Annotated in this window: 48 protein-coding genes (2 of these 48 only partly in view); 26 read left to right on the plus strand and 22 right to left on the minus strand. The window is 73.3% G+C overall.

Annotation, left to right across the window (positions count from 1 at the left end; genetic code table 11):
• Positions 1-15, plus strand: partial view of a hypothetical protein gene (locus ACLQ2R_RS22015; RefSeq protein WP_425962174.1) — the 3' portion only. It extends 255 nt beyond the left edge of the window; the window shows 15 of its 270 coding nt (coding positions 256-270); its start codon lies beyond the left edge, outside the window; the stop codon is at positions 13-15.
• A gap of 169 nt (positions 16-184) precedes the next feature.
• Here the strand turns inward: ACLQ2R_RS22015 and ACLQ2R_RS22020 are convergent, their stop codons facing one another.
• The 3 genes from ACLQ2R_RS22020 to ACLQ2R_RS22030 all read right to left on the minus strand — a co-directional run bounded on the left by ACLQ2R_RS22020 (position 185) and on the right by ACLQ2R_RS22030 (position 4,202).
• Entirely contained in the window at positions 185-673 is a 489-nt protein-coding gene (locus tag ACLQ2R_RS22020) for a ribosomal protein L7/L12 (RefSeq protein ID WP_425962176.1), read from the minus strand.
• A gap of 52 nt (positions 674-725) precedes the next feature.
• On the minus strand, positions 726-2,963 hold the full coding sequence (locus ACLQ2R_RS22025; protein ID WP_425962178.1) for a cytochrome P450/oxidoreductase: 2,238 nt from the start codon (positions 2,961-2,963) through the stop codon (positions 726-728).
• A gap of 156 nt (positions 2,964-3,119) precedes the next feature.
• Positions 3,120-4,202 (minus strand): NAD(P)-dependent alcohol dehydrogenase, encoded by a 1,083-nt coding sequence (locus ACLQ2R_RS22030; protein ID WP_425962180.1) that lies wholly within the window; start codon positions 4,200-4,202, stop codon positions 3,120-3,122.
• Between the two features lie 74 nt (positions 4,203-4,276).
• Here ACLQ2R_RS22030 and ACLQ2R_RS22035 point away from each other — a divergent pair, with 74 nt between their 5' ends.
• The 10 genes from ACLQ2R_RS22035 to ACLQ2R_RS22080 all read left to right on the plus strand — a co-directional run bounded on the left by ACLQ2R_RS22035 (position 4,277) and on the right by ACLQ2R_RS22080 (position 15,121).
• The gene (locus tag ACLQ2R_RS22035) at positions 4,277-5,749 is read left to right on the plus strand and encodes an aldehyde dehydrogenase family protein (RefSeq protein WP_425962181.1); all 1,473 of its coding nucleotides are present in this window, start codon (positions 4,277-4,279) and stop codon (positions 5,747-5,749) included.
• 359 nt (positions 5,750-6,108) lie between these two features.
• Positions 6,109-7,137, plus strand: coding sequence for a zinc-binding dehydrogenase (locus ACLQ2R_RS22040; RefSeq protein WP_425962183.1), 1,029 nt, complete (start codon positions 6,109-6,111; stop codon positions 7,135-7,137).
• Positions 7,134-8,582, plus strand: a complete 1,449-nt coding sequence (locus ACLQ2R_RS22045) for an amidohydrolase family protein (RefSeq protein WP_425962185.1) — start codon at positions 7,134-7,136, stop codon at positions 8,580-8,582. The genes ACLQ2R_RS22040 and ACLQ2R_RS22045 overlap by 4 nt, the downstream gene beginning before the upstream one ends.
• Entirely contained in the window at positions 8,579-9,247 is a 669-nt protein-coding gene (locus ACLQ2R_RS22050) for a flavin reductase family protein (RefSeq protein WP_425962187.1), read from the plus strand. Before ACLQ2R_RS22045 ends, ACLQ2R_RS22050 begins: the two co-directional genes overlap by 4 nt.
• 116 nt (positions 9,248-9,363) lie before the next feature.
• Entirely contained in the window at positions 9,364-10,470 is a 1,107-nt protein-coding gene (locus tag ACLQ2R_RS22055) for a BMP family ABC transporter substrate-binding protein (protein ID WP_425962189.1), read from the plus strand.
• 1 nt (position 10,471) lies between these two features.
• Complete coding sequence (locus ACLQ2R_RS22060; protein ID WP_425962191.1) at positions 10,472-12,079, plus strand: ABC transporter ATP-binding protein; 1,608 nt, start codon at positions 10,472-10,474, stop codon at positions 12,077-12,079.
• Complete coding sequence (locus tag ACLQ2R_RS22065) at positions 12,076-13,257, plus strand: ABC transporter permease (protein WP_425962193.1); 1,182 nt, start codon at positions 12,076-12,078, stop codon at positions 13,255-13,257. The genes ACLQ2R_RS22060 and ACLQ2R_RS22065 overlap by 4 nt, the downstream gene beginning before the upstream one ends.
• Complete coding sequence (locus ACLQ2R_RS22070) at positions 13,254-14,168, plus strand: ABC transporter permease (protein ID WP_425962195.1); 915 nt, start codon at positions 13,254-13,256, stop codon at positions 14,166-14,168. Before ACLQ2R_RS22065 ends, ACLQ2R_RS22070 begins: the two co-directional genes overlap by 4 nt.
• Positions 14,169-14,222: 54 nt before the next feature.
• Complete coding sequence (locus tag ACLQ2R_RS22075; protein ID WP_425962197.1) at positions 14,223-14,675, plus strand: VOC family protein; 453 nt, start codon at positions 14,223-14,225, stop codon at positions 14,673-14,675.
• Entirely contained in the window at positions 14,657-15,121 is a 465-nt protein-coding gene (locus tag ACLQ2R_RS22080) for an ester cyclase (protein ID WP_425962199.1), read from the plus strand. The genes ACLQ2R_RS22075 and ACLQ2R_RS22080 overlap by 19 nt, the downstream gene beginning before the upstream one ends.
• 270 nt (positions 15,122-15,391) lie before the next feature.
• On the opposite strand, the gene ACLQ2R_RS22085 is transcribed toward ACLQ2R_RS22080, so the two are convergent.
• Together ACLQ2R_RS22085 and ACLQ2R_RS22090 are read right to left on the minus strand one after the other, a co-directional pair.
• Positions 15,392-16,468: a TauD/TfdA family dioxygenase gene (locus ACLQ2R_RS22085; RefSeq protein ID WP_425962201.1), complete on the minus strand. Its 1,077-nt coding sequence runs from the start codon at positions 16,466-16,468 to the stop codon at positions 15,392-15,394.
• Positions 16,469-16,810: 342 nt separating this feature from the next.
• Positions 16,811-17,191 (minus strand): ArsR/SmtB family transcription factor, encoded by a 381-nt coding sequence (locus ACLQ2R_RS22090; protein WP_425962203.1) that lies wholly within the window; start codon positions 17,189-17,191, stop codon positions 16,811-16,813.
• Positions 17,192-17,322: 131 nt separating this feature from the next.
• Between ACLQ2R_RS22090 and ACLQ2R_RS22095 the strand changes: the two genes are divergently transcribed.
• A complete protein-coding gene (locus ACLQ2R_RS22095; protein ID WP_425962205.1) occupies positions 17,323-18,300 on the plus strand; it encodes an aldo/keto reductase in 978 nt (325 codons plus the stop codon).
• Between the two features lie 181 nt (positions 18,301-18,481).
• Here ACLQ2R_RS22095 and ACLQ2R_RS22100 read toward each other — a convergent pair whose 3' ends face one another.
• Positions 18,482-19,453, minus strand: a complete 972-nt coding sequence (locus ACLQ2R_RS22100; protein ID WP_425962207.1) for an alpha/beta hydrolase — start codon at positions 19,451-19,453, stop codon at positions 18,482-18,484.
• Positions 19,454-19,623: 170 nt separating this feature from the next.
• On the minus strand, positions 19,624-21,528 hold the full coding sequence (locus ACLQ2R_RS22105; protein ID WP_425962209.1) for a pentapeptide repeat-containing protein: 1,905 nt from the start codon (positions 21,526-21,528) through the stop codon (positions 19,624-19,626).
• Between the two features lie 319 nt (positions 21,529-21,847).
• On the opposite strand from ACLQ2R_RS22105, the gene ACLQ2R_RS22110 reads away from it, so the two are divergent.
• On the plus strand, positions 21,848-22,792 hold the full coding sequence (locus ACLQ2R_RS22110; protein WP_425962211.1) for a sulfite exporter TauE/SafE family protein: 945 nt from the start codon (positions 21,848-21,850) through the stop codon (positions 22,790-22,792).
• A 204-nt stretch (positions 22,793-22,996) separates the two neighbouring features.
• Here ACLQ2R_RS22110 and ACLQ2R_RS22115 read toward each other — a convergent pair whose 3' ends face one another.
• The 3 genes from ACLQ2R_RS22115 to ACLQ2R_RS22125 all read right to left on the minus strand — a co-directional run bounded on the left by ACLQ2R_RS22115 (position 22,997) and on the right by ACLQ2R_RS22125 (position 27,603).
• On the minus strand, positions 22,997-23,599 hold the full coding sequence (locus tag ACLQ2R_RS22115) for a DUF305 domain-containing protein (protein ID WP_425962213.1): 603 nt from the start codon (positions 23,597-23,599) through the stop codon (positions 22,997-22,999).
• A 147-nt stretch (positions 23,600-23,746) separates the two neighbouring features.
• Positions 23,747-25,726, minus strand: a complete 1,980-nt coding sequence (locus ACLQ2R_RS22120) for an ABC transporter ATP-binding protein (RefSeq protein WP_425962215.1) — start codon at positions 25,724-25,726, stop codon at positions 23,747-23,749.
• The gene (locus ACLQ2R_RS22125; RefSeq protein WP_425962217.1) at positions 25,723-27,603 is read right to left on the minus strand and encodes an ABC transporter ATP-binding protein; all 1,881 of its coding nucleotides are present in this window, start codon (positions 27,601-27,603) and stop codon (positions 25,723-25,725) included. Before ACLQ2R_RS22125 ends, ACLQ2R_RS22120 begins: the two co-directional genes overlap by 4 nt.
• A gap of 591 nt (positions 27,604-28,194) precedes the next feature.
• Between ACLQ2R_RS22125 and ACLQ2R_RS22130 the strand changes: the two genes are divergently transcribed.
• Positions 28,195-29,694 (plus strand): MFS transporter, encoded by a 1,500-nt coding sequence (locus tag ACLQ2R_RS22130; RefSeq protein ID WP_425962219.1) that lies wholly within the window; start codon positions 28,195-28,197, stop codon positions 29,692-29,694.
• Here the strand turns inward: ACLQ2R_RS22130 and ACLQ2R_RS22135 are convergent.
• Positions 29,590-30,327 carry a hypothetical protein gene (locus ACLQ2R_RS22135; RefSeq protein ID WP_425962220.1) on the minus strand — a complete coding sequence of 246 codons (738 nt, stop codon included), beginning with the start codon at positions 30,325-30,327 and terminating at the stop codon, positions 29,590-29,592. The two genes, ACLQ2R_RS22130 and ACLQ2R_RS22135, sit on opposite strands and share 105 nt — an antisense overlap.
• 242 nt (positions 30,328-30,569) lie before the next feature.
• Between ACLQ2R_RS22135 and ACLQ2R_RS22140 the strand changes: the two genes are divergently transcribed.
• Complete coding sequence (locus tag ACLQ2R_RS22140) at positions 30,570-31,067, plus strand: hypothetical protein (protein ID WP_425962222.1); 498 nt, start codon at positions 30,570-30,572, stop codon at positions 31,065-31,067.
• A 37-nt stretch (positions 31,068-31,104) separates the two neighbouring features.
• On the opposite strand, the gene ACLQ2R_RS22145 is transcribed toward ACLQ2R_RS22140, so the two are convergent.
• Genes ACLQ2R_RS22145 through ACLQ2R_RS22155 form a run of 3 tightly spaced genes read right to left on the minus strand, consistent with a single transcriptional unit; the run spans position 31,105 to position 34,300 of the window.
• On the minus strand, positions 31,105-31,764 hold the full coding sequence (locus tag ACLQ2R_RS22145; protein ID WP_425962224.1) for a response regulator: 660 nt from the start codon (positions 31,762-31,764) through the stop codon (positions 31,105-31,107).
• A complete protein-coding gene (locus tag ACLQ2R_RS22150) occupies positions 31,761-32,855 on the minus strand; it encodes a sensor histidine kinase (protein WP_425962225.1) in 1,095 nt (364 codons plus the stop codon). Before ACLQ2R_RS22150 ends, ACLQ2R_RS22145 begins: the two co-directional genes overlap by 4 nt.
• Positions 32,852-34,300, minus strand: a complete 1,449-nt coding sequence (locus ACLQ2R_RS22155; protein WP_425962227.1) for a serine hydrolase domain-containing protein — start codon at positions 34,298-34,300, stop codon at positions 32,852-32,854. Before ACLQ2R_RS22155 ends, ACLQ2R_RS22150 begins: the two co-directional genes overlap by 4 nt.
• A 321-nt stretch (positions 34,301-34,621) precedes the next feature.
• On the opposite strand from ACLQ2R_RS22155, the gene ACLQ2R_RS22160 reads away from it, so the two are divergent.
• On the plus strand, positions 34,622-35,008 hold the full coding sequence (locus tag ACLQ2R_RS22160) for a hypothetical protein (RefSeq protein ID WP_425962229.1): 387 nt from the start codon (positions 34,622-34,624) through the stop codon (positions 35,006-35,008).
• Positions 35,005-35,853: a hypothetical protein gene (locus ACLQ2R_RS22165; protein WP_425962230.1), complete on the plus strand. Its 849-nt coding sequence runs from the start codon at positions 35,005-35,007 to the stop codon at positions 35,851-35,853. The genes ACLQ2R_RS22160 and ACLQ2R_RS22165 overlap by 4 nt, the downstream gene beginning before the upstream one ends.
• A gap of 167 nt (positions 35,854-36,020) precedes the next feature.
• On the opposite strand, the gene ACLQ2R_RS22170 is transcribed toward ACLQ2R_RS22165, so the two are convergent.
• The 4 genes from ACLQ2R_RS22170 to ACLQ2R_RS22185 all read right to left on the minus strand — a co-directional run bounded on the left by ACLQ2R_RS22170 (position 36,021) and on the right by ACLQ2R_RS22185 (position 40,541).
• A complete protein-coding gene (locus ACLQ2R_RS22170; protein WP_425962232.1) occupies positions 36,021-36,989 on the minus strand; it encodes an endonuclease/exonuclease/phosphatase family protein in 969 nt (322 codons plus the stop codon).
• Between the two features lie 76 nt (positions 36,990-37,065).
• Complete coding sequence (locus ACLQ2R_RS22175; protein ID WP_425962233.1) at positions 37,066-38,124, minus strand: LLM class flavin-dependent oxidoreductase; 1,059 nt, start codon at positions 38,122-38,124, stop codon at positions 37,066-37,068.
• Between the two features lie 200 nt (positions 38,125-38,324).
• Complete coding sequence (locus ACLQ2R_RS22180; RefSeq protein WP_425962235.1) at positions 38,325-38,969, minus strand: class I SAM-dependent methyltransferase; 645 nt, start codon at positions 38,967-38,969, stop codon at positions 38,325-38,327.
• A gap of 105 nt (positions 38,970-39,074) precedes the next feature.
• Positions 39,075-40,541, minus strand: coding sequence for an amino acid permease (locus ACLQ2R_RS22185; protein WP_425962237.1), 1,467 nt, complete (start codon positions 40,539-40,541; stop codon positions 39,075-39,077).
• 208 nt (positions 40,542-40,749) lie between these two features.
• Between ACLQ2R_RS22185 and ACLQ2R_RS22190 the strand changes: the two genes are divergently transcribed.
• From ACLQ2R_RS22190 to ACLQ2R_RS22205, 4 genes are all read left to right on the plus strand, one after another.
• Positions 40,750-41,337: a hypothetical protein gene (locus ACLQ2R_RS22190; protein ID WP_425962239.1), complete on the plus strand. Its 588-nt coding sequence runs from the start codon at positions 40,750-40,752 to the stop codon at positions 41,335-41,337.
• A gap of 316 nt (positions 41,338-41,653) precedes the next feature.
• Positions 41,654-44,191 carry a glutamate--cysteine ligase gene (locus ACLQ2R_RS22195; RefSeq protein ID WP_425962241.1) on the plus strand — a complete coding sequence of 846 codons (2,538 nt, stop codon included), beginning with the start codon at positions 41,654-41,656 and terminating at the stop codon, positions 44,189-44,191.
• Positions 44,172-45,959, plus strand: a complete 1,788-nt coding sequence (locus ACLQ2R_RS22200; protein ID WP_425962243.1) for an N-acetylglutaminylglutamine amidotransferase — start codon at positions 44,172-44,174, stop codon at positions 45,957-45,959. Before ACLQ2R_RS22195 ends, ACLQ2R_RS22200 begins: the two co-directional genes overlap by 20 nt.
• Entirely contained in the window at positions 45,959-48,205 is a 2,247-nt protein-coding gene (locus ACLQ2R_RS22205; RefSeq protein ID WP_425962245.1) for a S9 family peptidase, read from the plus strand. Before ACLQ2R_RS22200 ends, ACLQ2R_RS22205 begins: the two co-directional genes overlap by 1 nt.
• Before the next feature lie 120 nt (positions 48,206-48,325).
• Here the strand turns inward: ACLQ2R_RS22205 and ACLQ2R_RS22210 are convergent, their stop codons facing one another.
• Entirely contained in the window at positions 48,326-48,700 is a 375-nt protein-coding gene (locus tag ACLQ2R_RS22210) for a VOC family protein (protein WP_425962246.1), read from the minus strand.
• Positions 48,701-48,761: 61 nt separating this feature from the next.
• On the opposite strand from ACLQ2R_RS22210, the gene ACLQ2R_RS22215 reads away from it, so the two are divergent.
• Entirely contained in the window at positions 48,762-49,232 is a 471-nt protein-coding gene (locus ACLQ2R_RS22215; RefSeq protein WP_425962248.1) for a MarR family winged helix-turn-helix transcriptional regulator, read from the plus strand.
• A gap of 40 nt (positions 49,233-49,272) precedes the next feature.
• On the opposite strand, the gene ACLQ2R_RS22220 is transcribed toward ACLQ2R_RS22215, so the two are convergent.
• A complete protein-coding gene (locus tag ACLQ2R_RS22220; RefSeq protein ID WP_425962249.1) occupies positions 49,273-49,671 on the minus strand; it encodes an ATP-binding protein in 399 nt (132 codons plus the stop codon).
• Between the two features lie 717 nt (positions 49,672-50,388).
• Complete coding sequence (locus ACLQ2R_RS22225; protein WP_425962251.1) at positions 50,389-50,577, minus strand: hypothetical protein; 189 nt, start codon at positions 50,575-50,577, stop codon at positions 50,389-50,391.
• A 481-nt stretch (positions 50,578-51,058) separates the two neighbouring features.
• Here ACLQ2R_RS22225 and ACLQ2R_RS22230 point away from each other — a divergent pair, with 481 nt between their 5' ends.
• The 3 genes from ACLQ2R_RS22230 to ACLQ2R_RS22240 all read left to right on the plus strand — a co-directional run bounded on the left by ACLQ2R_RS22230 (position 51,059) and on the right by ACLQ2R_RS22240 (position 53,988).
• A complete protein-coding gene (locus ACLQ2R_RS22230) occupies positions 51,059-51,352 on the plus strand; it encodes a hypothetical protein (protein ID WP_425962253.1) in 294 nt (97 codons plus the stop codon).
• Positions 51,353-51,467: 115 nt separating this feature from the next.
• Positions 51,468-52,691 (plus strand): SfnB family sulfur acquisition oxidoreductase, encoded by a 1,224-nt coding sequence (locus ACLQ2R_RS22235; protein WP_425962254.1) that lies wholly within the window; start codon positions 51,468-51,470, stop codon positions 52,689-52,691.
• 136 nt (positions 52,692-52,827) lie between these two features.
• Positions 52,828-53,988 carry an LLM class flavin-dependent oxidoreductase gene (locus ACLQ2R_RS22240; RefSeq protein ID WP_425962256.1) on the plus strand — a complete coding sequence of 387 codons (1,161 nt, stop codon included), beginning with the start codon at positions 52,828-52,830 and terminating at the stop codon, positions 53,986-53,988.
• Between the two features lie 61 nt (positions 53,989-54,049).
• Here the strand turns inward: ACLQ2R_RS22240 and ACLQ2R_RS22245 are convergent, their stop codons facing one another.
• Positions 54,050-55,651 (minus strand): phospholipase D family protein, encoded by a 1,602-nt coding sequence (locus tag ACLQ2R_RS22245; protein ID WP_425962258.1) that lies wholly within the window; start codon positions 55,649-55,651, stop codon positions 54,050-54,052.
• Positions 55,652-55,939: 288 nt separating this feature from the next.
• Between ACLQ2R_RS22245 and ACLQ2R_RS22250 the strand changes: the two genes are divergently transcribed.
• The coding region annotated (locus tag ACLQ2R_RS22250; RefSeq protein WP_425962260.1) for an AfsR/SARP family transcriptional regulator crosses the window boundary (this coding region is incomplete at its 3' end): on the plus strand, positions 55,940-56,372 show 433 of its 1,040 nt. 607 nt of the annotated region lie beyond the right edge of the window.

Below are 56,372 nucleotides of genomic sequence, written 5' to 3' on the forward strand. Positions count from 1 at the left end.
CCACTGGGCAACTGAACGGCCGCTGTACCGAGCCGCTATGACCGAGCCGCCGGATCGAACGGCCGCTCCGACCGAGCCGCCGGGCGGAGCGGCCGCCGTGCCGAGAGGCCGGGCGGAGCGGCCGCTGTATCGAGAGGCCGGGCGGACGGACGGCCGAGGGCCCGCCGTCCCCGCGTCCACCGCCTCAGAGCGACTCGACGAACAGCACCGCCTCGCGCTCGCCCATGCCGGTCTCGCCGCGTACCAGGTGGACCGCCTGCTCGGCGCGTCCGGCGGCCTTGAGCGCGCGCACCCGGCTCGCCAGGTCTCCGGCCCCGTTCGTGCCGGTGTGGGGCGTGGTCACGGGATTCACGGGCCGGAACCGGGCCATCAGGGGGTGGCCCCACATGTCGTGCCCCGCCTCCACCGCGTCGACGACCGCCTTGGCCTCGGCCAGGCCGAGCGCGGTGTGACGGCGCAACTCCTTGATCGCCTGGATCTTCTGCCCCCGGCGGGTCAGCCCGGTGACGAGCTCGCGCAGGTCCCCCGGCGCCGGTGCCGCCGCCTTCACCGGAGCGACCTGCGCCCCGGAGGACCTGCGGGAGGCCCTCCGGGCCGCCGTTATCAGCAGGGCGGGGATCGCCACGAACAGGAGAAGGATGATCAGCAGCTCGGTCGGTCCAAGATTCGGCATGGCCGCATCGTACGGTGCCTCCCGACGGGCGTACAGGTCGCGGACCGGCCCCTCACAGGTCCAGGACGAGGCGCGGTGAGCAGGAGCGGCCGACGCAGATCATCATCGTCCGCCCGGCCTCCCGCTCCTCGGCGGTGAGCAGCGAGTCGCGGTGCTCGGGCGTTCCCGCCAGCACCCGTGTCTCGCACGCCCCGCAGTAGCCCTTCTCGCAGTCGTAGGACAGGCCGGGGACGGCCTCGCGGACCGCCTCGATGAGCCGCTGGTCGGGCCGGACCCGCACGGTCCGCCCGGTTCGGGCCAGGTGCACGTCGAAGGCGGTGTTGGCCGCCGGGTCGAAGACCGTCTCCAGGTCGTCCCCGGCGCCGAAGCGCTCCACGTGCAGCCGCCCGGTGAGGCCCAGCCGCTCGCAGGCCCGCTCGACCGCCTCGATCATCCCGGCCGGGCCGCAGCAGTAGATCGCGGTGGCGGGACCCGCCGCGGCCAGGACGGCGGCCAGGTCGGGCAGGCCGAGCTCGTCCTGGGGGACCAGCTCGGCGCGATCGCCCGCGTACCCGGCCAGCTCGTCGCGGAAGGCCATGGTCGCGCGGGAGCGCCCCCCGTACAGGACGCGGAAGGCGGCGCCCCGCAGGGCGACGGCCCGTGCCATGGCGAGGATCGGCGTGACGCCGATGCCGCCCGCGACGAACAGGTAGTCGTCGGCGGGCACCAGCGGGAAGTGGTTGCGCGGCCCCCGCACGCCGACGACGACGCCCTCGCGGGCGATCTCGTGCATCTCGGCGGAGCCGCCGCGGCCGTTCTCCTCGCGCAGCACCGCCACCCGGTAGCGGTCCCGCTCGGCCGGGTCGCCGCAGAGGGAGTACTGCCGGACGCGGCCCGAGGGCAGGCGGAACTCCAGGTGCGCGCCGGGCTCCCAGGCGGGAAGGTCGCCGCCGCCGGCCCTGGCCAGGGTCAGCGCCAGCACGCCGTCGGCGACCGGCTCGGTCCCGACGACGACGGCCTCGAAGGAGACGGCCTGCCCGAAGAGCGGCGCCCCGACGGCGCCGGAACCGGACGCGGAACCGGACGCGGTGCCGGAGCCCAGCCGGGGGCCGGCCGGGAAGACGGCCGGGATCGCGTCCCAGCCGGACTGGTTGCCCCGGGTGGGATAGGCGACGAGCCCCTCCTCCAGGACCCGGAAAGCGGGCAGCCGGGTCAGCACCTGGGTGATCATCTCGCGGAACATGGCGCGGGCCAGGTGCGCCCCGGCGCAGCGGTGCGTGCCGATACCGAAGCTGAGGTGGCGCGCGGCGTCCCGGTCCAGGCGCACCTCGGCCGGGTCGGGGAAGACGGCCGGGTCGTGGTTGGCGGCCACCCACGGGATCAGCACGCGCTCGCCGGCCCGTACCGGGCAGCCGCCGATCTCGGTGTCGGCGCGCGCCGTGCGCGCCATGGACTGCGAGGGGGCGAACGCCCGCAGGAACTCCTCGGTCGCCGAGTCGAGCAGGTCGGGCGAGTCGATCAGGCGCCGGAGCTGGTCGGGGTGACGGCTCAGGTGCACCAGCACCGAGCCGGTCAGCGAGGTGGTGGTGTCCACGCCGCCCGCGATGAGCAGCCCGATCACCGAGACCAGCTCGTCCTCGCCGTACGGGAGGCCGTCGGGGCCGGTCCGCGCGGCCAGGACGCTCGTCGCGTCCGAGGTCGGCTCGGCCCGGCGCTGACGGACGATCTCGCGGATCCGCCGCTCCATGTAGGCCAGGCCCTCGGCGCCCCGGCGGGCCCGATCGCTGTCGGCGGGCGCGGCGAAGATGTCGTGGATCGGGCCGGCCAGGCGGGCCCAGTCCTCCTCGGGGAAGCCCAGCCAGTCCAGGGTGACCGCCGCGGGCAGCGGGTTGGTCAGGTCACGGACGAAGTCGGCCGAGCCGTGCTCGACGAACGCGTCGACGACGCGCGTCGCGTGCCGGGCGATCATCGGCCGGAGCGCGTCGACGGCGTCCGGGGTGAGCAGCGGGTTGATCAGGTCGCGGTACCCGGTGGACTCCGGCGGGTCCAGCTCGATCGGGTACTGCTCCAGGCCGGGCCCGCTGGGGATGACGATCGCGACCCGGTCGACGCCCGAGGAGGCCCGGGAGGAGGAGAAGGTGTCGTCGTCGCGGGCGATCCTGGCCACGTCGGCGTAGCGGGTCGTGTAGACGAATCCGCCGTGGGCCTCGGTCCTGCCGACCGGGCACTGCTCGCGGAAGGACCGGTAGTAGTCGACCGGATCGGCGGTGCAGGCCGCGGAGTGGTGGTCGAACTCAGTCTGCTGGGTCATGGCGCACAGGCCCCATATCCATACGAACGATGCGCGGTGTTGCCCAGCCGCGCCACTGGGTGTTCTGGGTCCGGGAAGTCTAACCCGATGCGGATCACGAGACAACGTCTCGCATGTCGCAGCGACATCACGTCGCCGCGGAAGGATGTCGCGAGGTCAGAAGGTCAGGACGGCCTTGGCGGTCGTTCCGGCGCGTAGGTCGGCGATCGCGTCGCCGATCCGCTCGAAGGGGTAGGTGGTCATCATCCTCTCCACCGGGAAGCGGCCCGCGGCGTACAGGTCCAGCAGCCGGGGCAGGAAGACCTGCGGCAGGCTGGAGCCGGCGATGATGCCGGTGACGGTGCGGCCGTTGAGGACGCTGCGCCAGTCGAGGCTGATGTCCTGGCTGGGGCCCACGCCGATCACGCCGCACCGGCCGAGCGGGGCCAGTGCCTCCACGGCGGTGCGCAGCACCTCCTGGCGCCCGGTGGTGTCGACGGTGAACTCGAACCCGTGCGGGGCGATCTCGCGCAGCGCGGCGGCCGGGTCGGCGGCGGAGGAGTCGACCGTGTGCGTCGCGCCGTAGGAGCGGGCCGCCTCCAGCTTGGCCGGGTTGACGTCGACCGCCGCCACGACCGAGCAGCCGCTGAGGGACGCCGCGATGATCGCCGCCACGCCCACCGCGCCGGCCCCGAAGACGGCGATGGAGGAGCCGGGGCCGGGGCGCAGCACGTTGAACACCCCGCCCGCGCCGGTCTGCAGGCCGCAGCCGAAGGGGCCGACATGGGTCAGGTCGAGGCTCGCGCCGACGCGCACGACGGCGCGCTCGGGGGCCACGACGTGGGTGGCGAAGGAGGACTGGCCCAGGAAGTGGGCGTTGACCGGGGCGCCGTCCAGCGAGAGCGCCGAGGAGCCGTCGGCCCGGTGGCCGCCGAAGTTGAGGGCGTCGAAGTCGCGGCAGTAGGCCGGGGAGCCGGTCAGGCAGGCCGGGCAGGCCCCGCAGGAGGTGAAGCTCATCGCCACATGGTCACCGGGGGAGACGGAGGTGACCCGCGAGCCGACCCGCTCGACGATCCCGGCGCCCTCGTGGCCCAGCACGGCGGGGGTGGGGAAGAACCCGGCGAACTCCAGGTCGGTGCCGCAGATGCCGGTGCTGACCACGCGGACCAGCACCTCGTCGGCCCGGGGCTCCTCAAGATCGACGTCCCGGAGGACGAAGGGCCCCCCGGCGGTCTCCAGAACGGCGGCGGTGATGCGCACGGACCCCCCAAGTGTTTTCATAAAACGAGATGGCATCTTGACATGCAGAACGGAAGGGGTCAAGGATTCCCATCATGGCCGAACTCCTCATCCCACCCGCCCAGCAGCTCGTCGACGGCGAGTGGACAGCCGCCCGGGACGCCGGCGAGCTGCCCGTCGTCGATCCGGCCACCGGTGAGACCCTCCAGACGGTGGCCCGCGCCGGTGCCGGAGACGTCGGCGACGCCGTCGCGGCGGCCCGGCGGGCCTTCCCCGGCTGGGCCGCGACCTCGGCCTCCGAGCGCGGCAGGCTGCTGCACCGCTGGGCGGAGCTGATCGGCGAGCACATGGAGGACCTGGCCCGGCTGGAGGCCATGGACGTCGGCAAGCCGCTCTCGGGCGGCCGGACGAACGTCTTCATCGCCCAGGGCATCGTGGAGTACTTCGCCGGCGCCGCCGACAAGCTCACCGGTGTCACGCTGCCCACCCGGACCCCCGACTACCTCGGATACACCCTGCAGGAGCCGTACGGCGTCTGCGCCGTCATCATCCCCTGGAACGTTCCCATGGTGCTCACCGCGGCCAACGTGGCGCCGGCCCTGGCGGCGGGCAACACGGTGGTGCTCAAGCCGTCGGAGGTGGCGCCGCTGGCGCCGTTCGCGCTCGCCGAGCTGGCCCGCAGGGCCGGGTTCCCGCCCGGCGTGCTCAACGTGCTCGCCGGGGTCGGCGCCGACGCCGGCGCCGCGCTCACCTCCCACCCCGGCGTCGGCCACATCAGCTTCGTCGGCTCCACGACCACGGGCCGCGCGATCATGCGGGCCGCGGCCGAGAACCTGGTCCCGGTCAAGCTGGAGCTGGGCGGCAAGTCGCCCAACGTGCTCTTCGCCGACGCCGACCTCGACGTCGCGATCCCGGCGATCGTGGGCTCCATCACCGAGAACGCCGGGCAGAACTGCTACGCCGGCTCCCGGCTGCTGGTGGAGTCCTCCGTCGCCGGGGAGGTCGTGGAGCGGGTGGCCGCCCTGATGCGGGCCGTCCGGGTCGGGCCGTGGGACGCCGATCTCGACATGGGGCCGCTGGTCAACGAGGCCCAGTACCGCAGGGTGCTCGGCTTCCTGGAGGGCGCCCCCGCCGAGGGGGCCCGCCTGGTCACCGGGGGCGGCCCCGCCGCCGAGGGGGAGGGCGGCGGCTGGTTCGTCCAGCCCTCGCTCTTCGACGGCGTGGACCCGCGCTCCCGGCTGTCCCGGCAGGAGGTCTTCGGCCCGGTCCTCGCCGTCCAGGAGTTCTCCGGCACCCGCCAGGCGCTGGAGATGATGAACGACACCGACTTCGGGCTGCTGGCCTGCATCTGGACCGGCGACGTCTCGCGGGCGTTGCGCCTGGCGCAGGAGGTACGCTCCGGCCAGGTGTCGGTCAACCAGTTCGCCGACGCCGGGGTCATCGGCTTCCCCTTCAACATGCAGAGGGACAGCGGGTTCAGCCGGGGCGGGGGATACGCGGCGATGCGGGAGTACACCCAGGAGAAGGCGGTCGCCATCCGCCTGCTCGACGGGACGCCCCCGCGCTGAGGGGCCGCCGGGAACGGCGCGTGGCCGTCCCCGGGAGCTTCGACGGGCCGCAGGGAAACCCGCCGCCGGGGCCTCTGCCGGGCATCCGGCCGGGCCCTGGCCCGGGCTCCGGTCCGGCCCCCGGCTCTGGGCCCCGGTCCGGGGCCGCCTCCGGTCATCACCCGGCGGCCCGCAGCGGGACCGTTCCAACCTGCGGATATCGATCGCGGAAGACGCGGATGTAACAAGCGTGTGACGCGGGGAGCAGTTGGCTCCGGAGGCATTGACAGGTCCCCGGAGCGGAGGCAGAGTACGACGCATTGCGACCCAGAATCACAATGCGAGACGCCATCGTGAATTACGATCGCTTGGAGGGTAGCGTGCGAGCACTGGTCCAGACGGCCTTCGGCGGTCCGGAGGCGGTGAGCGTCCAGCGGGTCGCCGATCCCGAGCCCGGCCCGCTCGACGTGGTCGTCCAGGTCGACGGGTGCGCCCTCAACCGGCTCGACCTGCTCCAGCGCCGGGGCCCCGGCATCCTGCCCGGCTTCAGCCTGCCGCACATCGCCGGCATGGACATCGCCGGGACCGTGGCGGCGGCCGGGAGCGCGGTCACCACGGCCCGTACCGGCGACCGGGTCGTGGTCGACCCCACGCTGGGCTGCGGCACCTGCCCGCACTGCCTGGCCGGCGACAGCGGCCACTGCGCCGGCCTGCGGGTGATCGGCGGGAACGTTCCGGGCGGCTACGCCGAGCTCGTGGCCGTCCCCGCCCACCTGGCGCACCCCGTGCCCGGCCACGTCGGCCTCGACGAGGCCGCCTGCCTGCCCACGCCGTGGAGCACCGCCTGGCACGCCGTGCACACCGTCGCCGGGATCGGCGCCGGTGACGTCGTGGTGATCCAGGGCGCCGCGGGCTCGGTGAGCATCGCCGCGATCCAGCTCGCCACGCGGGCCGGGGCCCGGGTGGTGGCGGTGGCCGGCAACGACGAGAAGCTCGCCGTGGCCGCAGGGCTCGGCGCGGACCTGCTGGTGCGCAACGACCAGCCGCTGGCCGACGCCGTCCGCGAGCACACCGGCGGCCGGGGCGCCGACGTCGTCCTCGACCACGTGGGCGCCGCCACCTGGCGCCGGTCGCTGGACTGCCTGCGGATCGGGGGGCGCCTGGTGACCTTCGGCAACACCGGCGGCGACCAGGTCACGCTCTCCCTCGCCGAGATGTACCACCGCGGGATCCGCCTGCTGGGCGCCGGCGCCTACACCCCGGCCGACTTCTCCGCCATGCTCGCCGCGTACGCCGCGGGCGGCCTGCGCACCGTCCGCGCCGCCGAGTGCGGCCTGGAGGACCTGTACGAGACCTTCGACCTGGAGGGCTCGCGCGACCTGGTCGGCAGGGTCCTGGTGCGGCCGTGAACGCGCCGCGCGCCCACCCCGCCCCCGGGCCGGGACGCGGAGGTTCCGCCGCCGACCTGCTGATCGTCGGCGGGGACGTGGTGACGATGTCGCCGCGCCGCGAGGTGGTCACCGGTGCCACCGTGGCCGTCGCCGCCGGGCGCATCGCCGCGATCGGCCCCGCCTCCGTGCTGCGGGAGGCCTTCCCCGGCACCCCCGAGCTCGACGCGGACGGCTGCGTCGTCATCCCCGGCCTGATCAACGCCCACCAGCACACCACCGCCGACCCGCTGGTCCGCAGCATGATCCCGGACGACATCGACTCCCAGGAGTCGATCTTCGACTGGATCGTCCCGCTGCACGGCAAGGTCACCGGCGACGACGACGAGCTGTCGGCCACCCTGACCGCCGCCGAGTCGCTGCTGCGCGGGGTCACCACCCTGCTGGAGCCGGGCACGGTCGCCCACCCGCTGCGGGTCGCCGCGGGCCTGCGCGCCGCCGGCGTCCGCGCCCGGGTCGGCCGCTGGGGCTGGGACGTGCCCGGCGCCGTCCACGCGCTGCCCGCCGCCGAGACCCTGGCCCTGCAGGAGGAGACCGTACGGGCGCTGCCGCCCGGCGGGACCGTCACCGGCTGGGTCACCCTGGTCGGCCACGACCTGGCGAGCGACGAGCTGTTCGCCGGCGCCGCCGAGCTGGCCGCGCGGCTGGGGGTCGGCCTGACCTGGCACATCTCGCCGGGCGAGGCCGACGTCCACGCCTACGCCCGCCGCTCGGGCACCCGGCCGGTGCTGCACCTGCGCGACCTCGGCGTGCTGGGTCCCGACCTGGTGCTCGGCCACGCCGTCTGGCTGGACGACGCCGAGCTCGACGCCCTCGTCGAGACGCGTACCGCGGTGGCCTCCTGCCCGGGGGCGTACCTGCGCCTGGGCCAGGGGTACGCCCGCGCCGGCCGGCACGCCGAGCTCGTCCACCGCGGCGGCCGGGTCGCCCTGGGCTGCGACTCGCACAACGCCGGCGACGCCCCCGACCTGCTGGGCGCCGCCCGCCTGCTGGCCGCGCTGGAGCGCGACCGCGACACGCGGCCCGTCCTCGGCGCCGACCGGGCGTTCGCCCTGGCCACGATCGACGGGGCCGCCGCGGTCGGCCTGGGCGACCTGGTCGGCTCGATCGAGGTCGGCAAGGCCGCCGACCTCGTGGTGATGGACACCCGCGACCCCGCCTGGATCCCCCGCGGGGACCTCGCCACCCACCTCGTCTGGGGCGCCCCCAGCCACACCGTCCGCGACGTCCTCGTCGACGGCCGGGTGGTCGTGCGCGACCGCCGGATCACCACCGTCGACCTCGGCGCCCTCGCGAAGGAGGCGCGGGAACGTTCCGCCGCGCTCCTCGCGCGGACCGGCATCGAGGTCCCGCACCGCTGGCAGACCCTGCCGGCGGAAGACCACATCCAGGGAGTACGCGGATGATCATCGACCTCGCCGGCCGGACGCCGGCGCAGAAGCAGGGGCTGCTCTCCCAGCTCGTGGTACCGCGTCCGATCGCGATGATCACGACGCTGGACGCCGAGGGCGCCGTGAACGTCGCCCCGTTCAGCTACTACATGCCGATCTGCGGCGAGCCCCCGCTCGTCGCGGTCACCATCGGCACGGTCAGGGAGGCGACGGACGAGCCCAAGGACAGCTGGGTCAACATCAGCGCCTCGGGCGAGTTCGTGATCAACGTGACCACCACGGCCCTGGCCGAGCACATCGAGACGGTGGCCAGGGAGTACCCGGCCGGCGTGGACGAGGCCGGGCTCGTGGGCTGGAACACCGTGCCGTCGGCGGTCGTGGCGCCGCCCTCGCTGGCCGGCAGCCCCGCCCACCTGGAGTGCCGGGTGCGCGAGGTCATCGACCGGGGCGACCCGACCTCCTGCTTCTCGGGGGTGCACATCGTGATCGCCGAGGTGGTCTGCATCACCGCGGACGAATCGATCATGTCCTCCCCCGGCAGGATCGACCCGACCAAGGTGCACGCCGTCGGACGGATGGGGTTCCCCTGGTTCGTCGCGGCGACCGAGGAGACGGTCTTCCACCAGGAACGCGTCGCCTACGCCGACCTGCCGGCCGGCGAGGAGGAGGTGCTCGCCTGACCCGCCTCGCGGGCGGGGGAGGGGCTCGGCAAAGCCCGCATCCCCGCCGGCGACAAAGCTTCGTCCCCCTTGCGCGCCGTCGGGCGGCGCGCGTGCATCAGATCGAGAGGATCGTCATGGCCGCACACTATCGAACGGGCCGGGCCACGGCCGCACTGACCGCGTGCCTGAGCGCGCTGGCACTGGCCGGCTGCGCGAGCAACGACGCCACGGCGCCGGCCCCGGCCGCCGCCCCCAGCGACGCGGGCGCCAAGACCGACGGCGGCACCGTGCTCGCGGGCCAGCCCGACGTCAACGGCGACGGCAAGGTCGTCATCGGGGTGCTGAGCCCCGGCGACATCAACGACAAGGGCTACTACCAGAGCTTCGTCGACACCGCCCAGGAGTTCGCCACCGCGCAGGGCTGGACGATCATCAAGCGCGGCAGCGTCAACACCAGCGAGGCGCTCAACGCCGCGCGGGCGCTGTGCCAGCAGAAGGTCGACATGGTGGCGCTGGGCGCCTCGGAGCTGCGGGACGCGATCCCGGCCTCGGAGGAGCCGGTCTGCGCGAAGACCGCCTGGTACGTGCCCTCGTCCGACAACATCCAGCAGACCCCGAAGATCGTGCTCTCCACCGACGAGGCCGACCAGAGCATGCTCGCCGCCGGGTACGCGGCCGGCCTGGTCATGAAGGACGCCGGTCAGACCAAGGCCGGTTTCGTGACCGGCCCCGAGGCCGACTTCACCACCCAGGCGGCCGCCGCGTTCAGGGCGGGCATCAAGCTGGTGGTCCCCAACGGCACCATGGTGACGACCTTCACCGGCGACCTCAACGACTCGGCCAAGGCCAAGGAGGCCACCCAGGCCCAGATCAGCCAGGGCGTCAAGGTCATCTACCCCTACCTGGGCGGCGCCACCGACGCCTCGGCGGAGCTGGCCAACAGCAAGGACGTGCTCACCCTCACCCCGGGCACCGACCGCTGCGCCTCCACCAAGCCGGTCTTCGACATCTCGGTGCTGTTCAGCCCCGGCGACTACTTCAGGGCCGCCCTGGAGGACTTCTCCAAGGCGAAGCTGCAGATGGGCGTGGAGAAGGTCTGGACGCTGGGCGTCGACCCGTTCCCCACGGTGAAGATCTGCAAGCCCACCCCCGACCAGCAGAAGAAGCTGGAGACCTTCATCGCCGACGTGGGCAGCAAGAAGATCGACACCAAGGCGACAGTGAAGAAGCTCGGTTCCTGAGATGACGGACGACGAACCGGCGAGGGAGCTGACCCCGCCGCCACCCGCGCTGCGACTGCGGGGAATCAGCAAGAGCTACGGTCCGGTCGTCGCCTGCGACGCCGTGGACCTCGCCGTGCACCAGGGCGAGATCCACGGCCTGCTCGGGGAGAACGGGGCCGGCAAGTCGACGCTCATGAAGATCCTGCTGGGCCTGGTCCACCGGGACGCCGGAAGCATCCTGCACCATGACGGCGCCGTCGACATCGCCAGCCCGCAGGAGGCCGTGGCGCTCGGCATCGGCATGGTGCACCAGCACTTCAGCCTGATCGACCCGCTCACGGTCTGGGAGAACGTCATCCTGGGCGACACCGGCAGGATCGACAGGGCCGCCGCCTGCGACCAGGTGCGGGAGGTCTCCGCCCGCTACGGCCTGCCGATCGACCCGCTGGCCCGGGTCTCGCGGCTCTCGGCCGGCGAGCGGCAGCGGGTCGAGCTGATCAAGTGCCTGCGCCGCGACCCCTCGGTGCTCGTCCTCGACGAGCCGACCTCGGTGCTCACCCAGGCCGAGTCGGCGGAGCTGTTCGGCGTGCTGCGCCGGGTGGTCCGCTCGGAGAACCGCGCGGTCATCCTGATCAGCCACAAGCTGGCGGAGATCACCGCGGCCACCGACCGGGTGACCGTGCTGCGCAGGGGCAGGGTCGTCTTCCACAGCGCCACCGCCGACACCGGCCCGCAGGAGCTGGCCAGGCAGATGGTCGGCAGGGAGGTCTCCCTGGGGGCCGAGGCCGCGGCGCTGGGCATGCTGCCGGTCGAGAACCCCGCGGCCGGCGGGCCGGAGACGGCCCGCTCCGGCGACACGGACGGCACGGGCCAGGGCGAGGCGGGGGTGCCCGCGCTGCGGCTGCGCGACCTGACCGTCACCCTGGACGGCGTACGGGTGCTCGGCGACCTCAGCCTGGACGTGGCACCCGGCGAGATCGTCGGCCTGTACGGGGTCGAGGGCAACGGCCAGGCGACGCTGGGCGACCTGCTGTCGGGGCTGCTGACCCCCGACACCGGATCGGTCGAGATCTCCGGCACCCCCGTCGACCTGAACCGGCCGGGCGCGCTGCACGCGGCCGGCCTGGGCATCGTGCCGGAGGACCGGCACAGCTCGGGCGTGGTGCTGGACATGAGCGTCGCCGACAACCTGGTCATGAAGTCCCTGGACGCGGTCAGCGGCCGGGGCTTCGTCAGCCGGAAGAAGGCGCACGCCGTGGCCCGCCGCCTGGTGGCCGAGTTCAACATCGTCACCCCGTCGGTGGACACGCCGGTGCGCAGCCTGTCCGGCGGCAACCAGCAGCGGGTCGTGCTGGCCCGCGAGCTCTCGGCCCACCCGGTCGTCCTGGTCGCGGCGCAGCCCACCCACGGCCTGGACGTCGGCGCCATCGAGGACATGTACGTGCGGCTGCGCGACGTCGCGTCGAAAGGGGTGGCCGTGCTGCTGATATCCACCGAGCTGGAGGAGGTCATGGCCCTGTCCTCGCGGATCGCGGTGATCTCCTCGGGCCGGATCACCGGGGTGCTCCCCACCGGGCAGGCCACGGCCGAGCGGCTCGGCATGCTGGTGGGAGGGGTGGCCGCGTGAGCGAATCCCGCACCCCTTCCCTCCCGGACGCCTCCGGGCGCCGCCTGCTCGCCTTCCTCACCCCCGGCGCGGCCGGCCGGCAGACCGCCCTGGCCACCGTCGCCGCCGTGATCGTGGCGCTCGGCCTGGCCTCGCTGCTGATCGCCACGACCGGCGGGTCCCCCCTCGCCTCGGTGCAGGCGCTCTTCCAGGGCAGCATGGCCGACTGGACGGCCTGGACCTCCACGCTGCTGTACGCGGCGCCGCTGATGCTGGTGGCCGTCGGAGCGTGCGTCAGCGCCCGCTCGGGCGTGTTCAACATCGGCCAGGAGGGCCAGGTCCTCGTCGGGGCCCTGTTCGGCGCCTGGGTGGGACTGCGCCTGGCGCTCCCGGGGCCGCTGCTGCTGGTCGTCGTGCTGGTGACCGCCGCGCTGGCCGGCGGCGCCTGGGCCGCGCTCAGCGCGCTGATGTACCGCCTCCGCGGGGTCAACATCGTGGTCAGCACGCTGCTGATGATCTTCATCGCCCAGCAGCTCGTGGCGTTCTCGGTGAACACCCCGTGGCTGCTGCAGGAGTCGCGGGTCGGCGACGCGATCGTCTCCCCGCAGTCCAACCCGCTGCCCGCGAACGCGTTCCTCACCTCGATGGGGGAGTACCCGGACCTCCAGCTCAACGGCGGGCTGCTGCTCGCCCTGGCCGGCGCCGTGATCGTCGCCGTGGCGATCGCCCGCACCCGGTGGGGCTTCCGGCTCACCATGCTCGGGCTCAACCCGCTCACCGCCAAGCACGCCGGGGTACGGGTCAACGCCCTCGGCGGGGTGGCGCTGGCCATCTCCGGCGCCTTCGCCGGCCTGGCCGGGGCGGTGCTGCTGGCCAGCCCGGTGGGCGTGCACCGGCTCCAGCCGGGCGTCGCGATGAACATCGGCTGGGACGGCCTGCTGGTCGCCCTGGTCGCGCGCAACCGCCCCCTGCTCACCATCCCCGTCGCCCTGCTCTTCGGCGTGCTGCGCTCCGGCGGAGGCTTCCTCGCCGCGACCGGCGTGCCCCCGTTCCTGGTGGACGTGGTCAAGGCCCTGCTCGTGCTGGCCTTCGTCGCCCCTCCCGTCGTCGTCGCCGCGATCCGGCGCAGGCGGTCCGGACTCCGTACCGCGCGCGCCGAGCAGCGGCCCGCGCCCGTCACAGAGGGGGTCGCCCTGTGATCGGCACAGAGGACATCTCCACCATCCTGTCCAGCGGGATCCGGCTCACCGTGCCGCTGGCGTTCGCGGCGTGCGGGGAGTACCTCGCCGAGCGGGCCGGCGCCATGAACATCTCCCTCGAGGCGATGATGCTGAGCGCGGCGTTCGGCTCGATCGCCGTGGCCAGCACCACCGGCAGCGCCACCACCGGGCTGCTGGCCGGCGTGGTGATCGGGCTGGTGATCGGCTTCGTGCACGGCAACCTCTCGCACCGGCTGGCGATCAACACCTTCGTGGTCGGCCTGGTGCTCAACGCCCTGGTGCTCGGGCTGACCAGCTTCCTGATCACGATCAGCTCCTTCGACTCCCACCAGGTCGCCCAGGTCAGCATCCCCTGGCTGCGCGACATCCCGCTGATCGGCGCCCCGCTGTTCGTGGAGCGCTGGCCGGTGTACCTGCTGATCGTGATCATCCCGCTGACCTGGTGGCTGGTCGAGCGCAGCAGGTGGGGCCTGGAGCTGCGGGCGGTCGGCGAGCAGCCGCAGGCGGCCGACGTCACCGGCATCCGGGTGAACCTGCGCCGCCGCCAGGCGCTGCTGTGGTGCGGCGCGCTGGCCGGTCTCGGTGGCGCGTACCTGGCGGTCGGCGAGGTCGGCTCGTTCAACCAGAACATGACCGCCGGGCGCGGGTACATCGTCATCGCGGCCGTGATCTTCGGCGCCTGGCGGCTGGGGCGGACCCTGCTCGGCTGCGTGCTGTTCGGCCTGGCCGACGCCATGCGCCTGGCGCTGCCCGCCCTGGGCCTGACGCTCAACTCCCAGCTTCTCGTGGTCGCCCCCTACCTGCTCGCGCTGCTGGCGATGCTGCTCTTCGCCAACCAGCACCGCGAACCCAGGGCCCTGGGGCAACCCTTCGAACGGGGTTCGACCTGACGCGTCCGGACCCCGAGTGGCATATAGGTATAAACAGAACAAATGGAGGAAACCATGAGTAATCTGACCCAGGCACGCTGGACGCACGTCGCGCTGCCCACCGGTGACCTCGACAAGGCCATCGCCTTCTACACCTCGCTGACCCCGCTGGTGGTGGTCGAGCGGTTCCGCGACGCCGACGGCGAGAGCGCCTGGCTCTCCAACGCCAAGCAGGCCGAGACCCCGATGGTCCTGGTGCTCGTCTCCTTCAACAAGGACAAGGGCGGGCAGCTGGGACTGCTGACGCCGTTCGCGCACCTGGGCATCGAGGTGCCCGAGCGCACCGACGTGGACGGCATCGCCGATCGGGCGCGCGAGCTGGGCTGCCTGCACTGGGAGCCGCGCGACATGCCCGACCCGGTCGGCTACATCTGCGCGCTCAAGGACCCCGACGGCAACGTCGTGGAGATCTCGCACAACCAGCAGGTCTTCAACACGGTACGCAGGCTGTGGGCGACCCCCTCCTGAACGCCGACCCGAGCACCGGCCCGAGCACCGGCCCGGGCACCGGCCCGGACGCCGAGCGCACCCGGGCCGCGGTCCTGCGGTACGTCGAGGCGCTCAACGCGCACGACGCCGACGCGATCGCGGCCCGCGTGAGCGAGGACTTCGTCAACGAGCACACCTCGGCCATGGGTCGCAACGTCACCGGCAGGGCCGGTTACCGCGCCAACCTCACGGTCTTCCTGGCCGACTTCGCGGACCTGCGCTACGACGTCGAGGACCTGGTGGCCGAGGACGACCGGGCGGCCCTGGCGTACCTGATGTCGTTCCGCCCGGCCGTGCCGGGGGCCGGGACGGTGCGGGTGCGCGGGGTGTTCAGGTTCCGGGTCGGTCCGGACGGCCTGATCGCGCACCGCGTCGACTACTGGGACAGCGGCGAGGTGCGGCGGCAGCTCGACCCTCCGGCCTGAGAGGGGCCCGCCGCCTGACCCCCGGATGAAGCGATAAAGCCGACAAAAGCCCGCTAAGGGGCTTTTGTCGGCTTTTGGCGTTCACGGACGCCGGTGACGCGCGAGGCCGTCAGCGTGCGCCCGGGGGCCGCGGGGGACGCGGGGGACGCGGGGGACGCGGGGACACGGGGTTGCCGGGGCCGGTCGGAGGAGAACGGGGAGGTGAGGGTGTGCGGACGCGGGAACGGCCGGCGGGGAGTCCCGCCGGCCGTTCCGGTGCGATCCTCGGGGTCAGTTGCCCCAGTCCATGTTGGGCACGACCGCCTCGGCGATCCTGAAGTTGCCGCCGGGCAGCGGCTGCCTGGCGTCCTCGCCGCGTTCCTTCACCACGTTCTTGCCGAACCCCTCGACCAGCGGGCGGCCCACGTCGCGCTTGAGCCAGAGCCGCAGCAGGTGCCTGCGGCGCTCGGGCTCGGGCCAGTCGACGTAGCCGGTGCGCGAGTGCAGGGCGGCGTAGTTCAGCAGCCACTGCACGTCACCGGGCTGGAAGTCCATGTCCAGCGCGAGACCCGGCTCCTGGGTGATCTCGTCGTAGAGGTGCAGCAGCTCGACCTGCGCGTCGGTGAGCTGCGGCACGCCGTCGTACTTCTGCGCGGAGAAGATCATCGAGCTGCCCGCGTAGGTGCTGAAGGTCCCCTCGACGTAGCTGCAGATCGGGGAGACGTAGGTGTCGGCGGGGGCGTCGGGGTCCTGGCCGCGCCAGTCCCAGTGCCACGGCTCGAAGAGCAGGGGGGCGAGCTCGGGGCGGCGGCGCAGGATCTCGTTGTAGATCGTCGTGCCGCTCACCAGGCTGCTGGAGCCGCCCTCCTTGGACGCGCGCAGGCACATCAGCGCGACCACGTCGGAGCTGTCGGAGTGGAAGGGCAGCCGGTCGCGCACCCGCGACGGCAGCGCGCCCGCGTCGTCGAGCGTCTTGTTGGAGGTCGCGATGACGTGGTCGAGCACGTCGCCGAGCTGGTTCTGCTCCATCGGCGTGCCCAGGTGCAGGCCCATCAGGAAGAAGATCGCGCCGGCCAGCCTGTCGCCGTACTCGTCGGTGCGCAGGCCGCGCACCAGCACGAAGCCGCGGCCGGAGTCCATCTGCCGCGCGCACTCGTCGATCATGGCGTGGGAGATCGGGAGCGGGTAGCCCTCGGCGGAGACGGTGCGCAGGTCGGGGTCGTCCTCGACGAACCGGCGGCCGACGGCCTCCAGCTCCTCGCGCTCGGCGTCGCCGAGGGTGTAGATCCACTCGGTGGATCCGGCCAGCTCGTCGCCGCGCCAGGCGGAGGGTCCGGTGATGGGGGACATGGAGATGTCTGTGGTCATGGTCGATGCGCTCCGAATGCTCGGGGTCGTCTCAGGAAGGGCCCGCCTGGGCGGTGCGGTGATCCGGCCGGAGACGGCGGGAGGGGTCGCGCGGACGTCCGCGCGGCGGCACCCGCCGCCGCGCCGGAGTCAGAAGGGGGTCTGCGGATCCCCGGCGGCGGTACCTGGGCGAAGGCCCTTGCGCGGCGGGTGGACCCGCATCGGATCCCTGCGGCCGGACAGGACGGACCCGGAGCCTGGCACGGCTTCCTGGGTCATGGCGTTCTCCTGCGGCTCGTGGTTCTCCCACCACGCTAGACCGCCCCTGTGATTCCGTCAATAGAGACGCCGTCTCGCGCTACGTTACGACCGGGTGTCGTCCGGGACGTCGGCGGAGGCGCCGGCCCCGGTCTCCCCGGCGCGGCGCGCCCGCCGCCCGCGCGCGATCTCGGTGCCCAGTGCGTCGAGGCGCTGGGTCCAGAAGTGCCGGTAGCGGTCCAGCCAGGCGTCCACCTCCCGCAGCGGGGCGGGATCGACGGCGTACAGGCGCCGGGTCCCCTGGGCGCGCACGGTGGCGAACCCGTTCTCGCGCAGGACGCGCAGGTGCTGTGACACGCCGGGCTGGGAGATCCCGAACTCCTCCTGGACCACGGCGCTGATCTCGCCGGCCGCACGCTCGCCGTCGGCGAGCAACTCCAGGATCCGGCGCCTGACCGGATCGCCGAGAACGTCGAGCGCGTGCATGGCCTCACTGTCTCAAGTGTCGGCTCGCGAGGGGAACCCCGAGCCGGGCGGATCCGACGCGATCGACCCTACTGCGGTGCCGCACCGGGGCGGTGGCGTCGGGCGGCGCCACGCGGACTACCATCGCCGATGTGGACAAGCGTGAGCTGGGCAGGACCGGAAGGCACATCGGCGTCGTGGGACTCGGCGCCTGGCAGCTGGGGGCCGACTGGGGTGAGGTCGGCGAGGACGAGGCGCTGGGGACCCTCGGCACCGCCGTGGACGCGGGGGTCACCTTCGTCGACACCGCCGACGTGTACGGCGACGGGCGCAGCGAGCAGTTCGTCGGGCGGCTGATCAAGGACAGGCCCGGCCTGACCGTGGCCACCAAGATGGGCCGCCGCGTGCCCCAGGAGCCCTCGGCCTACACCCTGGACAACTTCCGGGCCTGGACCGACCGCTCCCGCGCCAACCTCGGCGTCGACACCCTCGACCTGGTGCAGCTGCACTGCCCGCCGACCCCGGTCTTCTCCTCCGACGAGGTCTTCGACGCCCTCGACACCCTGGTCCAGGAGGGACGGATCGCCGCCTACGGGGTGAGCGTGGAGACCTGCGACGAGGCGCTGACCGCGATCGCCCGGCCGGGCGTGGCCACCGTGCAGATCATCCTCAACGCCTTCCGGCTCAAGCCCCTGGAGAAGGTGCTCCCGGCCGCCGCCGAGGCCGGGGTCGGGATCATCGCCCGCGTGCCGCTGGCCAGCGGCCTGCTGTCGGGCAAGTACGACGAGTCCACCGTCTTCGCCGCCGACGACCACCGCACCTACAACCGGCACGGCGAGTCCTTCGACGTGGGCGAGACCTTCTCCGGCGTCGACTTCGCCACCGGCCTGGAGGCGGTACGCCGCCTGGCCCCGCTGGTGCCCCACGGCATGACCATGGCGCAGTTCGCGCTGCGCTGGGTCATCGACCAGCCCGGCGTCTCGGTGGTCATCCCCGGCGCCCGCAACCCGGAGCAGGCCCGCGCCAACGCGGCCGCCGCCGAGGCCGCCCCGCTGCCCGAGGCGACCCTCCGGGGCGTCCGGGAGATCTACGACGAGCTGATCCGCCCGCAGGTCCACGACCGCTGGTGACCGCCGGACCGGGCGGCCCGTGGAACGCGGGCCGCCCGGTCCCGGCCGTCGTCAGGCGAACAGGGCCTGCTCTTCAGGCGAACAGGACCCGATCGTCGGGCGTGGAGCGCCCGGCCGTCGGGCGAAGCGTCTCGGCCGTCGGGCGAGGAGGGCCCGGCCGTCGGCTGAGGATCCCCGGCCGTCAGGTGAAGAGGGCCCGGCGCAGCGCGACCAGCCGCTCCGCGACGGCCCTGCGGCTGATCTCCGCCGCGGGGACCATCCCGTCGAAGCCGTGGAAGGCCCCCGGGTAGAGGTGGAACTCGGTGGAGACGCCCGCCTGCGCGAGCCGCAGCGCGTAGCCGGCGCACTCGTCCCTGAACACCTCCAGCTCGCCGACGTCGACGTAGGCCGACGGCAGGCCCGACAGGTCCGCCGCCCTGGCCGGGGCCGCGTACACCGAGACGTCCTCGCCGCCCGCCCGGTCGCCCAGCAGCGCCTTCCAGCCCAGCAGGTTCGCGGCCCGGTTCCACACGACGGCGTCGGTGAACTCCAGGCTGGACGGGGTGGTGTTGCGGTCGTCCAGCATCGGGCAGATCAGGAGCTGGAACGCCACGGCCGGGCCGCCGCGGTCGCGGGCCAGCAGCGCGGTCCCGGCGGCGAGGCCGCCCCCGGCGCTGATCCCCCCGACCGCGACGCGCGCCGGGTCGACGCCCAGCTCGGCGGCGTTCTTGGCGACCCACACCAGCCCGGCGTAGCAGTCCTCGACCGGCGCGGGGTCCGGATGCTCGGGCGCCAGGCGGTAGTCCACCGAGACGACCGCGCACCCCAGCTCGACGACGTAGTGGCTGAGGCGCGGGTCCTCCATCTCGATCTGGCCGAAGATCATGCCGCCGCCGTGGATCCAGTACAGGGCGGGCGTCGTCCCGGCGGGGGAGGCCGGGCGGTAGATCCGCAGCCGGACGTCGGGGGCGCCGTCGGGGCCGGGCACCGTCCGCTCCTCGATCGTCACCCGCTCGTCCCGCGGGAACGGCTCCATCATGGCGATCGCCTCGCTCATCTGCCGGCGCAGGCCGGGCAAGTCCTCCACGCTCATGCCACCGAGGTCGAGGGCGGGCAGCGCCCCCTCCCGTACGGCGACGGCCAGGCCCGGGTCGATATTTCGGTGAAGTGTCATATCGCTCACTTGGTCGGGGGCGGCCGGCCCGTTCGCGACCGGCTCCTCCCCGAATCATGCGCGAGCCGGCGCCCCTTCACAAACGCGGCACAAACGCGGCACAAACGCGGCACGACCGCGGGACACCCGTCGTGCACCCCCTGGTCCCGGCCCGGTCGCCGCCCCGACCCCTACCTGACCGGCGGCCGGGCCAGGGCGTTGTGGCCCCGGGCCACGATGACGTCCACGGCCTTGAGGTCCTGGAGGTCGTGCGCGGTCGCCAGCGCCTCCTTGGCGGCGTCGTAGCAGTCCAGGGCCCGGTTCCAGTCGGGGGCGTCCCCGCCACCGTCGGCCAGGCGGTCGATCTCCTCACCGAGCCGCGTCACGTTCTCCTCCTGGGCCCGCCGGGCGTCCTCGAACAGGACCGCCCGCTCGGCCGTCTCGGCCCTGGCGAGCCCGGCCCGGCGACGGCCGCGCACGATCACCCTGAACAGCACCCAGAGGACCACCAGTCCCGTCACCGCCAGGAAGACCACCCAGCCGGGCGCCATCCTGCTGGACGACCCCGACAGGTCGGCGCCCTCGGAGTACTCGGTGTCCAGGCCGGTGACCTCGGCGTCCACGAAGACCGCTCCCCGCAGCTCGGTGTGGCGCGCGTCGGCGCCGCCCATCCTCGCCCCCCGGAAGACCGCGCCGCGGAACTCGCCGCTGCTCAGGTCGGCCCGTTCCATCCTGGCACCGGTGAAGTCGGCCCGGTCGGCCCTGGCGCTGCCGAACTCGGTGTCGCGCAGGTCGGCGCCGCCCAGCCTGGCCCCGGCCAGGTCGGCGCTGCCGAACGACGCCCCCGACAGCTCGGCGTTCGTGAGGTTCGCCCCGGCGAGCTTCGCGCTGCCGAACTGGGCCCCCGACATGCGGGCCCCGCTCAGGTCGGCTCCCATGAGCTCGGCGCTGCCGAGCTTGGCGTGCTCCAGCAGGGCACCGCGCAGGTCGGCCCCCTTGGCGTAGCGGATCGTGGCCCCGGTGGCCACGATGTCGCGCAGGATCGCCCGGTCCAGTTTGACCCCGCCCAGGTCGACCCCGTCCAGTTTGGCGCCGGTCAGGTCGGCGCAGCTCAGGTCGCGGGGGAACTCGGCGACCCTGGTGAGGTCCCAGCCCGCGTACCGCTGCCCGCTGCCCGGTTCGCAGGCGGGGTCGGGGGCGGGCAGGGACTTGGGCATGCCCTTGCTGCCCTCCAGCCGGGCGCCCGTGACGTCGCTCAGGTCGGCCCCGCCGAGATCGGCGCCCTTGAAGGTCGCGCCGTTCATCGCCGACCGGCGCAGCTGCGTGCCGCGCAGGTCGGCGTTCCGCAGCACGGCCCGCAGCAGCGTGGAGCCGTACATGCGGGCCTTGGCGGCCTTGAGGCCGGTGAGGTCGGCCCGGCGCATGTCCGTGTTGTAGGCGTCGGCGTCGGTCAGGTCGACGCCCACCAGTTTCGCGTCGTCGAACTGGGCGCCGTAGGTCTTGGCGCGCACCATCGTGGCGCCGCTCAGGTTCGCCCCCTCGAAGTGGGCGCTGTAGGGCAGGGAGTCGTCCATGACCGCCCCGCGCAGGTCGGCGCCGCGCAGGTTCGCGTAGTACAGCTCGGCCTCGGACAGGTCGGCCTTGCCCAGCCTGGCCCCCGCCATCTCGGCCTGCGCGAGCCGGGCGCCCTTGAGCGAGGCGCCCCGCAGGTCGGCCCGGGTCAGCACGCTGCGCACGACCACGCCGTCCAGTCGGGCCCCGCGCAGGTCGGCGCAGGACAGGTCGGCGGGCAGCGCGACCCGGGTGAGGTTCCTGCCGGCGAGCCTGGGCCCGCTGCCCGGCCTGCACGCCGCCCCGGCACCCGCGGTCCGGGCGGCGGGTGCGCCCTGGACGGCGGCGGGGACGGCGGCGGGGACGGCGGTGAGGGCCGCGGGCGAGGCGGCCACGTGGACGGCGGCGGGAGCGACCCGGACGACGGCGACAGCGACGGGGGCGACGGGGACGGCGTTCGAGGTCTGGAGCGGGGACGCCGGACCGGAGGGCAGGGCCGCGAACAGGATCGTCACGCCGGCGAGCAGGGGGGCAGGGCTGGGCATGTCTCTCTCACTGTCTCTCCCCGGGACGCGTGGACCCGGCCGGCGGGGGAGAGGAGGCGCCGGACGGAGGGGTTCATGGACGGGCCGATGAGACGGCACCCGGCAGGGGCCGCCCGATGGACCATACGGGAACGGAGTCCTTTTTAGGAGGAACCGGTTGCGACCCGCTTGCGAACCGCCTGCGGACGGGCCCGGAGGCCCGCGTGAGGGAGATGTCCATGACGTGAGACGCCTGCTTGAAACGTGACTTGACGGGGCCGTACGCTTCAATCACGATAATCCCTATCAGCACAGTAGGAAAAACAGGAAGGGGGGCGTCGTGCGTGCGCTCATCCTCTTAGGCCTTGTCGGCTTCGCCGCGCAACTCGTCGACGGCAGCCTGGGCATGGCCTATGGTGTCACCTCGACGACGCTGCTCCTGGCCATCGGGACCAACCCGGCCGCGGCCTCGGCCACCGTTCACCTCGCCGAGATCGGAACCACCCTCGCCTCGGGTGTCTCCCACTGGCGCTTCAACAACATCGACTGGAAGGTCGTCGCCAAGATCGGTATCCCCGGCGCGGTCGGCGCGTTCGCGGGAGCCACCTTCCTGTCCGGTCTCTCCACCGAGATCGCCGCCCCGGTCATGTCGATCATCCTGCTCGTCCTGGGCCTCTACGTCCTGATCCGCTTCACCGCGTTCGGGCTCCCGCGGGGCAACCTGGGCAAGCCGCTGCGCAAGCGCTTCCTCGCGCCCCTCGGCCTGGTGGCCGGGTTCGTCGACGCCACCGGCGGAGGCGGCTGGGGCCCGGTCGGCACCCCGGCCATCCTGGCCAGCGGCCGTTTGGCGCCGCGCAAGGTGATCGGCTCCATCGACGCCAGCGAGTTCCTCGTCGCCATCGCCGCGAGCGTCGGCTTCTTCGTCGGCATCGGCTCGGAGAACATCAACTTCTCCTGGGTGGCCGTCCTGCTCATCGGCGGGGTCATCGCGGCCCCCATCGCCGCCTGGCTGGTCCGGCACATCCCGCCGCGCATCCTGGGCTCCGCCGTCGGCGGCGTCATCATCCTGACCAACGTGCGCACCCTGCTGCGCAGCGACTGGATCGACGCCTCCGGGAGCGTCCAGGCGATCGCCTACATCACCATCGCCGTCATCTGGGCCGCGGCCATCGCCTACTCGGTGCGCGAGTACCGCCGCGACCGTGACAACGAGACGACCGAGGCGATCGAGGCCGAGGAGCGCCGCCGCGCCGCCGAGCAGGAGACCGCCGGTTCCGTCAGCTGAACCACCGCGGGGCGCTCCGGCGACCCTCGCCCGGCGGACGTCCCCTCGCCCCCTCGCTCCGGCGAGGGGGCGTTCGCGTGTCCGGCTCTGCCTCGCGTGTCCGGCTCTGCCTCGCGTGTCCGGCTCTGCCTCGCGTGTCCGGCTCTGCCGGGGGAGGGCGGGCGTGGCGGTGCTCAGGGCCGGGAAAGGCGGGAGCGGCGGTGCTCAGGCCAGCTTGCCGGCGATCTCCGCGATCCTGGCGCGCTGCTCGGTGACGAGCCTGCCGGCCAGCCGGGCGGTCGGCTCGTGCGTGCCCAGCGCGATCACGACCTGCGACATCTGGACGCCGCCGCCCAGATGCCTGCCCAGCACGGTCAGCCACAGCCTGTCGAAGGAGGCTCCCGAGCGCCTCTCCAGGGAGGAGAGCTGCGCGGCCGACGGCATTCCCGGCATTCCCGGCATGTCGTGCGAGGCGTGCGCCGCGTACCCGGTGTCCTCGGGCACCTCGGCCTTCCAGGACCGCAGCCAGCCGGACATCAGGTCGATGTCGGCCGCCTCGTCCCGGGCGAGGGCGGCGGCCAGGTCGCGCACGTACGGATTCTCGGTCCGGCCCTCCGCCAGGGCGGCGAGCCGGATCGTCAGGCGGTGATGGGTGATCATCTCCTGGGAGAACCGCACGTCCGCGTCGCCGCGCCCGGCGGCCACGCCCATGGCCTGGACGACGGGCGCGGGTGTCACGGCCGCCGACGAGCACCCGGCGGTCAGTATGGCGGAGACCAGCAGGGTGGCGGTCGGGGACCGTCGTCTGCGCGACCGCCGGGTGCTCATCGAGATCACTGCCCCTTTCGTGCGGGTGGGAAGGATCGTTCGTGCCGTTCCACCGTGAGATACGCGGGCTCCGGCGCGCAGGTTCAGCCCCGGTCGAAGATCCGGGTACGAGATCCCCGGCCGCCGCCCCGGACCACGCGTGAGGGGTCAGCCGGCCGTGTCGCCGTGCTGGGAGATGCTCTCCAGCCAGGCGCGGTGCAGGTCGGCGAAGCGGCCCTTCCTGTCGATCAGCTCGCCGGGCGGGCCGTCCTCGACGATCCTGCCGCCGTCCATCACCAGCACCCGGTCGGCGATCTCGACGGTCGACAGGCGGTGCGCGATGATCAGGGCCGTCCGGTCGGACAGGACGGTCCGCATCGCCCGCTGCACCAGCCGCTCGCCGGCGACGTCCAGGCTGGACGTCGCCTCATCGAGGATCAGCACCGCGGGATCGGCCAGGAACGCCCTGGCGAACGCGACCAGTTGCCGCTGCCCGGCCGACAGTCGGCCGCCGTGCTTGCCGACCTGGGTGTCGTACCCCTCGGGAAGCGCCGAGACGAACGCGTCGGCGCCGGTCGCCCGGGCCGCGGCCACCACGTCGGTCATGCTCGCGTCCGGCCGCCCGAACCTGACGTTGTCCGCCACCGAGCCGCTGAACAGGAAGTTCTCCTGGGTCACCATGACGATCGCGGCGTGCCGGGTCTCCTCGCCGAGGTCGCGCAGGTCGGCCCCGTCCAGCAGCACCCTCCCCGCCACCGGGTCGTAGAACCGGGAGACGAGCTTGGCCAGCGTGGTCTTGCCCGCTCCGGTGGTGCCGACCAGCGCCACCGTCTGCCCGGCGGGGACGACCAGGTCCAGCCGGGGCAGCACCGGGGTGCCGTCCAGGTAGGAGAACTCCACGTCGCGGAACTCGATCCTGCCGCGCGGCCTGTCCAGCGCGACCGGGTCGGCCGGTTCGGCCACGTCAGGGCGCTCCTCCAGCACACCGGAGAGCTTCTCCAGCGCCGCCCCCGCCGACTGGAACGTGTTATAGAACTGGCTGATCTCCTGCATGGGCTCGTAGAACTGGCGCAGGTAGAGCAGGAACGCCGCCAGCACGCCCACGGTGACCTCGCCCTGGACGGCCAGCGTGCCGCCGTACAGCAGCACGGCCGCGATCGTCACGTTCCCGATGAGCTTGACACCCGGTGAGAAGATCGCGACCAGCCGCATGCTCCGCAGGTTGGCGTCCCGGTAGTCGCGGTTGAGCTGGGAGAAGATCTCCTGGTTGCGCGGCTCCCTGCGGAAGGCCTGCACCGCGCGCATGCCGGTCATCGACTCCACGAAGTGGACGATCACCAGGGCCACCGTCTCCCGGGTCCGCCGGTAGACGATGCTCGACTGCCGCCGGAACCAGCGGGTGAACAGCGCGAGCACCGGCAACGGCAGCAGCGCGACCAGGCCGAGGTGGACGTCCAGCGCCAGCAGCAGCACGGCCGTGCCGACCAGGGTCAGTACGGCGGTGACGAGGTCGTCGAACCCCGACTGCAGCATCTCGGAGATCGCGTCGATGTCCGAGGTGAGGCGGGAGACGACCCGGCCCGAGGTGTAGCCGTCGTGGAAGGAGAGCGAGAGCCGCTGGAAGTGGCGGAACACCCGCCTCCGCAGCTCCAGCAGGATGCTCTGGCCGATGCCCCCGGCCATCCTGAGGAACACCTGCCGGGTCACCAGCTGGACGGCGGCGGCCACCAGGATCGCCGACACGACGGTCACCAGCGTCCCCGGCCCCGCCCCCGCCAGCATCGGCGGGATGCCCGCGTCGATGCCCACCTTGACCAGGTAGGGGATGGAGAGCGAGGCGACGTTGCAGGTCACGATGATCGCGACGAGCAGGACGATCCGCCTGCGGTACGGGCTCAGCAGGTCGCCGAGCAGCCGCCGGGACCTGTCGCGCAGCAGGAACGACACCTGCTCCGACAGGTCGTCCTGGTTCTCGGCGGCGACCCCGCGCCACTCCCGCGCCGCGTCCCCGGTGCCGTCCCCGTTCCGGTCGCTTCGCGCGTCCGGTTCCTCCTGCCCGCTCCGGCCGTTCCGTCCACCGCCGTCGCCGTCGCCGTCGACGGTTCTGGTGCCGGTCTCGATTCGCACGGGTGGTTCGGTCCTGCTCATCGCAGCGCCTCCTCGGCGTCCGGGCCGGCCGACAGCAGCGCGCGGTACTCGGGCACGCTCGCCATCAGCTCGTGGTGGCGGCCGACGTGCGCGATCGTGCCGTCCAGCAGCAGGGCCACCCGGTCGGCGAGCAGCACGGTGGAGGCCCGGTGGGCGACGACGATGCCGGTGGCCTCACGCAGCACGTGCCGCAGCGCCTCCTCGACCAGGGCCTCGGTCTCGACGTCCAGCGCCGACAGGGTGTCGTCCAGCACCAGGACCCTGGGGCGGCTGAGGACGGCGCGGGCCAGCGCGAGCCGCTGCCGCTGGCCGCCGGACAGCGACATGCCCTGCTCGCCGATCCTGGTCTCCAGCCCCCAGGGCAGCTCGTGCACGAACCCCGCCTGCGCGACCCGGAGCGCCTCGGCGATCTCCTCCTCGCCAGCGTCGTGCCGTCCCAGCGTGAGGTTCTCCCTGACGCTCATCGAGAACAGCGTCGGCTCCTCGAAGGCGGTGGCGACCATCGAGCGCAGCACGGGCATCGGAAGGTCGCGCACGTCGACACCGTCGATCGTGACCCGCCCGGCGCTGACGTCGTACAGCCGGGGGACCAGCGAGACCAGCGTGGTCTTGCCCGAGCCCGTCGCGCCCACGACGGCCACCGTCTCACCCGGCCGCACCTCCAGCCGGACGTCGCGCAGCACCGGCTCGGCGGCGCCGGGGAAGCGGAACTCCGCGCCCTCGAAGCGCAGATGCCCGCGGGGACGTTCGATCGCCCCGGTCCCGCCGACGATCTCCGGCTCGGTGTCGAGCACCTCCATCACCCGGTCCGCCGCGGTCATGGCCTCCTGTCCCATCGTGAGGATGAAGCCGAGCGCCGAGATGGGCCAGACGAGCTGGAGCATCAGGGTGGCGAAGGCCACCAGCGTGCCCAGCGTGAGGGTGCCGGAGCCGACCGCCAGGGCGCCGAGGAGCAGGACGAGCGCGAGCGTGACGTTCGGGATCACCTCCAGGAAGGTGAAGAACCTGGCCGACAGGCCCACCTTCTCCATCGAGGTCCGGTAGACCTTCCTGGCCCCCTCCTCGAAGATCCCGGAGACGTACCGGCCGCGGCCGAAGGCCTTGATGGTCCGGATGCCGGCCGCGGACTCCTCCACGACCGTGGCGAGGTCGCCCTGCTCGTCCTGGACCCGGCGGGAGACGGTGATGTACCGGCGCTCGAAGCGCAGCGAGGTCAGCGTGACGGGCACCGTCGAGACGACCACGAGCAGGCCCAGCGGCCAGTACATGTGCAGCAGCAGCACGGTCACCGTGACGATCTGGACGGTGATCATGACCATGAAGAGCAGGCCGAAGCCGAGGAAGCGGCGGATCGCCGACAGGTCGGTCGTGGCGCGCGACAGCAACTGGCCCGACTGCCAGGCGGCGTGGAACCCCATCGGCAGCCGCTGCAGGTGGGCGTAGATGTCGTCGCGGATGCTGGTCTCCAGCCCCAGGACGGCGTCGGCGAGCATCCACCGCCGCATGAAGACGAGCGCCGCCTCCACCACGCCCAGGGCCAGGGCCAGCAGGGCCAGGGGGAGCACGCCCGAGCTGTCGCCACGGGCGACGGGGCCGTCGATGATCTCCCGGCCGATCAGCGGGATGACGATGCCGATCCCGACCGCGGCGAAGGCCGGTACCCAGATGACGACCATGCGGACGGCGTAGGGGCGCAGATAGGACTTCAGCCTCCACAGGGAGGCCGCCCTGCCGCCGGGCCGGACGGGCGGCGGCGAGTTCGGGGTGCGCGACGCGGTGCCGGTGGCGGTGCCCGCGTCGTCGGCGTCGGTGGTGTCGTTGGCGTCGGTCGTGTCGTTGGCGTCGGTCGTTTCCGTGGCTCCGGTATCAGGGGGCATAGGCAGGTGACACGCTCCTCACGGTGTTCACCGGGGCGGTGACCGTTCGGGGCAGGGCAGGACGGAATCCCGTCGCCTCTCAACCGGTTCTCGCCCGTGCCACCGCTGCCGGTGGCCGCCCCGCCGGATCACCGCCGCCCGTACGGCACGGGCGATCCTCCAGTCTCCGTTCCGGGCCCGGGGGGCGGCAACTGATTTGACGGACCCCATCCTGTAACCACCCGGTCAGGGGACCTGATGACCTCGCCCTTTACCGGGACCGGGGATTCGTCCCCCACGACGGTGGTTCGTTCCTCACGACGGTGGTTCGTTCCTCACGACGGTGGTTCGTCCCTCACGACGGTGGTTCGTCCCTCACGACGGTGGTTCGTCCCTCACGACGGTGGTTCGTCCCTCACGACGGCGGGCCGCCCCTCCGGCGCGGCGGTCACCGCGAAAAAGGGGGGCGACGGCGAGGACGGCGGTTGTAGGGTCGGCGGCATGACCTGGCGACAATGATCCTCGACCCGAGGTAGGTCCGGCTCGCGCTGCCGTGGACCCCCGGAGATGCCCCGCATCCCGAGTCCGTACGGTTCCCGCGAGAAGGACCCCATGACCACTTCTTCCCTGCCCGTGCCCGGCGCCCCTGCCGCGCGCGCGAAGCGCCTGGCCGCGACGCTCTACGGCTACGCCTTCCTCGACGAGTTCGTGCTGCTGTACCCGTTCTACGCGCTGCTGTTCGTGGACACGGGCCTGTCGACCGCCGAGATCTCCTCGCTCCTGGCGATCTGGTCGATCACCTCCGTCGTGCTGGAGGTCCCGTCGGGGGTGTGGGCCGACGTCGTCCCGCGGCGCCGGCTGCTCGCCCTCGCGCCGCTGCCGGCCGCGGCCGGTTTCGCCCTGATGGTCGCCGCCCCCTCCTACGGGGCGTTCGCCGTGGCCTTCGTCCTGTGGGGCGCCTCCGGAGCCCTGCAGTCGGGGGCGCTCGAGGCGCTCGTCTACACCGAGCTCGACCGCCTGGGCGCCGCCGGGCGCTACGGCGCCGTGATGGGACGCGCCCGCGCGATCGGCACGGGTGCCGCGATGGCGTCCATGGCCGTGGCGGCCCCGGCGTTCGCGCTGGGCGGCTATCCCCTGGTCGGGATCGGCAGCGTCCTGGCCTGCCTGCTCGCGGCCGGGGTCGCGCTGACCTTCCCCGAACACCGCGGGCGAGCCGCGTCCCGGGACGACCCCGGCCGAGGCGACGACGCCCTCGACCCCGGCCGAGGCGATGACGCTCCCGGCGCCGGACGAGGCGGCGACGCGCCCGGATCCGGCCGGGACGATGAGGTTCCCGAATCCGCAGAGGACGCCGGGGACGCCGGGGACGCGGAACCGGAGGGCGGCTACGCCGCGATCCTGCGCGAGGGGCTGCGGGCGGCGCGTGCCGACCGCGGGACGCGCCGGGCCCTGCTGCTGGTGCCCGCGGTGACCGCGCTCTGGGGCTCGCTGGAGGAGTACACCCCGCTGCTCGCGCTCGGCACCGGTGTCGCCACGCACGTCGTACCGCTCCTGGTGCTGCTGATCTCCGTGGGCGTCGCGGCCGGCGGCGTGCTCGTGACCCTCGCGCGCGGTTTCCAGGACCGGGGTCTGGCCGCGGTCCTCACGGTCGGGGCGCTGGGGATGGGGGCGGGGGCGATGAGCGGGAGCGCGGCGGGTTTCGTCGCCGTCGCGGTGGCCTTCTGCGCCTTCCAGACGGCGAGCGTGCTCGCCGACGTACGGCTCCAGGAGAGCATCACCGGCCCCGCCCGCGCCACCGTGACCTCGCTGGCCGGGCTGGGCACCGAACTGGCCGCCGTCCTCGTCTACGGGGTCTACGCCGCGGCCTCGACGGTCGCCGGCCATGACACGATCTTCACCGTCTCGGCGGTGCCGTACCTGGTGCTGGCCGTCGTGCTCCTCGTCACCGGCACCCGCTCGCGCGGGGACGGCGGGCCAGGTCCGGCGCTCTCCGGGCCGGGGAGCGCGTCAGAGGTGCCGCATCCACACGTTGGGCTCCACGTACTCCCCGACGTCGGCCTGACGGTCGACGGTGACCGGAGCGAGAGCGCCGGGGACGATGTACGGGCCTGACTCGGGGAACTCCATGGACGCCCACGTCCGCCATTCGTCGACGGTGCCGGTCACCGTCATGGAGCGTTCGGCCGGGCAGAGGATCCGGGCGCCCATCCGGTGGTGGGTGCGCAGCCACGGATCGAGGGGGCTGCCGTCCTCCCTCGTCCAGGTGACGAACCGTTCCATGGGGGTCAGCGGATAGCGGGCCTTGAGGGTCGGCCGGACGGGAGCGATCACCCGGGACAGGCCCCGTGAACGGGCCTGCTCGCGCAACCGCCCGAGGACCTCGGTGGCGAGACCGAGCCCCTGCAGGTCGCCCCGCACCTGGCCCGCCATGATGACGAGCGTGTCGGCGGCCGGCCCTCGTTCGTGCTCTTCCACCGCCCGGACCATCGCGTCGGTGTAGCCGCCGGGCAGATCCCCGACCGTGCCGTCCCAGCTCAGGGCGACGGCCCAGCCGCCGGCCGCGATGTGCCCGCCGTCGTCGAGGAACAGGAGGTCGAGATCGGCGAAGAGCCGCCGGACCCGGCCGATGTACCGGTCGACCGTGGGCTCGTGAAAGACGAATTCCGGCCACCCTTCCGAGAAGATCTCGTCCGCCGCCTCGTGCAGGTCGGGCCGGGTGCCGAAAACCACGGTCTCCATGTTCACGACCGAGGATCATACGAGTGCCCCGCCGGGCCTGCCAGTGGATATCGGGCGGCCGGTCGCCGTCCGCCCGACATCCACTGGCAGGCCCGGCGGGGCATCGGGCACGGCCCCCCTCCCGGGCGGGAAAACCCGTTGGGCGCCGTCCGGACGCGGAGTTAGGCTGCCGATCACGTTCGACGGATCTCACGGAAGAGGTGACACGCCCTGGAGAGCACGGTGTCGTATCCCGGAAGTCACGCCTGATGGCCCTGTTCACGCATCTCACGGCGGAGAAGAACATCCGTTCGGTACGGCGCGCCGGGATCCGGGCGCGGAGCCGCGGCGACGACGGCCCGGCGGGGGTGTACTGCCTGCCGATCGTGCCGTCCTACCAGTTCACCCACCAGTGGGGCCGGGAGCTGAGGCGCGGCGGGCGGCGGACGATGGTCGCCGTCGACTTCCGTATCCCGGACGGCGAGCAGGTCCTCGTGGGGCACTACAGGCGTGAGCCCGTCCGGCTCTCGGCCGCCGAGGCCGTCGCGCTCGTCGCCGCGCACGAGGATCCGCGAGGGGGCGAGGTCTTCGTCCTCCGGCCGATCGCCGCCGGGGAGATCCACCGCGTCCGTGCCGTGAACCGGGTGACCGGCTGGAGGTACATGCCGAACGCCCACGGCGTCTTCCCGTGCCCGTGCTGCCTCGCGCGCGGCGAGTACGGCGGGGCGATACTCCGCCGCAAGGCCGAGGCCCGCGGCTATCACTAGGCGAGGCAGACACGCTCACCCGGACGGCCCTCGGGTGTCAGGTGCCCGCGCGCACCAGACCCGCCTCGTAGGCGATGATCGCCGCCCGGACGCGGTTGTTCACGCCGAGACGCTGCAGGATCGCGCTGACGTGGGCCTTGACGGTGCCCTCGGAGAGGAACAGCGCGTGGCCGATGTCCTGGTTGGACATGCCGTGGCCGACGAGCGCCAGGACCTCGCGCTCGCGCGGGGTCAGCGACTCCACGCGCCCGCGCGCGGCACCCGCCCTGGCGAGCCTGCCGTCGCCCAGTCGCGCGATGACCTTCCGGGCGATCCTCGGCGACAGGTACGCCCCGCCGTCGGCGACGGCCCGCACCCCGATGATCAGCTCACGGGGGTCGGCCGCCTTCAGCAGGAATCCGCTCGCGCCCTCGTCGAGAGCCCGGGTGACGTACTCGTCCTCGTCGAACGTGGTCAGCATGACGACCGCCACCCCCGGCACGGCCACGCGCAGTTCGGCCGCGGCGGACAGGCCGTCCAGGCGGGGCATCCGGATGTCCAGTACCACGACGTCCGGCCGGTGGGCGCGCGTCAGTTCGACCGCCTCGCGCCCGTCGCGGGCCTCCGCGACCACCTCGATGCCCGCGTCGGTGGCCAGGATCGCCCTCACCCCCGCCCGGATCATGGCCTCGTCGTCGGCCAGCACCACCCTGATCATCGGTCCTCCCCGCCTCCTTCGCGGTCGTACGGCGCTTCCTGCCGGTCGTACGGCAGCCGCGCCGTCACGGTGAACCCGCCGTCGCGCGGCCCGGCGCGCAGTGTGCCGCCGAGCAGCCGCACCCGCTCGCGCAGGCCCGCGATCCCGCTCCCGTCGCCTGCCGGCGGGACACCGGCGGCGGCGCGGGGGGCGACGCCGAGGGCGGCGGGGGAGCCGGGCACGGGGGCGGGGGCGGGCTCCGCGGCGGGGGCGGCGGGGGCGGCGGGGGCGGCGGGGTTGGACACGGTGACGGTGACCGCGTCGCGGGCCCGTTCGACGTGGACGAGCACGTCCGTCCCGGGCGCGTGGCGGGCGGCGTTGGTCAGCGCCTCCCGCACCACCCGGTGCACCGCCCTGTCCACCGGCGGGGGCAGGGACGTCCGCTCGCCCGCGTGACGGACGGCGACCGCCATCCCGGCGCCGCGCGCGCGATCCACCAGCGCCTCGAAGGACTCGTCCGGCGGCTCGGTGGAGGCGGTGCCGCCCTCGCGCAGCGCGCCGAGGGTGTGGCGGAGCTCGTCGGTCGCGGTGACCGCGGAGGCCCGCAGCCGGGCCGCGGCCTCCCGGTTCTCCTCGGTCATGTCCGCGGCCAGCTCCAGGGCGCCGGCACGCAACGCGATCAGCGCCAGCTCGTGGCCGAGCGCGTCGTGGACGTCCGCGGCGATGCGGGCGCGTTCGCGAAGCGCGGCGCGTTCGGCGACGAACTCCCGCTCCCGCCCGAGCTGGGCGATCCGCTCCCGGCCCGCCGCCACCAGGTCGGCCTGCTGCCGCCGGAAGCGGCCCGCCAGCCACGGCAGCACCACGAACAGCGCCAGCACCGTCAGGGCACCGGCCCCGACCGCGAGGTCCAGCGCGCAGGCGAGGAGGCCGGGCAGCGCGACGACGGCCAGGACCTCCCAGCCGCGTCGTACCGGCAGGTGGCGCCCGTGCAGGTAGGCGGCCACGACGAGCAGCACGAGCGACAGCTGCCGCCACAGCGGGACGTGATCGAGGTACAGCCCGTTGAGCAGGGCGGATCCCGCGATCACCGCCAGGATCGCACCGTTTCTCACCTGCTCGACCCTACCGACCGCAGCCTGACCAGCCGTACCGCGGCGGTGACGGCTCCGGCCGCGGCCACGACCGCGAGGGTGATCGTCAGCGGCGCCGCGAAGTAGGTGAGCTGCTCCCAGGTGACCGTCCGGCCGTTCGACAGGAAGGAGATCAGGTCCGGGTAGGCGGCGAACAGCGCCACCGGCAGCAGCGCGGGCAGCAGCCGCGCCACGATCCACCGGCGGCGACCTCCCGCCCGCCCGCGTGCCCAGCGGCGGGCCCGCAGCACACCCAGCACGCCCAGGCCCGCCGCGGCCGCCGCGACCAGGCCCAGGACCAGCTCGTACGCCTGCCGGTCACCGCCCGGCACCTCGGGGGTCCGGCCCCGGCTCATCGCGACGAGACCGGCGAGCACGTCGTAGGTGTCGTCGTGCAGGGCGGCGCTGTTGGTCATGACCGCGAAGCCGTACCTCGTCTCCGGGACGATCGCCTGCACCGCGGTGTAGGTGAACAGGTTGCCCGAGTGCACGAGCAGCCCGGTGCCGTCCAGCTCCTCCTCGCCCCAGCCCATGGCGTAGCCGCGTCCCGCGGGCGGGGTGTGCATGATCTTCAGGCTCTCCGGCGTCACCGTCCTCCCGCCGGGGCCGGTCCGGCCGGTCTGGGCGATCAGCCACCTGCCCATGTCGGCGGCGGTGGTGACGACGCCGCCGCTGCCGCCGGCGTGGAAGCCGGACAGCTCGGAGCGGGCCACCCAGGTGCCGTACAGCGCGTTGAATCCCCTGGACGGTGTGACGACCCGGTCGTCGACGGTGCTGCCGGTCATGCCGAGCGGACCGAAGACGCGCTCCCTCATGTGGTCGCCGAAGCCACGCCCGCCGGCGACCTCGACCAGCCGGGCGGCCACGTCGTAGTTGACGTTGCAGTACTCCCACCGCGTACCGGGGGCGGCGGTCAGGGTGCCGGTACCCAGCGCGGACACGTACCCGGCGAGCGATTCCGCCTTCTGTGCCGCGCCGATGTCGACGGTGGTGTCGGACAGGCCCGAGGTCTGGTTGAGCAGGTGCCGCACCGTGATGCCGGCGGCGCGGGGATCGGCCATCCGGAACCCCGGGAGCTGCCCGGCGACCGGTTCGTCCAGGGAGATCCTGCCGTCGTCGACCAGCGTCATGACGGCCATGGCGGTGAACGACTTGCTGACCGAGGCGACGCGCATCGGTGTCCTCGCGGTGACCGGCCCGCCCTCGGAGTCGCGCCCGTACCCGGCGGCGTGCACGATCCTGTCCCCGTGGGTCACGACGGCGGACATCCCCGGCAGGCCGGTGGACTCCATGACCTCGCCGAGGTAGGCGTCGACGGCGGCGGGGGTCGGCTCGGCGGGGAGTGCGGCGGCCCGCGCGACGGGGGCCACGGCGAGGGGGACGACCAGGCCGATCGTCACCGCCGTACCGATGAGTGTGCGTTTCATGAGGGAGAACCTAGGGACCGGCGGCTCCCGGGGAATCCGACGATCGGCCACGATCACCCCTGACGAAAGTCCGGTGCCGTGACGGCGGCCGGCCCCGGGGACGGTGACCCTCCGGGCGAGGACGCCGTCCGGGCGTACCGGGAGCGGGACGCGGTCCGAGGTTCGGCGCGCGCGGGGCGTCCGGTTCCGTGTAGATCGCCCTGCAATTCCTTCTTGATTGCCACGGCGGAGACTTCGGTCACCTCACAGCCGTTCACGCGGAAAGGTGCCGCGGTGGAGCACGAGATCGTCTCCACCCCTCCCCCGAAAAGAAGGACCAAAATGTCCCATTCCGCTCCGGCCTCCGCCGCTACGGGCACCCAAGAACTGAAGGCGGCCGTCGCCGCGATCAACGCGAGCGGCACGGTGCTGGACACCGCCGCCGCCAAGATCGTCGATGTCATCGGGCTGCCGTCGTTCCAGCAGGCGATGGCCGAACGTCCCGAACTCCGGGCCCTGGAGCCGCTGCGCGCGGTCGACCTGATCTCCTCCTCGCTGGCCGAGAGCCTGTTCGTCGGAGCGGCCGACGATCAGGACGTTCTCATCGAGCTCGACGGCGAGCTCGTCACGGTTCCGGCGGGGCAGCGCGAGCTGCTGCAGTCGGCGGTCACCAGGGCGCTCGGCGCGAAGATCGCCGCGGTGGGCACGCTGCTGAAGGCCAAGGCATGACGACCCTGTCATTGCTGCTGCGCCCGGCGCGGGTGATCGGCAGGTCGACGATCCAGCGGGACGCCACACGCAGGATGATCGCCGGGGCGAACGTTCCGGCGATCTCCGTCCGCTCCTACAGCACCGGCACCGGCGCCCGCCCGCCGGGGCCCAGCCTGAGCGAACTGATCGGCAACACCGTCTCCTTCCTGTGGGAGTACCTGTCGCCCGCCGCGTCCCCGCAGGCCGCCGTGCCCGTGACCCCAGCCTCGGTGCCGGTCCCGGCGCCGGCCGAGCCCGCCGGACCGCGGAAGGAGCCCTCCGGGCGCCCGGCGGACCCGTGGGCGGGTGAGGCGGCCTGGGTGGCCGTCGACAAGGACGGCATCAAGTGCAGGCCCGGTCACTACGAGAGGCTGTACCGCTCGCACCAGGTGGCGCCCGAGGTGCTGTTCCGCGACGGCATGCCCGCCCCGGGCGGCGACTTCAGCCTGAAGGCGCACCAGAAGCGCACCGGTGAGCGCGAGGGAACGGGCGACGCCTTCTACGGCGCCTGTCACGTCATGGTCTGGGGGGAGAACGAGGGGCCGGCGTTCGACATGGGCAACCGGTACATGTCGGTGCTCAAGGACGCCTACGGCTATGCCATGGCGAACCAGCTCGGTACCATCTCCATCGCCGAGATGGAGACCGTCGTGCACATGGTCCCACCGCACAAGATCGTGGCCGTGCTGGACAAGCTGACCGGTGACATCCACCTGAATCCGGCGAATCCGAAAGACCTGTCCGTCGAGCTCACCGGCCAGCTCACGAAGATATGGAACATCGGTCTCGACAGGGGCGTGTACGAGAAACCCGCGCATTCCTGACGTCGTATCGCGGTGAGACGGTCCGGGACGGTTCCCCGGGCCGCCTTCGCCGTGGCTTCACGGTGGCGGAGGTCCTTGCCCCCGCCGGGGTCTCGCGGTGCGGGTTCCGTGCCGTCGCCGCGGCCTCGCGGTGGCCGGGCCCTGTGCCGTTCGCCGTGGCGGGCCCGTCATGCCGGGTCGGCGGCCGGTGGGGCGGGCAGGCCGAGCTCGGCGAAGACCGGGCGGTGGTCGGTGTTCGCCAGGGAGTGGACGCCGAACGCCCGCACCGCCATGCGCGCGTCGGCGAGCACGTGGTCGATCGTCACCCCGGGGACCGGCGACCAGCCCCGCTGCGGCCAGGTGGCCGTCAGTCCGTGCCCGGTGACGTCGGCCACGTCGCGGTAGCCGCTGTCGAGCAGGTCGCGTACCTGCCGGTGGTCGAGGGTGGCGTTGAAGTCGCCGGCGAGCACCCGCAGCCCCCCGCCCGCCCGGGGCAGCGCCCGCAGCCCCTCGTCCCAGCAGGGGATCTTGTAGTCGTACCGGGGCGCGCAGGGGTGGACCGAGACGACCTCGATCTCGTGGCCGCTCGGGTGCCTGACGACCCCGCGCGCCTGCCGGAACCTGCCCAGCTCGATCATCGGCCTCTCGGTGACGGGATGCCGGGAGTAGATGCCGGAGCCCGACACCCCGGCGACCGCGCGGTCCACCACGTGCGGCATGCGCTCACGCAGCCCCGCCTTCTCCAGGCGCTCGCGCGCGTCCGGGGTGAGCTCCTGCAGGGCCAGCACGTCCGGGTCGAGGGAGCGGACGAGCCGCATCAGGGCGTCGGCGTCGCCCGCGCCGACGGCGAGGTTCGCGGCGAGCACCCGGAACCGTCCCTGCCAGGCGGGCTGGTCGGTGTCGCCGAAGTGGCGGGGGAGCACGGCCGTCGCCAGGACCGCGACCGTGACCAGGGCGAGGGCCGCGGCGGCCCAGCGGCGCAACCCCAGCGCGACCAGCAGGGGCAGCGCCGAGGCCGCCGCCACGTACGGTGTGAACGCCACCAGCTGCACCCACTGCCACACCGGGGTCCAGCCGCTCACCCTGAGCCCGGCCCACACCGCGCACGGCAGCACCACGAGCCAGACCAGCGCGCTCACCCGTCTCGATCTGATCATGCATCGGGAGGGTAACGGCATCGTGTGCAGTTTCGGTGGAGATCGCGGCGTTTATCCGCGCAGACGCCGGCGGCGGTCAGCGCCCCCGGGTGAGGTCGTAGGCCCCGGCGACCAGCTCGTAGGAGCGGATGCGGTCGGCGGGGTCGTGGACCATCGTGGTGATCATCAGCTCGTCGGCCTCGGTCCGCTTGCGCAGCTCCTCCAGCCCGCGCCGCACCTCGTCGGCGTTCCCCAGCACCACCTTGGACAGGTACTCGTCGAGGAAGTCCCTCTCGATCGGGCTGTAGGGGTGACTCTCGGCCTCCTCGGGCGTGGGGACCGGCTGCGGGGCGCCACGGCCCAGCCGCAGCATCGACAATCCGCCGGAACGGGCCAGGCGCAGCGCCCGCTCGGACGTGTCCGCCGCGACGGCCGACACGCCGATCATCGCGTACGGCCGGTCGAGGACGGCCGAGGGCCGGAACGACGACCGGTAGAGCTCCAGGGCCGGGACGGTGTTGCCCGCGCTGAAGTGGTGCGCGAACGCGAACGGCAGGCCGAGCGCGCCGGCGAGCCGCGCGCTGAAGCCGCTGGAGCCCAGCAGCCAGATCGGCGGGCGGCCCGACTCGGGGGAGCGGGGGGTCGCGACGACCCGCTCCAGCGGGTGGCCCGCGGGGAACGCGCCGTCCAGGAACGCGGTCAGCTCGGCGAGCTGCTCGGGGAAGTCGTCGGCGTCCAGGCCGTGCCTGCGCAGCGCCCGCGCGGTGGCGGGGTCGGTGCCCGGCGCCCGGCCCAGGCCGAGGTCGATGCGGCCCGGATGCAGCGCGTGCAGGGTGCCGAACTGCTCGGCGATGATCAACGGGGCGTGGTTGGGCAGCATGACGCCGCCGGAGCCCAGCCGGATGGAGGTGGTCGCGGCGGCCAGATGGGCGATCAGCACGGCCGGGGAGGAGCTGGCCACCGAGGGCATCCCGTGATGCTCGGCCACCCAGATCCGGTGGTAACCCCATTCCTCCGCGCGCCTGGCCAGCTCGGTGCTCGCCCGCAGCGTCTCGGTGGGGGTGATCCCGGCGCCGACGACGGCCAGCTCCAGGATCGACAGGGGTACCTCGCAGGAGCCGCGCGCCGTTCCGCGGATGTCGTCGTCGTGAGCCATGAAGGCGGCAACCCGGTTGGCCGGAGGTTTATTTCGGCCACCCCCTCATCCGCCCCGCGGCCGCTCCCTCATCCGCCAGGCGGTCACCTTCTCATCCGCCTCGTCCGCGCGGCGGGCATCGCCGATCTCCCAGGGCGTACGGATGGCGGGGGCCCCGCACCGGGCCCCCGCCGCTGCGGGCTCGCGGGGACTCCCTGTCGCTACCTCGCCTCGCCGGACGGGTCCGCGGACAGCGGGTCGGGTGCCCGGACGCCGGTGTAGACCATCGCCGGCGGTACGTTGCGCCAGACCGGCCCCAGGGTGCCCACGGTGGCGAAGGTCTCGTGCATCAGGCCGCGGAAGTTCCGGAACCGCTGGAACGGCATCACGGTCAGCGTGGTCACCGTGCTGAACATGCCTCCCGGGGCCAGCGAGGAGGAGATCTCCTCCAGGATGAGTCTCTGCTGCGCGTCGTCGAACAGGGTCCAGGGGAGGGAGGAGACGATCGCGTCGGCCTGAGAAAGACCCGCCTCTCTCAACAGTTTGCCCAGGTCACCGGCGTCACCGGTGATCACTTCCAGCCACGGCCTGGTGCGCCGCAGGTGACGGACCATGCCCTCGTTGACCTCCAGGGCGAGCTGCCGTCCGCCCGGGGGCATCCGGTCGCGGATGGCGTCGCTGATCACTCCGCCTCCGGCGCCGAGTTCCACGACCACGGCTCCGGGGCTGTCCGGGACGATTGACGCCGTCAGGCGGGCGATGGCCTTCGAGCTGGGCGCGATCGCTCCCAGCTGCTGGGGATTACGCATGATCGCGCCGAGAAAGGTGAGCGTGTCCCCACCGGCGGGACGAGTTTCAGACAGCATCGCCAGCTCATTCCCCCAGCTAAGAGGGTTATGCCAGTTTGAAGGGCTTTGATGAGCCACATGGTTTCGCCGGTCCCCGGACCTGGGCCTCCGGGTGACGCGGGGTCAGGGCTGGTCCCGTGGAACGTCGTCCAGGCCTCGCGGCGCGGCCGGGGAGGAGGGGGATCCCGCCAGTGCGGAGTGCCGGTAGGAGTACCCGAAGTACACGACCAGGCCGATCAGGAACCAGACCAGGAACCGTATCCAGGTCTGCCACTGAAGGAAGGTGATCAGCCAGATCGAGAACAGGATGCCCACCGCGGGGACCACGGGCATCCCGGGGCAGCGGAAGGTCCTGGGCAGGTCGGGCCGCCGCCGCCGGAGCATGATCACCGCCGCGCACACGACCACGAAGGCGAGCAGGATGCCGATGTTGGTCAGCTCGGCCGCCTGCGCGATGGGCAGGAACCCCGCGATGCCCGCGGAGATGAGACCGGCGAGCCACGTCACGCGCGTCGGGACGTGCCGCGTCGGGTGCGTCTTGGCGAACCACCCCGGCAGCAGGCCGTCCCGGCTCATCGAGAACCACACCCGGGTCACCCCGAGCATGAACGTGAACATGACGGTCAGGATGCCGATGATGGCCCCCACGGCGATCACGTCCGCCAGCGCCCTCAGGCCCACCGACTGGAACGCGGTGGAGAACCCGCTCTCCGGGTCGATCTCGGTGTACCTCTGCATGCCGGTCAGCACCAGGCAGGCCAGCACGTAGAGCACCATGGAGATGGCCAGCGAGTAGACGATGGCCCTGGGCATGTGGCGCCGGGCGTCCTTGGACTCCTCCGCCGCCGTGCTCATCGCGTCGTAGCCGAAGACCGCGAAGAAGACCGTGGCCGCTCCGGTGAAGGCGCCGCCGAGGCCGAACGGGAAGAACGGCGTGTAGTTGGCGGATCTGACGTAGAAGGCGCCGACGGCGATGACCACCAGCACGACGACGACCTTGAGGGCGACGACGGCCATCTCGAAGCGGGCCGCGCTGCGCATGCCGAGGTTCAGCAGGGCGGCGATCAGCAGGCACAGGACGGCGGCGAACAGGTCCACCCGGTGCCCGGCGCCGGTGCCCGGCGCCCCCAGCATCCAGGCGGGCAGCTCGACGCCCAGGTCGGTGAGCAGGAAGGAGAAGTAGCCGGAGATGCCGATGGCCACGACCGCGACGATCGCGGTGTACTCCAGCAGCAGGTCCCAGCCGATGAACCAGCCCGCCAGCTCGCCTAGCACCGCGTAGCCGTAGGTGTAGGCCGATCCGGCCTTGGGGATGAGCCCGGCGAACTCGGCGTAGGAGAGCGCGGCGGCGGCGCTCGCCACCCCGGCGATCAGGAACGACACCACGACGGCGGGCCCTGCCACCCCGTTGGCCACGGTGCCGGCCAGCGTGAAGATGCCCGCGCCGATGATGCCGCCGACGCCGATGGCGGTGAGCTGCCAGAGCCCCAGCACGCGGGTGAGCCCGCCCTCCCGGCCGCCTTCGGTCTCGTCGATCTCCTCGATCGGTTTCCGGCGGAACACCCCCGATTCCGTACGGGTCCCTGCCATGACGCATCCTCTCCCACGCCGGGCGGTCGCCGTGGCGACGCGCCCGGCCATCGGCACATACCCGTTCCGGTGCGCGATCCCCACATCGGCGGACGGTCTTGACCTTCCGGCGTGCCGCGACGGCGTCCGGTCCTCACCCGCCCCTGCCGGGAGACGGCCCGGCGAGGTACCGTCGTCTTATCGGATCCCGGTCATGAGGGGAGCCGCCATGCCAGACGATTCCGATCACGTGCTCGACTCCATCGACGGCGCCGTCGACGAGTGGCTCGCCATGAGCGACGACTCGATGCGCTGGACGCCGCCGGAGAAGGCACAGGCCAAGCCCGTGCTCGGCCTGCCGGTGCCGCAGCTGCCGCAGGTGCTGGAGAACCTTCTCCACGAGGTGGAGGCCCGTCTGGGCCCGCCCGCCCAGGCGGTGGTCGACGCCTTCCGCCCGCTGGGGGAGGGGGTGGCCGACGCGGTCTCCACGTTCCTGGACAGCCCGCCGGTGCGGCAGCTGCTGGACCCGTCGCGCGATCCCGGGTCCGCCGGTCCGCGGGAGGTGGCCGGCTCCGTGGACGGACCCGATCGGGGAGGCGCGGCCGTCTGGGCCGAAGCGACCGGCGCACACGAAGCGACCGGTGCACACGACGTGACCGGTGCACACGACGTGACCGGTGCACACGACGCGGCCGGTTCGCAGGACGCGATCGGTGCGGGAGGCGTGGCCGGCACGGAGGGCGCGGCCGGCCAGAAAAACGTGACCGGCGGGGACGAGGCCGCCGGCCCGGGGGACCGGGCGGCGCCGCCGGCGTAGGGGACCCGGCCGTTCGCTCCCGGAGGGGCCGGCGGAGGACGCTCCGCCCCGGCCGGCGGCCCGATCCACGTCCTGACCTGGCCCGATCACGCCCCGACCTCGAACCCGCCCAAGATCGGACATAGGCCGACGCGTAGAGTTTCCCGATGAGGGCAGGTGGCATGACCGCCCGAGGCGGAGAGGTGGACGCGTCCGATCACGCGGCGTGATCCGATCGCTTCACTTCTCCCAGAAGTGGCCCGTGAAGTGCGGAACCCCTTTTTTCGGGCAAAGGATAAAAAATCCCGATAAGTCGGCGTACTTCTGGAGTGATGAAATGGCGGGTCTGGCGGGGCCGATCGCAGTCGGCGTCGAAGAGGAGTTTCACGTCGTCGATGTGGAGACCCGGCACCTCGTTCCACGAGCCGGCGTCCTGCTGGAGCAGTTACCGGCCGACCGGTTCACCCACGAGCTCCAGCGCTCGGTGGTGGAGGCCAACAGCAGGCCGTTCGTGCGCCTGGAGGACCTCGGTCACGACCTGACCGCGCTGCGCCGCACCGTGATCCACGCGGCCGACGGCCTCGGCCTGGGGATCGTGGCGGCCGGCAGCGTGCCGCTGGTCGACCTGGAGGCGCTGAAGATCTCCCCCGACCCCCGCTACGAGCAGATGCTCGCCGACTACCAGCTCCTCACCCGCGAGCAGCTCATCTGCGGCACCCAGGTCCACGCCGACGTCGAGGACCGCGACCTCGCCGTCGCCGTGGCCCACCGCCTGGCCCCCTGGCTGCCCCCGCTGCTCGCGCTGAGCTCCAGCTCGCCGTACTGGCTGGGCTCCGACACCGGCTACGCCAGCTACCGCCCGCTGCTGTGGCAGCGCTGGCCCACCGCGGGCCCGGTGCCCCGCTTCGAGTCGGCCGCCGAGTACGACCGGGTGGTGGAGGACCTCATCGCCTCCGGCGTGATCACCGACCCGGGAATGATCTACTTCGACATCCGGCCCTCGGCGCACCTGCCCACCATCGAGCTGCGGGTCTGCGACGCCTGCCCCCGGGTGGGCGACATCGTGCTGATCGCCGGGCTGTTCCGGGCGCTGGTGGCCCGGGAGCTGGACGCCGTCCAGAACGGCCCGGAGCGCACGGTCCGGCTGGAGATGGTCCGCGCCGCGTCCTGGCGGGCGGCCCGCTCCGGTCTGGAGGGCGAGCTCGTCGACCCGATCGAGGGCACCCCCGCCCCCGCCTCCGAGGTGGTCCGGCGGATGATCAACGGCCTGCGCCCGCAGCTGGAGGAGTGCGGCGACTGGGAGCTCGTCACCTCCCTGGCCCGGGAGTCGCTGGCCAGGGGGAGCTCCGCGGCCCGCCAGCGCCAGGCGTTCGCCCGGAGCGGCAAGCTGGCCGACGTGGTCGACCTGGTCGTCGCCGAGACGCGTTCGGAGGAGTGGGAGACCGCCTTCGGCGGGCCGACGCCCAGGATGCACACCAGCCTCCTGGACGGCTACGACGCCCCCGGCGACGAGGCGATCATCGAGGGCACGGTCCGCGAGCCCTACCAGCCGATCGTGAGCGTCCTGGACCGCATGGGCGTCGACGGCCTGCGCGAGACCGAGCGGCGCCGCGACGACCACCAGCGCCGCCACGGCATGACGTTCCAGGTGGAGGGCGGCGGCGAGAGCCGGATCTTCCCCTTCGACCTCGTGCCCCGGCTGGTCCCGGCCGACGAGTGGACCGAGATCCAGCGGGCGCTGCCGCAGCGGATCCGGGCGCTGGAGGCGTTCCTGCACGACGCCTACGGCGAGCGCCGGATCATCCGCGACGGCGCGATCCCCGCCTGGGTGGTCGACGAGTCGCCCGGCTACCACAAGTCCGGCCGCAGGGTGCCGAACGGCACGGTGCGCTGCGCCGTGGCCGGGCTGGACCTGGTCCGCGACAGCGTCGGCCGGTGGGCGGTGCTGGAGGACAACCTCCGGGTGCCCTCGGGCCTGGGCTACTCCGTGACCAACAGGCGGCTGATGGCCGCGGTGCTGCCGGAGCTCCTGCCCGGTGACGCCGCCGCCGACCCCCACGAGGGCCTGGGCACGCTGCGCCAGGCGCTGCTGGCCGCGGCCGGCGGCGACCCCGAGAGGCTGGCCGTGGTCACCGGCGGCCCGCAGGACTCCGCCCACTACGAGCACCGGATGCTCGCCGAGGAGATGGGCGTGCCGCTGGTGCTCCCCTCCGACCTGTCCTTCAGGAACGGCCACCTCGAGGTCGCCGGGCGCCGGATCACGGTGCTCTACCGGCGCATCGACGAGAACGACCTGCTGGAGGGGACGCTCGGGCTGGAGATCATGGACGCCGTCGAGCGGTCCGCGCTCGTCCTGGCCAACGCGCCGGGCAACGGGCTGGCCGACGACAAGTGCCTCTACCGGTACGTGCCGCGCCTCATCGAGTACTACCTGGGCGAGCAGCCGCTCATCGACAACGTCACCACCTACCTGTGCCGGGACGCCGACGACCGCGAGCAGGTGCTGGACCGGCTGCCCGAGCTGGTGGTCAAGCCGGTGGACGGCTTCGGCGGCCAGGGCGTGGTGGTCGGCGCCGACGCCTCGGCCGAGGAACTGGACCGGGTCAGGGAGACGATCGTCGCCGAGCCGGAGAGGTGGGTCGCCCAGGAGACGGTCCGCCTGTCGACGCACCCCAGCTTCGACGGGGAGCGGCTGAGCCCGCGCGTGGTGGACCTTCGGGCCTTCGTCTGCTTCGGCGAGACCGCGACGGTGCCGCCGACGGCCCTGACCCGCGTCGCCCCGGCCGGGAGCATGATCGTCAACTCGTCCCAGGGGGGCGGCTCCAAGGACACCTGGCTTCTGAGGGGGGATGCCGATGTGCGGCCTCAGCGGTGAGTTCCGGTTCGACGGCCGTCCGGCGGACGTCGCCGCCGTGACCCGGATGAGCGAGACGATGTGCGACCGCGGCCCGGACGGGGCGGGCCTGTGGTCGCACGGCCCGTTCACGTTCGGCCACCGGCGCCTGAAGATCATCGACCTGTCCGAGCGGGGCGCCCAGCCGATGGTCGACGGCGACCTCGGCCTGACGGCGGTCTTCAACGGCTGCCTGTACAACTACCGCGAGCTCCGCGAGGAGCTGCGGGGGCACGGGTACCGCTTCTTCTCCACCTCCGACACCGAGGTGCTGGTGAAGGCGTTCCACCGCTGGGGAGCCGGCTGCGTGGACCGTTTCGCGGGCATGTTCGCCTTCGCCGTGGCCGAGCGGGACACCGGGCGGCTCACGCTCGGCCGCGACCGGCTGGGCATCAAGCCCCTGTACGTCGCCGGCGACGCCGACCGGCTCCGGTTCGCCTCGACCCTGCCCGCCCTGCTGGCGGGCGGGGGCGTCGACACCGGCATCGACCGGACGGCCCTGCACCACTACATGACCTTCCACTCGGTGGTGCCCGGCGAGCGCACCGTCCTGGCCGGGGTGCGCAAGCTGCCCCCGGCCACCGTGCGCACCGTCGAGCCCGACGGCACCGTGACCGACCACCGCTACTGGCGCCCGCCCTACACCCGCTCGGCCCTGCCGGACATGGCCGGAGCGAGCCCCGGGGAGTGGCGCGAGGCCGTCCTGGACCGGCTGCGCACGGCCGTACGCCGCCGCATGGTCGCGGACGTGCCGGTGGGGGTGCTGCTCTCCGGCGGCCTGGACTCCAGCCTGATCGTCGCGCTGCTGGCCGAGGAGGGGCAGGCGGGGCTGTCGACGTTCAGCATCGGCTTCTCCTCGGCCGGGGGCGAGCGCGGCGACGAGTTCGGCTACTCCGACCTGATCGCCGCCGAGTTCGGCACCGACCACCACCGCATCCCGATCGACGACGCGCGCCTGCTGCCCGCCCTGGAACGATCCGTCGGGGCGATGAGCGAGCCCATGGTCAGCCACGACTGCGTCGCCTTCCACCTGCTGTCGCAGGAGGTCTCCCGGCACGTCAAGGTCGTCCAGTCCGGGCAGGGCGCCGACGAGGTGTTCGCCGGCTACAGCTGGTACCCGCCGCTGGCGGGCGTTCCCCGCGAGCGCGCCGCCGAGGTCTACGCCGAGGAGTTCTTCGACCGCACGCACGACACGCTGGCCGGGATCCTCACGCCGGAGTACATGCCCGAGGAGGACGTCAGCGGCGAGTTCGTCCGGCGCCACCTGGCCGGGCCCGGCGCCGACACCGCCCTGGACGCGGTCCTGCGGCTGGACACCGAGGTCATGCTCGTCGACGACCCGGTCAAGCGGGTGGACAACATGACCATGGCCTTCGGGCTGGAGGCCAGGACCCCGTTCCTCGACCACGAACTGGTCGAGCTGGTGGCGGCCTGCCCGCCGGAGCTCAAGCTCGCCTCCGGCGGCAAGGGCGTCCTGAAGGACGCCGCCCGGGGGCTGCTGCCCGCCCAGGTCGTCGACCGGACCAAGGGGTACTTCCCGGTCCCGGCCGTCAAGCACCTGCACGGGCCGTTCCTCGACATGGTCGGCGACGCGCTCACCGCCGAGGCCGCCCGGTCGAGGGGGCTGTTCGAGCCGACCTACGTCGAGAAGCTCCTGACGGCACCGGACGAACATCGCACTACCCTTGGTGCGAACGCGTTGTGGCAACTCGGACTCCTGGAGCTGTGGTTGCAGGCACAAGGAGTCTGATGGCCGAAATCCTCGGTGCCCGTCCCCGTCCCTCGATGGGAACGGGCCTGGCCGCCCGGAGCTGCCGGGCACCCGCCCTGGCGCCGGACCTGAGCGCCGTGGCCTTCGTCGACGACAGGGACGGCTCGCCGCGCGTCTGGATCCAGCCCCTGGGGGCGGACCTGGAGGAGTGGGAGCCGGGGGAGGACGGGCCCGAGGGCCCGCCGGGCAGGGGCGCCTGGCCGGTCGACACCGGCTCCGAGCCCGTCGCCGACGTGAGCTGGTCGCCCGACGCCCGGAGGCTGGCCGTCCTGGTCGTGCCCGGCGGCGGGGAGCACACCCAGGTCTGGACGGTCCGCCCGGAGGGCGGTGACCTGCGGCCGCTGTCGGCGCCCGAGGGCGGGTCGGCGTCGTTCGTCCGCTGGACCGGGCAGGGGGAGATCCTGCTCGTCGCCGAGGTCACCGCCTCAGGCACCACCGAGGCGGTGCTGGTCGACGCGGGCTCCGGCGGCCGGGAGGTCATCGCCGACGGGGCGCTCATGCACCCGGCGTCGGTCAGCCGCGACCACCGGCGGATGCTGCTGCGGCGCGGCCCGCGCGGCGTGCGCAGGATGTACGTGGCCGACCTGCCCGCCTTCCCCGGCGGGCTCCCGGGCGTCCCGGCGATCGAGCACGACGGGACCTTCCCCTTCGCCCACCCCGCCCCACCGGCCGCGACCAACGGAAGCAACGGGGCCAACGGAACCAGCGGGACCGGGATCGCCGGGATGATCGAGGCGGCCGCACCCCTGCCCGGCCACGGGGTCACCGGGCTGGCCGCGGCCCTCTCCGGCCCCGACCAGCCGGCGGCGGGCTCGTCCGCGGGCCCCGACCCCGGCCTTCCCGGCGATCTCACCCCCGGCGCCGGATCCGCCCCCTCCCCGCTCCCGCCGGCCGGGCTCCGCTCGGACCCGCCGGCCGGGCACCTGGCCGACGTGCCGCCGGGCCTGCCCGCCGGGCTGCCCGACGAGGCCGCGGGCGACCTGCCGGGGCCGGGGGAACGGCCGCTGCTGGCCGGGCTGACCGGCACCACCGACTACGGGATCCTCGCGCCCGACGGGATGACCGCCTACCTGCTCTCCGACGTCGGCCGCGACCGGGCCGCGCTGGTCGCGGTGGGCGAGGACGGCGTCCCGGCGGTGCTGGCCGAGCGCCAGGACGCCGAGCTGGACCAGTTCGCGCTGAGCGCCGACGGCCGGCGCGTCGTCCTGCTCTGGAACGCCGACGGCCGCTCCGCGATGGAGGTCATGGAGCTGGGGACCGGCCTGACCCGCCCGCTGCCGTCGCCGCCCGCAGAGGTGGTCACCTCGATCAGGATCTCCCTGGACGGCACCCTGGCGGTGCTCGCGGCCGAGGGGCCCGACCGGCCCTCGCACGTGCTGCTGTGCGACCTGGCGACCGGCGGCTACCGGCGCGTCGCGGGGGCCGGACGCGTCGCCGAGGCGGCCGGGGCGGAGCTGATGCGCTTCCAGGCGCGCGACGGCATGGAGCTGACCGGCTGGCTCTACCGGGTCCCGGACGCGTCCGGCCCGACGCCCTGCGTCGTCTACCTGCACGGCGGCCCCGAGAGCCAGGAGCGGCCCACCTTCAACCCGCTGTTCCAGAACCTGCTGGCCGCCGGGATCGGGGTGCTCGCGGCCAACGTCCGCGGCTCCTCGGGGTTCGGCCGGGCCTTCCGCAACGCCGACAACCACGCGCTCCGCTTCGACGCGATCCACGACGTGGCCGACTGCGCCATGGAACTGGCGCGCGCGGGCGTCGCCGATCCCGGCCGGATCGCCTGCATGGGACGCTCCTACGGCGGCTGGCTCACGCTGGCCGCCCTGGTCACCCACCCGCGCCTCTTCCGCGCCGGTGTCGACGTCTGCGGCATGGCCGACTTCGAGACCTTCTACGAGCGGACCGAGCCGTGGATCGCCGCCGCGGCCGTCAGCGAGTACGGCCACCCCGTCACCGACCGCGAGCTGCTGCGGGCCCTGTCGCCCCTGCACTCCTTCGACCGGCTGGAGGCCCCGCTGCTGATCGTGCACGGCGCCCAGGACACCAACGTCCCGCTGCACGAGGCCGAGCAGGCCCTGCGGGCGGCGCGGGAGCGCGACGTGCCGTGCGAGCTGCTGCTGTTCGAGGACGAGGGGCACGAGATCCGGCAGACGGCCAACCGGGCGACGTTCGTCAAGAACGTCGTCGAGTGGTTCGGCTGGCACCTGGCCGTTCCCGACCGGGGCTGAGGACGCGCCCGGAGGCTTTCGCGGGCCAGGGCCGAGGACCGGCCCGGGGCGTTCGCGGGTCACGATGCCCGGGGGACGGTGGTCGGGAACCCCGCACCTCGGCACTCGCCTCGTGGGATCTCACGCGGTGCCGTCGTGGAGCGTGATCGCGTAGCCGTCGGGGTCCAGGAGGGTGAACGTGCGGCCGAACGGCCCGTCCACCGGTGGCGTCATGATCGTGACCCCGGCGGCCACGAGCCGGTCGTGCAGGGCCTGGGCGTCGTCGGCGTGCATCCACAGCGAGACCCCCACGCCGGGGCGGGGGGAGGCGGCGGCCAGGTCGGTCCCCGGCAGCGGGGTGCGGACCGCGAACGCGATCGGGCGGGTGTCGAACACCACCGCTCCGGGCGGGCCGGCGGGCAGCCGGCGCAGCCCGAGGTGGGTCTCGTAGAAGGCGGCGGCCCGGTCGAGGTCGGCCACCTGCACGGCGAGGAAATCCGGTCCGGTCACGGTCATGTCGTTCTCCCTCTGCGCATGTCAGTATCCTGACATGCGGAGAGTATGTCAGGATACTGACATGAGGCAAACCGAAGAGGGAGAGATGCTCGGAGACGTGGACCGGTCGGTGGGCTACCTCCTCAAGCAGGCCGCCCTCGCGCTGCGTTCCGCGATGGACACCGCCCTGAGTCCCCTGGGGCTGACCGTGCCGCAGTACGCCTGCCTGGAGCAGCTCGGGCAGCGGCCGGGACTGTCCAACGCGCAGCTCGCCGAGGCCGTGTTCGTCACCCGCCAGTCCATGAACCTGGTGCTGCGCGGCCTGCAGGAGCGAGAGCTGGTCACCCGCCCCGCGACCGCGCCGCGCGGCCGGGCCCTGCCCAGCCACCTCACCCCCGCGGGCCGTGAACTGTGGCAGGCCGCCAGCGTCGCCGTCCGCGCCGTCGAGAAGCGGATGCTCGCCCCGTTCTCCCCGGCCGGTCAGGAGGCGCTGCGCCGCGATCTCGCCGCGTGCATCGCCGCCCTTCCCGCGCGACGGCACCCCGAGGGGTGATCGGCCGGGCCGGGGGAGCGCCGGTGTGACGGGTGGTGGGTCAGCGGGCGCCGCGGCCCAGGTGCATGCTCAGCCGCACGTGGGAGCGTCCGTCGGCCTGGCGGATGCTGAACTCATCGCATATCTGGCTCATCAGCCACAGCCCGAACCCGCGGGTCGCGCGGGGCGGGGGTCGCTCCCGGCTGGCGTCGCAGGGGGCGAGGCGACCGGCGTCGTCGGCGACGTCGACGGTCAGGACCTCCTCGTCCTGCCAGACGCTCACCGTGCCCGACGCGCCACCGTGCTCCAGGACGTTGATGGTGGCCTCGTGGGCGGCCAGCAGCAGGTCGTCGCGTCGCCGGCCGGTCAGCCCTCCCTGGTCGGCGTAGCGGGCGAGTCGCCCGCGCAGGCCGGTCAGGTCGTTCGTGATCGGCCACTGTGCTCGCCTGCTGGTTCTCACGTCGATTCCCCCATGTGCGTCCGTGTCGTCGCCGGGGGGCTACCGGTACGCCGACCAGGATCCGAACGGTCGCTGAAGTATTACGTCCAGGTAACTACCCCTGCTGACCTGGCTAATCATCGATCATGGCCGGGAAGGCTCCCGCTCCTGGTAGAAGCCCTCCGGCTCCGGACGGCGCGGGGCTCGCAACGAGAGGGCGCCCTGAGGCGAGCTGCGAATCTACATTGTAAAGGGGGCGGGTCGTGACGGATACCACCCGCGTGCGGGGACAGGGTCTCGGCGCCCGCCGATGGACATCGTGGCCGTCCGGGCGAGGGAGCGTTCCAGGCATGCCGGGCCTTGTGGCCCCCGGCGGCGGCCGGGGAAGCCGGTCTTCCCCTCATTTCTTCCTCTTTGCGGGCCGGTGCTGATAACAGATCGGTAAGACCGTACTGTCATGGCCCGCATACAGTGTGTGATTTTTGCCAGGCTGGGGCAGGTCGGACGCGATACGGGAGGCGAGATGCTCGATGGGCACGATCGGACTCACGGCCACGGCCCGAGGACGAGGCCGCGGGGTCGCATGCCGTACGGCGACCCACCGCCGTCCGGCGGGCCCTCCTCTCCCTCCCCGCCTCCGGAGGCCCTTCCGGGCGGGGGAGGGATCGCGGGGGAGGGGGCGTCCGGAGGACGTGCCGGGGCGGTGGCCGACGACCACGCGGCGGCCCGCGCCCGGACCTATCTCGACAGCAGGCCGTTCTCCACGCCTCCGCCGCCGGGCCCGTGGCGGCGGCCCTGGGTGCGGCTCTCCCGTGACCGGCTGCTGCGACCGGCGCTGATCGCCGGGTTCCTCGTCGCCGCAGGGGTCGGCGTCTGGTCGTCCGGCTGGTCGCCGTGGGCGGGGACGCCACCCTCCGGGGGGCGCATCCTCGCCGGTCACGACACACCGACCGCCCCGCCGCCGTCGACCCCGCCGTCGACCCCGCCGTCGGCCCCCTCGTCGGCCTTTCCGCAGGCCACGGCGACGGCCGATGCGCGGCAGGCGCCTCCCGCGAAGGAGGGAGGGCCCGCGAAGGACGGCGGACCCCGCGCGGGGGAGGGGCGGGCGGGCCGGGACGGAGCCTCGCCGCGCGGGCGGAGGTTCCCGTCCGAGCGGGCCCTGCCGGGCGCCGGTTCCCCGGCCGTGGGACCCCGCGAGAACGGGTGGGTCAAGCGGATGGGGGCGAACGAGCAGGCCGGTCGGTCCGGCGGCGGCGATCACGGTTCCCCTGGGGCCGGTTCCACGGCGAGCGGTTCTCGGGGTGGCACCGGTTCGCAGGGTGGCGCCGGTTCGCGAAGCGGTGGGACGGGCGGTCCGGGAAACACCTCCGGAGGGACCGGGAGCACCGGGCGGCGGGAGGGCGCGGCCGTGCCGGAGAGGACGGGCGCCGGGCGGGGCGCGGGCGAGCGGTCCCGGACCGCCGGGACAGGACGGTCGCGGGCCGGGTCGCCGGGGAACGGGTCACCGGGGAACGGGACGGCGGGGGGCGGGGCGCGAGCCCGCACGTCCAGGTCGCCGTTCCCGCAGGCCCCCGGGGGTGGCCGGCCGGCCGCGGGGATCAGCGCCGCCTACGCCTGCCGTCACCTGCCCCCGGGTGACTGGCGCCACGCCTACTGCGTGCGGGTCTGGAACGACTACAAGCACAGGAACGGCCTGCCCTAGAGGCTCTGTCGCGCGGGTCGCCGGTTCGGTGGTCCGTGTCGCCTAAGCAAATATTGCCTACCGTTTATGTAGGAATTAGGGTGATCCTACCGAGACGCATAGAACGGACACCGGCATGAGCATCATCGGCACCACATCCCGGCCCTCCGACCGGCCCGGGGCGCACGTGATCGCCGACGACGAGGAGGCGATCGCCACGGCCCGCCTGCTGGCGGACGAGTTCGCGACCGACGCCGCCGAGCGGGACGCCGAACGGCTGCTGCCCGTCGCCGAACTGGACCGGCTCTCCGCGAGCGGGCTGCTCGCGATCACCGTGCCGCGCGCGTACGGCGGCGCCGAGGTGCGCGCGGAGACCCTCGCCGAGGTGGTCCGCCTGCTGGCCTTCGCCGACCCGAACATCGCGCAGATCCCGCAGAGCCACTTCGTCTACGTCAACGTCCTGCGCCGCCAGGGCGCCCCCGAGCAGCGGACGTTCTTCTTCGGGGAGATCCTCGCCGGTGCCAGGCTCGGCAACGCGCAGTCCGAGGCCGGCACCAGGCACGTGCAGGACTACCGGACGCGGCTGGTGCCCGACGGCGAGGACGGCTTCCTGCTGCGCGGGGTCAAGCACTACAGCACCGGCGCGCTGTTCGCGCACTGGATCCCGGTACTGGCCCGGCGCGAGGACGAGACGCTGCACGTGGCGTACGTCCCGAGGGACGCCGAGGGGCTGACGGTGATCGACGACTGGGCCGGGATGGGCCAGCGGACCACGGCCAGCGGCACCGTGCGCCTCGACGACGTGCGGGTGCCCGCCGACCGGGTGGTGCCGCACCACCTGACGTTCACCGGGCCGCAGCTCCACGGCGCCGTCGCCCAGCTCCTGCACGCCGCGATCGACGTCGGCATCGCCGGCGGGGCGCTGGCCGAGGCACTGGAGTTCGTCCGTACCAAGGCCAGGCCCTGGTTCGAGAGCGGGGTGGACAGCGCCTCGGAGGACCCGCTGGTCGTCCAGCGGGCGGGCGAGCTGACGATAAAGGTGCGGGCCGCGGAGGCGCTCCTGGCCGTGGCGGGCCGCCAGGTGGACGCGGCGGCGGCGGATCTCACGGAGGCGTCCGCGGCGGCCGCCTCCATCGCGGTGGCCACCGCGAAGGCCTACGCCGACCCGGTCGCGGTCGAGCTGGGCGGCGCGATCTTCGAACTGGGCGGCACCCGCGCCGCCCTGGACGGGCTCAACCTTCACCGTCACTGGCGCAACGCCAGGACGCACACGTTGCACGACCCGGCCCGCTGGAAGGTCCAGCACATCGGCCGCTACGTGCTCAACGGGCGGCTCCCGCCCCGCCACGGCCTGCTCTGACGGATCCCGCCGCCCCCGGCGGCGACCGACGACACCCGGCCACGGCCACCCCCGATCGACCGCGCCGACCGCGCCGACCGCGCCCGACCATCCGGCGACCGACCCGACGACCACGACCGACCACCATGGAAGTGCCATGACACACCTGACGTTCCACTGGTTCCTCCCCACCTACGGCGACAGCCGCGACATCGTCGGCGGCGGTCACGGCCTGCCTCCGGGGGCGGCCGGCGGCGCGCGTCCGGCCACGCTGGCCTACCTGCGGCAGATCGTGCACGCCGCCGAGCACCTCGGCTTCGTCGGCGCGCTGACGCCGACCGGCGCCTGGTGCGAGGACGCCTGGCTGACCACGGCCATGCTCACCGAGACCACCGAGCGGCTGAAGTTCCTGGTCGCGTTCCGGCCGGGGCTGACCTCGCCGACCCTGGCCGCGCAGATGGCCGCCACCTTCCAGCGGCACTCGGGCGGGCGCCTGCTGCTCAACGTCGTCACCGGCGGCGAGAGCCACGAGCAGCGCGCGTACGGCGACTTCCTCGACAAGGACGCCCGGTACGCGCGGGCCGACGAGTTCCTGCGCATCGTGCGGGGACTGTGGCGCGGCGAGAGCGTCTCCTTCGCCGGGGAGCACCTGCGGGTGGAGGACGCCAGGCTGAACCGGGTGCCCGACCCGGTGCCCGACATCTACTTCGGCGGATCCTCCGCGATCGCCGGACAGGTCGCGGCCCGGCACGTGGACGCCTACCTGACCTGGGGCGAGCCGCCCGCCGCGGTCGCCGAGAAGATCGCCTGGGTGAACGGCCTGGCCGAGGCCGAGGGCCGCACGCTGCGGCTGGGCATCCGGCTGCACGCGATCAGCAGGGACACCTCCGACGAGGCCTGGACGCAGGCCCGCAGGCTGCTCGACGGCATCGACCCGGCCACGATCGAGAAGGTGCAGGCGGGTCTGGGCCGCAGCGAGTCCGAGGGGCAGCGGCGGATGCTCGCCCTGCACGGCGGCAGCCGCGACGGCCTGGAGATCTCCCCCAACCTGTGGGCCGGTGTCGGGCTGGTCCGCGGCGGCGCGGGCACCGCGCTGGTCGGCAGCCACGCCGAGGTGGCCGACCGGATCGAGGAGTACGCCCGCCTGGGCGTCACCGAGTTCATCATGTCCGGCCACCCGCACGTGGAGGAGGCGTACTGGTTCGGCGAGGGGGTGCTGCCGATCCTGCGCGAGCGCGGCCTGTGGGAGCACCCGGCGGTGGCGCCGGGCGCGCACGAGCCCGCGTCGATCCCGTTCGCGTCCACCGGATCCGGCTGAGCGGAGTCCCGGACGACCGGCCCGGGCCGGACCTGGGGGAAGGGGCCTGGTGGGAAGGAGCTCAGTAGCGGCCGGCCCGCCGCATGGCGCGGGGCCGGCCGTCGGGGTCGCAGACGATCCGGTAGAAGGGCGTGGCCCAGGCCGCGGTCCAGGGGGACATCGGCACGGGCCGGTACGCGCGGAGCCTGCCCGGCGGTCGGGGACCGCGGCGGCCTCCCTCGTACCAGTCCTCCAGGGCGGTGGCGCAGGAGGCGAAGGCGTCGAAGAAGGAGACCGGGTCGAGCAGGTCCTCGTCGGAGTCGCCGGCCCGCTCCAGGTGCTCGCGGGCCAGCGTCAGCCGCAGGTCCCGGGCGAGGCGGCGGGCGCCGTCCCCCAGGCCGCCGGGGTCGGCGGGCTCGCGGCCGTCGGGGGTCTCGTCCAGCACCGCGCAGGTCAGCTCGGAGTCGTAGGTCCACGAGCGCCGGTTGAAGTTGTCCGAGCCGATGGTCGCCCACACGTCGTCGACGACGCACACCTTGGCGTGCACGTAGACCGGGGTGCCCTCCCGGTTCTCCAGGCCGTAGATCGCGACCCGGTCGCCGCCCGCGCGCTTGAGGACCTCCAGGGCCTGGTTGCGGCCCAGGATCTGCGGTACGCCGCCGATCGGGCCGTCCTGGTCGGGGTGGAGCGGCAGCACGCTGATCATTCTCAAATCCGGGTTGGCCTTCAGCGCCTCGGCGAAGGACTCGGCGACCTGCGGTGACCACAGGTACTGGTCCTCGATGTAGATCAGGCCGCGGGCGCGGCGCAGCGCCTTGAGGTAGCCGCGGGCGATGCTGCGCTCCCCCCGCGGCGCGAACGCGTAGCGGGTCCTCCGGTGGGCGTAGGTGCGCAGGAGCTGCACGGCGTGCGGGCCGCAGGGGGGCGGATCGGGGGTCTGCGGCGGCATCGGGTCGGCCAGGGTGTCCTCGTGCCGCATCAGGTCGGCGACGCGGTGCACGGGGTTGCGGGTCAGCGGCTGGGGGTCGTCCCAGCGCTCGCGGAAGACGGTCTCGACGTCACCGACGGCCGGGCCCTGGATCGCGGCCTGCACGTCGTGCCAGGGCGGGCGGTCGCCGTACACCTTGGCCATGGGCGCGGCCTGGGCGTCACCGGCGTGGGAGGCGTCGTCGCGGCGGCTCCAGCACAGGTCGATGCCGCCGACGAACGCGATGTCGCGCCGGGGGTCGTCGCGGTGGCGCAGCACCACGAGCTTCTGGTGGTGCGAGCCCCCGACCGGGACGCGCATGTCGCGCAGGCACTCCCCGCCCGCCTCCTCGATGGCGTCGCCGAGGTGGCGGTTCTCCTCGGCGCTGAAGAACAGGCGGTCCCAGTGCGAGCGCCAGAGCAGGCCCTTGACCACGACGCCGCGCCGGGCGGCGTCCGCGAACACCCGGGCGACCTCGGTGCCGGGGCCGTCGAGCCGTTCCCCGGGGTCGCCGCGCCAGTCGGTGAACAGCAGCAGGTCCCCGGCGCCCAGCTCGCGCACGCGGGCGAGCAGCTCGGTGAAGTAGGGGGCGCCGTGCGGGATGGGACGAACGGTGTTCCCCCGCGACCAGGCGAGCCCGTCGTCGCGCCGGGTGTCGATCCTGGAGGCCGGGTTGCCACGCTCCTCGGGGGTGAGAAACCACGTGTCTTCGGTCATCGGGCTGGATCTACCCGGTTTTTACGTGATCTCACTCCGGCCGCCCGGCGGCCCGTGTCCTGTCCGTCTCGGCCTGCTTTCTGTGTTTCCTGCCCGGTCGCGTCGTATCATGAGGCGCGGAAAGGTTTTCGGGGTCACGTGTGTCCCGGGGAAGGCGCGCGTGACATGCCGTCCCACGGACTCGCGAATAGCACTGGACATGCCATGTTAATTACTGCTCAAATAGACTTTTTCGTGAAAATAATTACCCCTGCGTGAGGGCAGTCGAACACTTTCTGATGGTGGCGCATGGACACTGCTCTGTCGTTTCGCGTTCTCGGCCCGCTCGAAGTCCTGGTCGGTCAGCGACGGGTCTCGATCGGAGGGGCACGCCAGCGGATCACCCTCGCCGCCCTCGTCCTGCGCGCGGGGCGGGTGGTCCCCGTCGACCTGCTGGCCGAGGCGATATGGGGCGAGCACCCGCCGCCCACCGCCCGCCGCCAGGTGGTCATCTGCGTCTCCGGGCTGCGCCGCGCCTTCCTGGAGGCGGGCGCGCCCGCGGACCTGCTCGCGACCTCCCCGCCCGGGTACGTCCTGCAGGCCGACCCTGACGACGTGGACGTCCTGCTCGCCGAACGCCTCGCCACGAGGGCCCGGGCCGCCGAGGCCGCGGGGGACCCGGCCGGCGCGGCCCGGTGGTTCGCCGACGCGTGCGGCCTGTGGCGCGGTCCGGCCCTGGCGG

This window comes from Streptosporangium sp. DT93 (assembly GCF_049844535.1).
Classification (GTDB): Bacteria; Actinomycetota; Actinomycetes; order Streptosporangiales; family Streptosporangiaceae; genus Streptosporangium.

Excerpts from the sequence above, each read along its gene's own strand:
- ACLQ2R_RS22020 (WP_425962176.1), bottom strand. The coding sequence starts at position 673 with ATGCCGAATCTTGGACCGACCGAGCTGCTGATCATCCTTCTCCTGTTC.
- ACLQ2R_RS22025 (WP_425962178.1), bottom strand. The coding sequence starts at position 2,963 with ATGACCCAGCAGACTGAGTTCGACCACCACTCCGCGGCCTGCACCGCC.
- ACLQ2R_RS22035 (WP_425962181.1), top strand. The coding sequence starts at position 4,277 with ATGGCCGAACTCCTCATCCCACCCGCCCAGCAGCTCGTCGACGGCGAG.
- ACLQ2R_RS22050 (WP_425962187.1), top strand. The coding sequence starts at position 8,579 with ATGATCATCGACCTCGCCGGCCGGACGCCGGCGCAGAAGCAGGGGCTG.
- ACLQ2R_RS22055 (WP_425962189.1), top strand. The coding sequence starts at position 9,364 with ATGGCCGCACACTATCGAACGGGCCGGGCCACGGCCGCACTGACCGCG.
- ACLQ2R_RS22060 (WP_425962191.1), top strand. The coding sequence starts at position 10,472 with ATGACGGACGACGAACCGGCGAGGGAGCTGACCCCGCCGCCACCCGCG.
- ACLQ2R_RS22075 (WP_425962197.1), top strand. The coding sequence starts at position 14,223 with ATGAGTAATCTGACCCAGGCACGCTGGACGCACGTCGCGCTGCCCACC.
- ACLQ2R_RS22085 (WP_425962201.1), bottom strand. The coding sequence starts at position 16,468 with ATGACCACAGACATCTCCATGTCCCCCATCACCGGACCCTCCGCCTGG.
- ACLQ2R_RS22090 (WP_425962203.1), bottom strand. The coding sequence starts at position 17,191 with ATGCACGCGCTCGACGTTCTCGGCGATCCGGTCAGGCGCCGGATCCTG.
- ACLQ2R_RS22100 (WP_425962207.1), bottom strand. The coding sequence starts at position 19,453 with ATGACACTTCACCGAAATATCGACCCGGGCCTGGCCGTCGCCGTACGG.
- ACLQ2R_RS22105 (WP_425962209.1), bottom strand. The coding sequence starts at position 21,528 with ATGCCCAGCCCTGCCCCCCTGCTCGCCGGCGTGACGATCCTGTTCGCG.
- ACLQ2R_RS22115 (WP_425962213.1), bottom strand. The coding sequence starts at position 23,599 with ATGAGCACCCGGCGGTCGCGCAGACGACGGTCCCCGACCGCCACCCTG.
- ACLQ2R_RS22120 (WP_425962215.1), bottom strand. The coding sequence starts at position 25,726 with ATGAGCAGGACCGAACCACCCGTGCGAATCGAGACCGGCACCAGAACC.
- ACLQ2R_RS22125 (WP_425962217.1), bottom strand. The coding sequence starts at position 27,603 with ATGCCCCCTGATACCGGAGCCACGGAAACGACCGACGCCAACGACACG.
- ACLQ2R_RS22130 (WP_425962219.1), top strand. The coding sequence starts at position 28,195 with ATGACCACTTCTTCCCTGCCCGTGCCCGGCGCCCCTGCCGCGCGCGCG.
- ACLQ2R_RS22140 (WP_425962222.1), top strand. The coding sequence starts at position 30,570 with ATGGCCCTGTTCACGCATCTCACGGCGGAGAAGAACATCCGTTCGGTA.
- ACLQ2R_RS22145 (WP_425962224.1), bottom strand. The coding sequence starts at position 31,764 with ATGATCAGGGTGGTGCTGGCCGACGACGAGGCCATGATCCGGGCGGGG.
- ACLQ2R_RS22155 (WP_425962227.1), bottom strand. The coding sequence starts at position 34,300 with ATGAAACGCACACTCATCGGTACGGCGGTGACGATCGGCCTGGTCGTC.
- ACLQ2R_RS22160 (WP_425962229.1), top strand. The coding sequence starts at position 34,622 with ATGTCCCATTCCGCTCCGGCCTCCGCCGCTACGGGCACCCAAGAACTG.
- ACLQ2R_RS22165 (WP_425962230.1), top strand. The coding sequence starts at position 35,005 with ATGACGACCCTGTCATTGCTGCTGCGCCCGGCGCGGGTGATCGGCAGG.
- ACLQ2R_RS22170 (WP_425962232.1), bottom strand. The coding sequence starts at position 36,989 with ATGATCAGATCGAGACGGGTGAGCGCGCTGGTCTGGCTCGTGGTGCTG.
- ACLQ2R_RS22175 (WP_425962233.1), bottom strand. The coding sequence starts at position 38,124 with ATGGCTCACGACGACGACATCCGCGGAACGGCGCGCGGCTCCTGCGAG.
- ACLQ2R_RS22180 (WP_425962235.1), bottom strand. The coding sequence starts at position 38,969 with ATGCTGTCTGAAACTCGTCCCGCCGGTGGGGACACGCTCACCTTTCTC.
- ACLQ2R_RS22185 (WP_425962237.1), bottom strand. The coding sequence starts at position 40,541 with ATGGCAGGGACCCGTACGGAATCGGGGGTGTTCCGCCGGAAACCGATC.
- ACLQ2R_RS22190 (WP_425962239.1), top strand. The coding sequence starts at position 40,750 with ATGCCAGACGATTCCGATCACGTGCTCGACTCCATCGACGGCGCCGTC.
- ACLQ2R_RS22195 (WP_425962241.1), top strand. The coding sequence starts at position 41,654 with ATGGCGGGTCTGGCGGGGCCGATCGCAGTCGGCGTCGAAGAGGAGTTT.
- ACLQ2R_RS22200 (WP_425962243.1), top strand. The coding sequence starts at position 44,172 with ATGTGCGGCCTCAGCGGTGAGTTCCGGTTCGACGGCCGTCCGGCGGAC.
- ACLQ2R_RS22205 (WP_425962245.1), top strand. The coding sequence starts at position 45,959 with ATGGCCGAAATCCTCGGTGCCCGTCCCCGTCCCTCGATGGGAACGGGC.
- ACLQ2R_RS22210 (WP_425962246.1), bottom strand. The coding sequence starts at position 48,700 with ATGACCGTGACCGGACCGGATTTCCTCGCCGTGCAGGTGGCCGACCTC.
- ACLQ2R_RS22215 (WP_425962248.1), top strand. The coding sequence starts at position 48,762 with ATGAGGCAAACCGAAGAGGGAGAGATGCTCGGAGACGTGGACCGGTCG.
- ACLQ2R_RS22225 (WP_425962251.1), bottom strand. The coding sequence starts at position 50,577 with ATGCGCCCCCCGGAGGGTGGCGTCCCCGCCCACGGCGACCAGCCGGAC.
- ACLQ2R_RS22235 (WP_425962254.1), top strand. The coding sequence starts at position 51,468 with ATGAGCATCATCGGCACCACATCCCGGCCCTCCGACCGGCCCGGGGCG.
- ACLQ2R_RS22240 (WP_425962256.1), top strand. The coding sequence starts at position 52,828 with ATGACACACCTGACGTTCCACTGGTTCCTCCCCACCTACGGCGACAGC.
- ACLQ2R_RS22245 (WP_425962258.1), bottom strand. The coding sequence starts at position 55,651 with ATGACCGAAGACACGTGGTTTCTCACCCCCGAGGAGCGTGGCAACCCG.